The organism is Pseudomonas sp. QLc11A (assembly GCF_052112305.1).
Lineage (GTDB): Bacteria > Pseudomonadota > Gammaproteobacteria > Pseudomonadales > Pseudomonadaceae > Aquipseudomonas > Aquipseudomonas laurylsulfatiphila.
On the sequence record NZ_JAVAJJ010000018.1, the window covers coordinates 1 to 57,671 of the forward strand.

General features: G+C 58.0%; 46 protein-coding genes and 4 pseudogenes (1 of these 50 running past the window's edge). 29 read left to right on the plus strand and 21 right to left on the minus strand.

What is annotated here, in order from left to right; genetic code table 11:
- Positions 1 to 117: 117 nt before the first annotated feature.
- Complete coding sequence (locus tag Q8X48_RS23075; protein ID WP_407801301.1) at positions 118 to 501, minus strand: hypothetical protein; 384 nt, start codon at positions 499 to 501, stop codon at positions 118 to 120.
- 95 nt (positions 502 to 596) lie between these two features.
- Here Q8X48_RS23075 and Q8X48_RS23080 point away from each other — a divergent pair, with 95 nt between their 5' ends.
- Positions 597 to 1,475, plus strand: a complete 879-nt coding sequence (locus Q8X48_RS23080; RefSeq protein WP_407801302.1) for an MliC family protein — start codon at positions 597 to 599, stop codon at positions 1,473 to 1,475.
- Positions 1,476 to 1,532: 57 nt separating this feature from the next.
- Here Q8X48_RS23080 and Q8X48_RS23085 read toward each other — a convergent pair whose 3' ends face one another.
- From Q8X48_RS23085 to Q8X48_RS23100, 4 genes are read right to left on the minus strand one after another with little or no spacing between them, the layout of a single operon-like run.
- Complete coding sequence (locus Q8X48_RS23085) at positions 1,533 to 1,715, minus strand: DUF1289 domain-containing protein (protein ID WP_015095164.1); 183 nt, start codon at positions 1,713 to 1,715, stop codon at positions 1,533 to 1,535.
- A gap of 2 nt (positions 1,716 to 1,717) precedes the next feature.
- A complete protein-coding gene (locus tag Q8X48_RS23090; protein ID WP_407801303.1) occupies positions 1,718 to 2,089 on the minus strand; it encodes a hypothetical protein in 372 nt (123 codons plus the stop codon).
- Between the two features lie 40 nt (positions 2,090 to 2,129).
- Positions 2,130 to 3,065: a CDF family Co(II)/Ni(II) efflux transporter DmeF gene (gene dmeF, locus Q8X48_RS23095; RefSeq protein WP_407801304.1), complete on the minus strand. Its 936-nt coding sequence runs from the start codon at positions 3,063 to 3,065 to the stop codon at positions 2,130 to 2,132.
- A gap of 19 nt (positions 3,066 to 3,084) precedes the next feature.
- Positions 3,085 to 3,360, minus strand: coding sequence for a metal/formaldehyde-sensitive transcriptional repressor (locus tag Q8X48_RS23100; protein ID WP_007974809.1), 276 nt, complete (start codon positions 3,358 to 3,360; stop codon positions 3,085 to 3,087).
- Between the two features lie 152 nt (positions 3,361 to 3,512).
- On the opposite strand from Q8X48_RS23100, the gene Q8X48_RS23105 reads away from it, so the two are divergent.
- Positions 3,513 to 4,421, plus strand: coding sequence for a LysR substrate-binding domain-containing protein (locus Q8X48_RS23105; RefSeq protein ID WP_407801305.1), 909 nt, complete (start codon positions 3,513 to 3,515; stop codon positions 4,419 to 4,421).
- 101 nt (positions 4,422 to 4,522) lie between these two features.
- On the opposite strand, the gene Q8X48_RS23110 is transcribed toward Q8X48_RS23105, so the two are convergent.
- Positions 4,523 to 6,223, minus strand: a complete 1,701-nt coding sequence (locus Q8X48_RS23110) for a BCCT family transporter (protein WP_407801306.1) — start codon at positions 6,221 to 6,223, stop codon at positions 4,523 to 4,525.
- A 405-nt stretch (positions 6,224 to 6,628) separates the two neighbouring features.
- Here Q8X48_RS23110 and Q8X48_RS23115 point away from each other — a divergent pair, with 405 nt between their 5' ends.
- From Q8X48_RS23115 to Q8X48_RS23145, 7 genes and pseudogenes are all read left to right on the plus strand, one after another.
- Positions 6,629 to 7,819: an aromatic ring-hydroxylating oxygenase subunit alpha gene (locus Q8X48_RS23115; RefSeq protein ID WP_218503236.1), complete on the plus strand. Its 1,191-nt coding sequence runs from the start codon at positions 6,629 to 6,631 to the stop codon at positions 7,817 to 7,819.
- Between the two features lie 10 nt (positions 7,820 to 7,829).
- Positions 7,830 to 9,275 (plus strand): aldehyde dehydrogenase family protein, encoded by a 1,446-nt coding sequence (locus Q8X48_RS23120; RefSeq protein ID WP_407801307.1) that lies wholly within the window; start codon positions 7,830 to 7,832, stop codon positions 9,273 to 9,275.
- A 12-nt stretch (positions 9,276 to 9,287) separates the two neighbouring features.
- Positions 9,288 to 9,449 (plus strand): annotated as a pseudogene (locus Q8X48_RS23125) (rubredoxin); the annotation flags it as partial.
- A gap of 51 nt (positions 9,450 to 9,500) precedes the next feature.
- Positions 9,501 to 10,673, plus strand: a complete 1,173-nt coding sequence (locus tag Q8X48_RS23130) for an FAD-dependent oxidoreductase (protein WP_407801421.1) — start codon at positions 9,501 to 9,503, stop codon at positions 10,671 to 10,673.
- A 10-nt stretch (positions 10,674 to 10,683) separates the two neighbouring features.
- The gene (locus Q8X48_RS23135; protein ID WP_407801308.1) at positions 10,684 to 12,012 is read left to right on the plus strand and encodes an NAD(P)/FAD-dependent oxidoreductase; all 1,329 of its coding nucleotides are present in this window, start codon (positions 10,684 to 10,686) and stop codon (positions 12,010 to 12,012) included.
- Positions 12,009 to 12,380, plus strand: a complete 372-nt coding sequence (locus Q8X48_RS23140; RefSeq protein WP_407801309.1) for an ethanolamine utilization protein EutQ — start codon at positions 12,009 to 12,011, stop codon at positions 12,378 to 12,380. The genes Q8X48_RS23135 and Q8X48_RS23140 overlap by 4 nt, the downstream gene beginning before the upstream one ends.
- Before the next feature lie 15 nt (positions 12,381 to 12,395).
- Positions 12,396 to 13,553: an MFS transporter gene (locus Q8X48_RS23145; RefSeq protein ID WP_407801310.1), complete on the plus strand. Its 1,158-nt coding sequence runs from the start codon at positions 12,396 to 12,398 to the stop codon at positions 13,551 to 13,553.
- Positions 13,554 to 13,743: 190 nt separating this feature from the next.
- Here Q8X48_RS23145 and Q8X48_RS23150 read toward each other — a convergent pair whose 3' ends face one another.
- On the minus strand, positions 13,744 to 14,220 hold the full coding sequence (locus Q8X48_RS23150; protein WP_407801311.1) for a hemerythrin domain-containing protein: 477 nt from the start codon (positions 14,218 to 14,220) through the stop codon (positions 13,744 to 13,746).
- 397 nt (positions 14,221 to 14,617) lie between these two features.
- Here Q8X48_RS23150 and Q8X48_RS23155 point away from each other — a divergent pair, with 397 nt between their 5' ends.
- Together Q8X48_RS23155 and Q8X48_RS23160 are read left to right on the plus strand one after the other, a co-directional pair.
- Entirely contained in the window at positions 14,618 to 15,592 is a 975-nt protein-coding gene (locus Q8X48_RS23155; protein WP_407801312.1) for a quinone oxidoreductase family protein, read from the plus strand.
- Complete coding sequence (locus tag Q8X48_RS23160; RefSeq protein WP_407801313.1) at positions 15,589 to 16,515, plus strand: LysR family transcriptional regulator; 927 nt, start codon at positions 15,589 to 15,591, stop codon at positions 16,513 to 16,515. The genes Q8X48_RS23155 and Q8X48_RS23160 overlap by 4 nt, the downstream gene beginning before the upstream one ends.
- A 179-nt stretch (positions 16,516 to 16,694) precedes the next feature.
- Here the strand turns inward: Q8X48_RS23160 and Q8X48_RS23165 are convergent, their stop codons facing one another.
- From Q8X48_RS23165 to Q8X48_RS23185, 5 genes are all read right to left on the minus strand, one after another.
- Positions 16,695 to 17,603, minus strand: coding sequence for an AraC family transcriptional regulator (locus Q8X48_RS23165; protein ID WP_407801314.1), 909 nt, complete (start codon positions 17,601 to 17,603; stop codon positions 16,695 to 16,697).
- 289 nt (positions 17,604 to 17,892) lie between these two features.
- Complete coding sequence (locus Q8X48_RS23170; protein ID WP_407801315.1) at positions 17,893 to 18,156, minus strand: hypothetical protein; 264 nt, start codon at positions 18,154 to 18,156, stop codon at positions 17,893 to 17,895.
- Positions 18,157 to 18,574: 418 nt separating this feature from the next.
- Entirely contained in the window at positions 18,575 to 19,990 is a 1,416-nt protein-coding gene (locus tag Q8X48_RS23175) for an amino acid permease (RefSeq protein WP_407801316.1), read from the minus strand.
- Between the two features lie 164 nt (positions 19,991 to 20,154).
- Entirely contained in the window at positions 20,155 to 21,210 is a 1,056-nt protein-coding gene (locus Q8X48_RS23180; RefSeq protein ID WP_407801317.1) for an ornithine cyclodeaminase, read from the minus strand.
- 50 nt (positions 21,211 to 21,260) lie between these two features.
- A complete protein-coding gene (locus Q8X48_RS23185; RefSeq protein ID WP_407801318.1) occupies positions 21,261 to 22,295 on the minus strand; it encodes a histone deacetylase family protein in 1,035 nt (344 codons plus the stop codon).
- A 119-nt stretch (positions 22,296 to 22,414) separates the two neighbouring features.
- On the opposite strand from Q8X48_RS23185, the gene Q8X48_RS23190 reads away from it, so the two are divergent.
- From Q8X48_RS23190 to Q8X48_RS23230, 9 genes and pseudogenes are all read left to right on the plus strand, one after another.
- A complete protein-coding gene (locus Q8X48_RS23190; protein ID WP_007974741.1) occupies positions 22,415 to 22,915 on the plus strand; it encodes an Lrp/AsnC family transcriptional regulator in 501 nt (166 codons plus the stop codon).
- 290 nt (positions 22,916 to 23,205) lie between these two features.
- The gene (locus Q8X48_RS23195) at positions 23,206 to 24,474 is read left to right on the plus strand and encodes a cystathionine gamma-synthase family protein (protein ID WP_407801319.1); all 1,269 of its coding nucleotides are present in this window, start codon (positions 23,206 to 23,208) and stop codon (positions 24,472 to 24,474) included.
- Between the two features lie 136 nt (positions 24,475 to 24,610).
- On the plus strand, positions 24,611 to 26,047 hold the full coding sequence (locus Q8X48_RS23200) for an amino acid permease (RefSeq protein WP_015095152.1): 1,437 nt from the start codon (positions 24,611 to 24,613) through the stop codon (positions 26,045 to 26,047).
- A 51-nt stretch (positions 26,048 to 26,098) separates the two neighbouring features.
- Positions 26,099 to 26,989: a LysR substrate-binding domain-containing protein gene (locus tag Q8X48_RS23205; RefSeq protein WP_407801320.1), complete on the plus strand. Its 891-nt coding sequence runs from the start codon at positions 26,099 to 26,101 to the stop codon at positions 26,987 to 26,989.
- 18 nt (positions 26,990 to 27,007) lie between these two features.
- Positions 27,008 to 28,396 carry a threonine synthase gene (gene thrC, locus Q8X48_RS23210; RefSeq protein ID WP_015095150.1) on the plus strand — a complete coding sequence of 463 codons (1,389 nt, stop codon included), beginning with the start codon at positions 27,008 to 27,010 and terminating at the stop codon, positions 28,394 to 28,396.
- Positions 28,393 to 28,830 carry an Lrp/AsnC family transcriptional regulator gene (locus Q8X48_RS23215; RefSeq protein ID WP_015095149.1) on the plus strand — a complete coding sequence of 146 codons (438 nt, stop codon included), beginning with the start codon at positions 28,393 to 28,395 and terminating at the stop codon, positions 28,828 to 28,830. The genes thrC and Q8X48_RS23215 overlap by 4 nt, the downstream gene beginning before the upstream one ends.
- Positions 28,831 to 28,945: 115 nt before the next feature.
- Positions 28,946 to 29,986 (plus strand): homoserine dehydrogenase, encoded by a 1,041-nt coding sequence (locus tag Q8X48_RS23220; RefSeq protein WP_217835216.1) that lies wholly within the window; start codon positions 28,946 to 28,948, stop codon positions 29,984 to 29,986.
- Positions 29,987 to 29,998: 12 nt separating this feature from the next.
- On the plus strand, positions 29,999 to 31,417 hold the full coding sequence (locus tag Q8X48_RS23225) for an aldehyde dehydrogenase family protein (protein ID WP_407801321.1): 1,419 nt from the start codon (positions 29,999 to 30,001) through the stop codon (positions 31,415 to 31,417).
- A gap of 181 nt (positions 31,418 to 31,598) precedes the next feature.
- A pseudogene (locus Q8X48_RS23230) lies at positions 31,599 to 32,053 on the plus strand (LysR substrate-binding domain-containing protein); the annotation flags it as partial.
- 47 nt (positions 32,054 to 32,100) lie between these two features.
- On the opposite strand, the gene Q8X48_RS23235 reads toward Q8X48_RS23230, so the two are convergent.
- Positions 32,101 to 33,759, minus strand: a complete 1,659-nt coding sequence (locus Q8X48_RS23235; protein WP_407801322.1) for an arylsulfatase — start codon at positions 33,757 to 33,759, stop codon at positions 32,101 to 32,103.
- A 223-nt stretch (positions 33,760 to 33,982) separates the two neighbouring features.
- Complete coding sequence (locus Q8X48_RS23240; protein ID WP_407801323.1) at positions 33,983 to 35,062, minus strand: HAD family hydrolase; 1,080 nt, start codon at positions 35,060 to 35,062, stop codon at positions 33,983 to 33,985.
- 264 nt (positions 35,063 to 35,326) lie between these two features.
- Here Q8X48_RS23240 and Q8X48_RS23245 point away from each other — a divergent pair, with 264 nt between their 5' ends.
- On the plus strand, positions 35,327 to 35,773 hold the full coding sequence (locus tag Q8X48_RS23245) for a hypothetical protein (RefSeq protein WP_407801324.1): 447 nt from the start codon (positions 35,327 to 35,329) through the stop codon (positions 35,771 to 35,773).
- 88 nt (positions 35,774 to 35,861) lie between these two features.
- On the opposite strand, the gene menE is transcribed toward Q8X48_RS23245, so the two are convergent.
- Together menE and Q8X48_RS23255 are read right to left on the minus strand one after the other, a co-directional pair.
- Positions 35,862 to 37,364 carry an o-succinylbenzoate--CoA ligase gene (gene menE / locus Q8X48_RS23250; protein WP_407801325.1) on the minus strand — a complete coding sequence of 501 codons (1,503 nt, stop codon included), beginning with the start codon at positions 37,362 to 37,364 and terminating at the stop codon, positions 35,862 to 35,864.
- Between the two features lie 32 nt (positions 37,365 to 37,396).
- On the minus strand, positions 37,397 to 39,061 hold the full coding sequence (locus Q8X48_RS23255) for an isovaleryl-CoA dehydrogenase (RefSeq protein ID WP_407801326.1): 1,665 nt from the start codon (positions 39,059 to 39,061) through the stop codon (positions 37,397 to 37,399).
- 128 nt (positions 39,062 to 39,189) lie between these two features.
- On the opposite strand from Q8X48_RS23255, the gene Q8X48_RS23260 reads away from it, so the two are divergent.
- From Q8X48_RS23260 to Q8X48_RS23280, 5 genes are all read left to right on the plus strand, one after another.
- On the plus strand, positions 39,190 to 40,005 hold the full coding sequence (locus Q8X48_RS23260) for a PaaX family transcriptional regulator C-terminal domain-containing protein (RefSeq protein ID WP_407801327.1): 816 nt from the start codon (positions 39,190 to 39,192) through the stop codon (positions 40,003 to 40,005).
- Between the two features lie 241 nt (positions 40,006 to 40,246).
- Positions 40,247 to 41,464 carry a DUF3422 domain-containing protein gene (locus tag Q8X48_RS23265; RefSeq protein WP_407801328.1) on the plus strand — a complete coding sequence of 406 codons (1,218 nt, stop codon included), beginning with the start codon at positions 40,247 to 40,249 and terminating at the stop codon, positions 41,462 to 41,464.
- 656 nt (positions 41,465 to 42,120) lie between these two features.
- The gene (locus Q8X48_RS23270; RefSeq protein WP_007971558.1) at positions 42,121 to 42,561 is read left to right on the plus strand and encodes a CBS domain-containing protein; all 441 of its coding nucleotides are present in this window, start codon (positions 42,121 to 42,123) and stop codon (positions 42,559 to 42,561) included.
- A gap of 395 nt (positions 42,562 to 42,956) precedes the next feature.
- On the plus strand, positions 42,957 to 44,678 hold the full coding sequence (locus tag Q8X48_RS23275; RefSeq protein ID WP_407801329.1) for a type I secretion system permease/ATPase: 1,722 nt from the start codon (positions 42,957 to 42,959) through the stop codon (positions 44,676 to 44,678).
- Complete coding sequence (locus tag Q8X48_RS23280) at positions 44,671 to 46,041, plus strand: HlyD family type I secretion periplasmic adaptor subunit (protein WP_407801330.1); 1,371 nt, start codon at positions 44,671 to 44,673, stop codon at positions 46,039 to 46,041. The genes Q8X48_RS23275 and Q8X48_RS23280 overlap by 8 nt, the downstream gene beginning before the upstream one ends.
- A gap of 261 nt (positions 46,042 to 46,302) precedes the next feature.
- Here the strand turns inward: Q8X48_RS23280 and Q8X48_RS23285 are convergent, their stop codons facing one another.
- From Q8X48_RS23285 to Q8X48_RS23305, 5 genes are all read right to left on the minus strand, one after another.
- A complete protein-coding gene (locus tag Q8X48_RS23285; RefSeq protein ID WP_407801331.1) occupies positions 46,303 to 51,918 on the minus strand; it encodes a putative Ig domain-containing protein in 5,616 nt (1,871 codons plus the stop codon).
- Positions 51,919 to 52,211: 293 nt separating this feature from the next.
- Positions 52,212 to 52,667 (minus strand): DUF6691 family protein, encoded by a 456-nt coding sequence (locus Q8X48_RS23290; protein WP_407801332.1) that lies wholly within the window; start codon positions 52,665 to 52,667, stop codon positions 52,212 to 52,214.
- A 2-nt stretch (positions 52,668 to 52,669) separates the two neighbouring features.
- Positions 52,670 to 53,104 (minus strand): YeeE/YedE family protein, encoded by a 435-nt coding sequence (locus Q8X48_RS23295; protein ID WP_407801333.1) that lies wholly within the window; start codon positions 53,102 to 53,104, stop codon positions 52,670 to 52,672.
- Positions 53,105 to 53,155: 51 nt separating this feature from the next.
- Entirely contained in the window at positions 53,156 to 53,554 is a 399-nt protein-coding gene (locus tag Q8X48_RS23300) for a hypothetical protein (RefSeq protein ID WP_015095133.1), read from the minus strand.
- Positions 53,555 to 53,653: 99 nt separating this feature from the next.
- Positions 53,654 to 54,049, minus strand: a complete 396-nt coding sequence (locus Q8X48_RS23305; RefSeq protein ID WP_407801334.1) for a hypothetical protein — start codon at positions 54,047 to 54,049, stop codon at positions 53,654 to 53,656.
- 318 nt (positions 54,050 to 54,367) lie between these two features.
- Between Q8X48_RS23305 and Q8X48_RS23310 the strand changes: the two genes are divergently transcribed.
- The 3 genes and pseudogenes from Q8X48_RS23310 to Q8X48_RS23320 all read left to right on the plus strand — a co-directional run.
- Complete coding sequence (locus tag Q8X48_RS23310; RefSeq protein ID WP_407801335.1) at positions 54,368 to 56,494, plus strand: TonB-dependent siderophore receptor; 2,127 nt, start codon at positions 54,368 to 54,370, stop codon at positions 56,492 to 56,494.
- 231 nt (positions 56,495 to 56,725) lie between these two features.
- Positions 56,726 to 57,442, plus strand: a pseudogene (gene serS, locus Q8X48_RS23315) (serine--tRNA ligase); the annotation flags it as partial.
- 161 nt (positions 57,443 to 57,603) lie between these two features.
- Positions 57,604 to 57,671: pseudogene (locus Q8X48_RS23320) on the plus strand (histone-like nucleoid-structuring protein, MvaT/MvaU family) (its annotated part continues 106 nt past the right edge of the window); the annotation flags it as partial.

A 57,671-nucleotide genomic window follows, 5' to 3' on the forward strand; every position in this document is an offset into this window, starting at 1 on the left:
TTCTCGCGTCGACGCGGTCCCCTGTGGGAGCTGGCTTGCCAGCGATGGTCGTTAACGATAACGCGTGTGATCTGGATGAGCGCGGCGCACTGGAGTCCATCGCCAGCAAGCTGGCTCCTACAGTTTTTCAGCGTGGACGCGTTTTTGGAGGCTCGTCGAGTCTGAGAGGGAATTCTCGAACACGGCCCCTGAGGTCTGGAGCACCATGACCTGGGCTGAGTATTCGTAATCTCTGGTGATGCCGACGATGGTGCCGGGCGGCAAAATACATTGACCGTCCGGGGTCTTCGGCAAGGGCGCCTTGATGGATTCAAAAACATCGTTACTGACCTTGAATATCGGTCGCGCCGCCAGTTTGATCTTGCCCTGGAATTCGGGTTGCCAGCTCATGTTGAAGCAAGCGCCGACCTGGCCGCTGAGCACCATGTACTTACAGCGTGAATAGGGCACTACTTTTAACCTGGCTTCCACGGCCATCTCTTTGACGTCGGCGAGGACCACGTCGTTGGTGTAACCGGTACCGTTCCGTTATGGTCGACCCGACGGATGATTTGAGAAACTCGCAAAGAAGCGCTCGCTGACGGAGTAACCGGCCTATGCCGTTGTTTGACGACTGCCCGGATCAAAAAGGACTGCACATGACCCAGTATCTTGCCTTGTTTCTTGTTGGCGCCACGGGATTTGCCCAGGCGCAATCCCTATGCTCTGACGCCTGGTACCAAGCGATCGACAAGCGACTGCAAACGGCCGATGCGCAAGGGCACGGACCGGATATTGGCTCCGACGAATGGAAATCGGTGATCGAGTTCAAGTTAGGGGTTCGCGGTGGGGCAAACGTCCCTGAACGAAGCTCCGAAAAGTGGTGCACGTACATTGATCAGCAGACCAAGGCGATGCGGGCGACCGGGAGCGACGCCGGAAAACCCCTGACGGTCAATGTCACACCTGGCCCTTCTTACGATTGCACCAAGGTGGAGCCCGGCGGTATCGAAGCGTTGATCTGTGAGGACAAGGACTTGTCCGCACTCGATCGCAAGCTGTCGCAGGTTTATGCCAGTGCGAGTATCAAGGCCGGCAACGAGCATCCTCCCACGCTGAAAGCAGAACAACGTGGATGGATCAAGGGGCGCGATGACTGCTGGAAGAGCGATGATGCGGGTGCATGCGTACGCATGGAGTACCAGCGCCGCATCGCCGAGTTGCAGGCCCGGTACCGGCTGGTATCGGGCACAGGGCCTGTTTACTACGAGTGCGACGGCAACCCGGCTAACGAGGTTACGGCCACGTTCTTCAAAACCGATCCGCCGACTCTAATCGCAGAGCGTGGCGATAGCGTATCGCTGATGTACCAGCAGCCAGGCGGCAGTGGCATAAAATACCTTGGGCGCAATGAGACCCTTTGGGAGCATCAGGCCGAGACGATAATCACTTGGGGATACGGTGCGCTCGAGTCGCATTGCAAAAGAAAACCTTGAAACAGCGCGCTCATCGAACGCATTGCCGGCAGGCGATCGCTCGTGGCGCCATGCTGGCTAACCCAGTGCTTTCCTCAGCCCTTTCAAACGCACATTCGCCCGTTGCACAGCGGCCATTTTTTCAGGCCGCTTCATGCGTTTCCACTTTCTGATGTCTTCCTTGCTTCGCCCGCAACTCACACACAGATCGCCACTGAGTTGGCAAACAGCAATGCAGGGGTTTTCGATTTCCTTAGCCATTGTCAGTCACCTTTGGCTATCCGTGATTGAGCCAGGCGACTTTTCCAGTCGCCGCCGTGAGTGCGCTGGCACTCTTGCTCAGAGTCGAAGCGGACATTGCGGTCTGAAGGGGTCAGGTCGATGTTGGCCTCACTCAACGCGATGGCCGTCAACTCAAGGATGCGCGCCTTCGCGTCAACCTGGGCGAGTTGCCTGTCAGCCAGGGTTTCGAACACCCAGGTGACCTTCAGGGTTTCAGCCAACGCATTCAGGTCAGCGGTGTGGGTAAGCCAGGTAAAGCCTTTGATTTCACCTTTTGCGGTTTCGCACGCTTCGGTGAGCGTGGTGATCAACCGGCGTTCGATCCGCGCCAGTTCACGTTTGCCTGGTGGCATCAGGGGTTCCTTTGGAGACAAGAGTGGGGGAGGTGCGGGATCAGGCCGGTCGAAACTCGACCGTCAGGTGGCTGACTTCGTGCACCGGCTTGAGACGTTCACGAATGCTGTCGGCGCTCGCCGTGGCTTCGCCAAGGACGCTGACGATGGCCGCATGGGCTTGCGGCCCGATTCGCCACACGTGCAAGTCCGTGATGGTGGCATCCCCCGGTTTCTCGACCCGTTCGCGGATTTCCTCGGCAACGTGCGCATCGGTCTGATCGAGCAGCACGCCTGCGGTGGTCCCCATCAAGGTCCAGGCCCAACGCGCGATAACGATGGCGCCGACGATGCCCATGACCGGGTCCAGCCATACCCAGCCCAGATACTGGCCGGCGAGCAGTGCAACAATGGCCAGCACCGAAGTCAGCGCGTCTGCGATGACGTGGACGTAGGCGGATTTCAGGTTGTTGTCGTTGCTGTGATGGGCATGGGCATGGGAATGGTCGTGATCCTCATGATCGTCTCCATGACTGTGTCCGTGTCCGTGTCCCAGCAGCAGGGCACTGACGACGTTGACGATCAAACCGGCAATCGCGATGAGCGTCGCGGTGCCGAACTGAACCTGCGTCGGCTGCAAGAGGCGCATGACAGATTCAACGCCAATGCCCAGGGCGACCATACCGAGGACCAGCGCCGAGGCGAACCCGCCCAGGTCTCCAACCTTTCCAGTACCGAAACTGTAGCGCTGGCTGTAGGCATGGCGTTTTGCGTATCCGTAAGCGGCCGCCGAGATGCCCAATGCGCCGGCATGGGTTGCCATGTGAAAACCATCGGCCAGTAGCGCCATCGAGCCAGTGATGTACCCGGCGGTGATCTCGCCAATCATCATCACAACGGTCAGTGCCACAACCCAAAGCGTGCGCCTGGCATTTTCGTCGTGCGCCGGGCCAAGGAACACGTGGTCGTGCCTGTAGTTGATGTGGGGGCTGCTCATGATATTTACCTGGATGCGTTCACTTGGAGTAACGGCGAATGGCTTCAAGCAACTCTTCGACGCCCTTGTTGCGCTCCGCTTCGCTCAGCGCAGGGTTCGCGACATGCTCGCGCGCGTGGTCCTCGATGATTTCTTCCATCAAGCCGTTGATGGCGCCGCGAGTGGCGGCCACAAGGTGCAGTGTCCTGGCGCAATCGAGATCCGATTCCAGTGCGCGTTCAACGGCCTGGATTTGCCCGGCGATACGTTTTACACGCTTGAGAAGATCGTCTTTGTTTGCTGCGATGTGGCCCATTGGATGGATACCCCCCCTACCTATGCTTTGCGCATGATAGGCATACCCCCTATACCTATACAAGATCGACGCATAAAACCTGCGCCTGACCGCGTGCGAATCACTAGAATGGCGCGATTGGGTAACAACAAGAATATGTGGGTGTAAACGCCTTGAAAATTCAGCCTCTTCCGCCGCTAAACAGTTTGATTGCCTTTGAGGCTGCAGCCCGCCACTTGAGTTTTACATTCGCTGCCAAAGAACTGAATGTCACGCAGGGCGCGATCAGTCGTCAGGTTCGGTTGCTGGAGGATTATCTGGGCAAGACATTGTTCGAAAGGACAACCCGTACCATCAACCTCACGCCGACCGGTGCCCAGTACCACGAGACGGTTCGCGACTGTCTGCAGAGTCTGGCTCGGTCTACGGGGGAAATCCGGCAATGGCGCGGGGATCAACAGGTGACCGTTGCCACCAGCACGGCCATGGCATCGCTCTGGCTTTTACCCAAGGTTGCCGAGTTTCAACGCCAGCATGAAGAGATCGATCTACGGATCATTGCGATCGATCATGTGAAGGACTACGCCAAGCTCGATTGCGATCTGGCGATGTATTACTGCAGTGCCTCACCGAAAGGCCTGGACGTTACGCCGCTGTTCTCGGAAGAGATTTTCATGGTGTGCAGTCCGTCGTACCTGGCCAAGCATCCCCAGCTGTCTTCGATTGAAGGGCTGACTTCCTGCACCTGGCTATGGCTTGAGGATTCCCAACGGGACTGGATCGGCTGGCAGGAATGGTTCAAGCGTCTGGAGCGTGCTCCTGTTGCCCCGAAACACCGGATCAACATCAATAGCTACAGCATGCTGATCCAGTCGGCAATCAGCGGGCAGGGTGTGGCTCTGGCCTGGAATAATCTGGTCGACGAGCCACTGAGCACAGGCGCGCTGGTTCGACCAAACGATCTGGTGCTGCAGACAAACGCCCAGTTTTGTTTGCTGGAACCACTCAGTACCCGTGGCCCACGGCACAGCGTGAAGCTGTTTCGCGACTGGCTGATGGCACTCCCTTCCGTCCAGGGATAAGGCAAGGTCCAGAAAAAGAAAAACGCCGTCAGCGGTTGGCTGGCGGCGTTTTTCATTCAGTAGCGGCCGTGGCCTGTTTCCACAGGCCACGGCCGCTGGTTTCAGCTGGCTTTTCTAGCGGTCAGCAAGGATTCCCCGGAACCGTCCGGCAAGGGGCCGCCATGTTGCGAGAACGCTTCCCGGGCATGTTCGTGAATGGGCAGGCGAGCGGGAGGCAAGTGGGGCAGGTCGCTGAAGGTTTCCGCCCGCAGACTGCGAATCAGTGTGTAGCTCATGACCATCATCAGGATTGCAATGGGCAGGCCTGCGGCGATACTCGCCATCTGGATGGCCTTGAGCCCTCCCGCCAGGAGCAGTCCCGCCGCGACACCACCTTCCAGAACACACCAGAGCAACCTGATCCAGTTAGGTGGATTGGTGCTTCCCATCGCGTTCAGCGTACAGAGTACCTGGGTTCCTGCATCGGCCGTGGTCACGAAGTGCACAGCGAGCAGCAGGCAAACGAAGATGGAGAGCGCGCCACCGATCAAGGGGCCGTCCAGTTTCCCGAGCAGGGTAAACATGGCCGCCGTGGGTTCTTTCTTGGTCGCCAGCAGAATCGTGCCGCCCTCGAAGGTGGCCTGTTCCTGAACCTGCTCGGTGCCTGCCACTGCTTTCTGGAATTGCTGGCGTTCGGTTTGCTCGCTCTTCAACGCGGCGCCACCGAAGACGGACATCCACAGAATGGTGACCAGGGTAGGCACCACCAAAGCACCGACGATGAGCTCGCGAATGGTCCGCCCCTTGGAAATCCGCGCGATGAACAACCCCACGAATGGCCCCCAGGTCATCCACCATGGCCAATAGAAGGCGGTCCACCAGTTTTGCCATTGGGTGTCTTTCTGCGTGTCCATCCACAGGCTCAAACCGACCAGGTTCTGTACATAGTCCCCGGTGGATTCGAACATGAGGTTAAGGATGTAACGGGTCGGCCCGATCACCAGGACAATCAGCATCAACAGGATCGACATGTACATGTTGAGTGTCGAAATCCGTTTCATTCCCTTGGACAGGCCTGCCAGGAGTGAGATGGAGGCGATGATCGTGACCACCAGGATGATCGAAAGCTGAAGGCCGATACTCACCGGCACGTCAAACACCTGGTGCAGGCCGGTGTTGATTTGCGCAACGCCCAGACCGAGGGATTGGGACACGCCGAAGGCGGTAATCGCCACGCCCATGATATCCACGACATGACCGATCCAGCCGTAGATCCGGTCGCCAATCAGTGGGTAGAGCAACGACCTAAGCGCCAGGGGCAGCCCCTTGCGATAGGCGAAGTACGCCAGGCTCAGGCCGATCAAGGTGAAGATCGCCCACGGATGCAGGCCCCAGTGGAACAGGGTGATACGCATGGCCATGCTCGCGGCCTCATCCGTCAACCCCTTGGAGAACGGGTTGTCGGCGTAGTGCAGCATGGGTTCGGCGACCGACCAGAAAATCAGGCCGATGCCCATGCCCGCACTGAACAGCATGGCGATCCAGGAACCAAAGCTGAACTCCGGCTGGTCGTCGTGGGCGCCCAGTTTCAGGGTGCCGAACCGGCTGACGGAAATGTACAGCAGCAGGCACAGCACAGCGCTCAGCAGTGCCAGGTAGTACCACTTGAAGTTGGTCAGGATGAAGGTCGACGCGGTTTCAAACGCTTTGGCCGCCTGCTCGTTCATGAACGCACAGAACAGCACAAACAGGACCACGGTTGTGATCGAAGCCAAGGTTACATTCGGGTTGAGACCTTTGAGAAGGCCCGATTCTGCACGCATTTTTTTCCCCTTTTATTATTGTTCAAGGGTTGAGGGTTTCGCCGGGTGAGGGGAAGGGCGGTCATTGGCGGATGCCAACGGCCGGTCATCAACTCCTCAGGGTGATCTCGAGGCAGGCTCGGGATGTGGCAACAAAATGGTGGAGACAGGGGCCGCCGACAACTCATTTATCCTCATCAATATATGACTTTTGATCATCAATTCAGAGATGCGTAAAAACACTCAAACCCCACCTTTTACTGAACCGTATCAGCAAAGCACGGCGTATCTATTGATGATTAATAGTCACTAATAAGTGCAGTAAAAATCGTTTGTCGAGGCTTCCCCTTCTTGCCGAAACTCGCCGTCATGCAGCAGGCCAGACCTGCCGTGCATTTCCTTTCGTGCCAGCAAGAGAAAACAATAATGACTTCCACGACCGCGACCCGCCTCATCCCGACACACGCCCTTGAGACTGTCCTGGCTCCGATCCACGAGGCCCATGGCCTGACCAATGAGTTTTATACCGAGCAACGTTATTTCGATCTGGAGCGCGATCACGTGCTCGGTCGCAACTGGGCGTGCGTCGGTTTCGCCAGCGACCTGCCGGGCAACAGCTACGTCAAGCCGGTAGACTTCATGGGGCTGCCCCTGTTGCTGATGCGTAACCGCGAAGGCCTGGTCCAGGTGTTCCACAACGTGTGCAGTCACCGTGGCGTGAAGCTGGTGCAGCAGGCGGGAGAAGTGCAGGGCGTGATTCGCTGCCCCTACCACTCCTGGACCTACGACCTGAACGGTGGCCTCAAAGGCACGCCCCATGTGGGCGGCATCAATCAGCACAAGGACGAGCGCTTCGCCTGCGAGAAGCATGGCCTGAAAGCCTTGCGCAGTGCGATCTGGATGGACATGGTGTTCATCAACCTGTCGGCTGACGCGCCGGACCTGCAAGAGCAGCTCGCGCCGCTCACCGAGCGCTGGACCCAATTCCTCGGCACCGACGGCATGGACCTGATGCGCCGCGAGCCCAACAGTGGTGCGGTCAGCATCGAGGTCAACTGCAACTGGAAACTGGCGGTGGAAAACTACTGCGAGGCTTACCACTTGCCATGGGTACACCCGAGCCTGAACAGCTATTCGCGCCTGGAAGACCACTACAACATCATCTTCGATCAGTTCGCCGGCCAGGGCAGCCATGCCTATAACCTGTCCGACGTCGCCGGCACTCACTTGCCCATGTTTCCGTCCTGGCCGCGGGATCGCCTGCGCACCGCAGAATACGTAGCGTTCTTCCCCAACGTCTTGCTGGGCATTCAGGCCGACCATGCTTTCGCCATGATGCTGGAGCCGATTGCACCCGGGAAAACCGTCGAACACCTGCGTCTTTTCTACGTCGGCGACGAAGCCCTCGATGACCGTTTCGAAGCAGCGCGTGACGCTGTCATGCAGTCCTGGCGCGTGGTGTTTGCCGAGGACATCGCTTCCGTCGAAGGCATGCAAAAGGGCCGTCACTCTCCCGGCTATGGCGGTGGTGCATTCTCCCCGGAAATGGATTTGCCGACGCATTTCTTCCACCAGTGGGCGGCGCGTCAGCTTCTCGACTGCGCCGAGAGCGTGTGAGGAGATGAGCATGCATTCGATCCAACCGCACTGGCTGAACTTCATCGACGGCACGTGGACCGACAGTGAGCAGCACATTACCGTCAACAACCCCGGTACGGCGGAACCTGTCGCCACTATCGCCCAGGCTGGAGTGGCCGACGCAGAGCGCGCGCTGCAAGCGGCGCGACGCTGTGCCGACAGTGGTGAGCTGACCCGCGCGCGCCCTGCGCAACGGGTGACCTGGCTGCTGGAGATCGCCGCGCAGATTCGCGCGGTGACTGAAGAGGGCGCATGGGTCCTGTGTCAGGAAAATGGAAAGAGCCTGCGCGATGCCCGTGACGAATTCGTCGAGGCGGCGCGTTACTTCGAGTACTACGCCGGCATGGCCGACAAGATCGAAGGCACATCCATTCCCCTGGGCAACGGCTACATGGACTTCACGGTCTACGACCCGATGGGCGTGTCGCTGCAGATCGTGCCGTGGAATTTTCCGGTGTCCATCTGCGCCCGTTCCCTTGCGCCGGCCCTGGCGGCCGGTAACGCGGTGGTGATCAAGTCGCCGGAGATTTCGCCGCTGGGGCTGTGTGTGCTGTTGCAGGCCATCGAACTTGCGGGCTTGCCACGGGGGGCGGTCAATCTGATCTGTGGCCGCGGCCGGGAAGTGGGGGCCTACATGGCCGGGCATCGTGAGGTCGACCAGATTGTCTTCACCGGCTCTGTCGCCACGGGGCAGAGCATCCTGCGGGCCGCCGCCGAGCACGCGACTCCCAGCGTCATGGAACTGGGTGGCAAGTCTGCCGCGCTGGTGTTCCCCGATGCCGATCGCGAGCAACTGCTGGCCAGCGTGCGCAACGGCATCTTCTTCAATGCCGGTCAGGTGTGCTCGGCGATGTCGCGCCTGCTGGTGCATCGTTCGCTGTATGACGAGGTGGTCGCTGATGTGGTGGCAATGGCCGAGAGCCTGAGCATCGGCCTTGGCCAGGACAACCCGGACCTGACGCCGGTGATTTGCGCCAGTCAGCTTCAGGGCATCCAGGCCATCTGCCGGCGTGCCGAGGAGGAGGGGGCCGTGGTCGCCACCGGCGGTGAGGCGATCAGCGGGCTGCGGGGGCATTTCATGGCGCCGACGGTGTTCCGCGACGTCACCGCGCACATGGATATTGCCCAGACCGAAGTTTTCGGCCCGGTCCTGGCGGTCATTGCCTTCGATACCGAGGAGGAGGCCATTGGCATTGCCAATGGCACCGAATTCGGCCTGGTCGCCGGTGTGTTCACTCAAGACCTCAATCGCGCCCTGCGTTGTGCGCGGCGACTGTGTGCGGGTCAGGTGTTCATCAACGAGTGGTACGCCGGCGGCATCGAAACGCCGTTTGGTGGCGTAGGCCTCTCCGGTTTCGGTCGGGAGAAAGGCCAGGAAGCGCTCTACAGCTACGTCAGGACCAAGAACCTGGCCGTGCGCATCTCGGGCGAGTGAGGAGGCATCAGCATGAAAAAGTGGCTCTGCATTATCTGTGGCCTGATTTATGACGAAGCCCTGGGTTGGCCCGACGACGGCATCGCTGCCGGGACCCGCTGGGAAGATGTGCCGCAAGACTGGTTGTGCCCCGAGTGCAAGGTGGGCAAGTCCGATTTCGAGATGATCGAAATCAGCGAGCCGGTCAAGGTCGCGGCCGTTGCCCCGGTTGTTGTGAAGCAAGCCATGGCTGACGTTTCACCGGCCCAGCCAGTGGTCATCATCGGCAGCGGACATGCCGGCTATGGCCTGGCTCAGGCGCTGCGCAAGGCCAACCCGCAACTCGATGTCCGGGTACTGACCCAGGACTGCGGGCATATCTATTCCAAGCCGGCACTGTCCATCGCGCTGGCCCAAGGTCGCAGCGCGGCGGTCCTGGCGACGGAAAGTCCGATGGCGCTGGAACAGCGATTGGGCATCCGGATTCATAGCCACTGCCGGGTCGAGCGAATCGACGTTGTGGCGCGACGACTTCATACCAATCTGGGCGAGATGCAGTACGGCCAGTTGGTATTGGCCAGCGGGGCTTCGCCGCTGCGCCTGCCCATCGAAGGTTGTGCCGATGCATTGCTGAGCGTCAACAACCTGCAGGATTACCGGGCGTTCCGTGAGCGCCTCGACGGTGTGCGCAGCGTTGCGGTGCTGGGGGACGGATTGATTGGCTGTGAGTTCGCCAACGACCTGGCGAGCAGCGGCTATCAGGTTCGGGTCATCGGTTTGGGCAAATGGCCGATGGAGCGTCTTTTGCCGGAACCGGCGGGCCTGCAACTGCAACAGGCGTTGTCCGGTCTGGGCGTGCAATGGCATTTGCGCACGACCTTGCAACGTATCGAACAGGGCGCCAACGGCTATCGACTGGAACTGGCCGACGGTCAGCACTTCGATGCGGACCTGGTGGTGTCGGCAGTCGGCCTGCGGCCTAACGTGGAACTGGCGCAAGCCGCGGGCCTTGAGTGCGGGCGAGGCATCAAGGTGGATGCGCACCTGCAGACTTCGCAAAGCGGCATCTATGCCTTGGGCGATTGCATCGAGGTGGATGGGCAGCTGCTGCCCTACCTCGCGCCGATCAATGAGGGCATACGCGCCCTGGCCAAGACCTTGTCCGGACAGCCGACGCCAGTGACCTATCCACTCGCGCCGGTGACGGTGAAGACACCGGCGGCACCTTTGTGTTTGCTCCCGCCACCCGTCGATTGTGCGGGGCAATGGCACTGCGACGCGACCGGGGACGGACTCAGCGCAGCCTTCCGCGACAACGATGGCGCCTTGCGCGGCTTCGTCCTGCTCGGGCGGCAAGCCCAACAAAAACGCAATGCCTGGCTGCAGAACTGCCAGGACACCCCACAGCATGTGGCTTGAGAATTGACCCATGAACAGTATCGTTAACCTGCCTCATGATGACCACAGTTGTGGCTGGTACGCCGCACTGCCCGAACCACGTCCGGCCAGGCGCCTGACCGGTGAACAAAAGGCCGACTACGTGGTGATCGGCGCCGGCTTCGCCGGTCTCGCCGCCGCACGCCGGCTGGCGGAGCACATGCCGCAGGCGCGCATTCTCCTGGTCGATGCCCAGCGTGTCGGTTATGGGGCATCGGGGCGTAACTCCGGTTTTGTCATCGATCTGCCGCACAAGTTTGCCCTGGAGCATCCTGAACCACAGCACAAGCAACGCCTGCTGGGGCTTAACCGCGCGGCCATTGATCAACTGCAAACCCTGATCGGTCGCCATGCCATCGATTGTCAGTGGTCCCATGCCGGCAAGTACCAGGGGGCGGTGGGTGAGCGTGGTCTGGCCTACCTCGACCATTTCGAGAAACTGCTGGCCGACCTGGGTGAGCCTTATCGCCAGGTGGAACGCCAGGAACTGGCCGGCGTACTCGGGACCGACTACTACAGCCGCGCCATCTTCACCCCCGGTTGCTACCTCATGCAGCCGGCGGCACTGGTGCGAGGCTTGGGCGCGTCACTGCCGCAGAACGTTGAAGTCCTCGAGGAATCACCCATCCAGCGCCTGGAAAAGGACGCCGGCGGGAACTGGATCCTGCACGGTAAAGAGGGTTTGATCCGCACGCCGAAGGTGCTGCTGGGTACCAGCATCTTCACCCAGGAGTTTGGCTACTTGCGCAATCGGCTGTTGCCGGTAATGACGTTTGCCAGTTGGACGCGCCCGCTCACCGACGCCGAGATGGCCTCTGTTGGCGTTCAGGCCGACTGGGGGCTGACACCGGCCGACCACGCCGGCACCACGGTGAGGATGACCCAGGATCGTCGTCTCATCATCCGCAATACCTACAAGCACGTGCCACGCTACGGGCGCAGCATCAATGATTCGATCCGTCAGAAAGTCCGCGAGGATCATTGCGCGGCTTTTCACGCCCGTTATCCGCAGCTTGCCCATGTTCCCTTCACGCACACCTGGGGCGGGGTCTATGCGATTTCGCGCAACTTTACCAACTTCTTCGGCAAGCTCGACGAGGGCGTTTTCGCGACGGCTTGTGACAACGGGGTTGGGGCCGCATGGGGCACCATCTCCGGGACATTGCTGGCGGATAAAGTAGTGGGCGCCGACTCTCAGCGTCTGGATGACATCCAGTCCGTGACGGGCATGCCTTCACGCAATCCGCCAGAACCGTTCCTGGGGCTGGGCGTGCGTTCACGTATCCGCTGGGCGGCGTGGAACAGCAGGAGCGAGCTATGAACCAGGCACCTGCTGACAGAAAGCCGGTGATGCTGGTCGATCACCGGGACCTGGACTTTGTGCATCGCGGTGGCCCCCCGGGGGGCGCCAGCGTTGCCCGCGCCCTGAGCAATGACGTGTCGCCTCATCTGGGGATTGGCTTTGCGCGGTGGGAAGGCGCGGAGGTCGCCTGGACCTTGCTCTATGACGAAGTCATTTTCGTCATTGAAGGCTGTTTCGAACTGAGAGCGAACGGTGAACTGTACCGGGTGACGCCAGGGCAATTGCTCTGGATACCCGAAGGCACCGAGCTCGTCTATGGCGGGCACGCACTTTTTGGCTATGTCGTGCATCCCGGTGACTGGAAGCAACGTCACGGCCTCGTCTGATCCGGAAAACTGAACATGTTTGCGCTCACCAAGGTTTTTGCAACGATTTACGCTGCAGCTCTGCTGATGCAGTTGGGTTCCAGCCTGCTGATGACGTATCTGGCCTTGCGCCTGGACGCCGCCGGTGTCGCAGAGTTCTGGGGCGGTGCGCTCATGGCGGCCAATGCGCTGGGAATGGTGCTCGGGGGGCGGATCGGGTACTGGCTGATTGGCCGGATCTCGCATGTGCGGGCCTTCGTGGTCAGTGCAGGGGTGATAGCCACGGCGGTACTCAGCCACCAATTGAGCGACTCGCTGACGCTATGGTTGGCGCTGAGGTTCGTGGTCGGTGTAGCGATGATGTGCCAACTGATGGTCATCGAAAGCTGGCTCAACGACTGTGCGCCGGGTGATCGTCGTGGCGGTGCCATGTCACTGTACATGGTGGCCAGCTACGTGGGGATGATGCTGGGTCAACTGCTGCTGGGCCTGGGCAATGGGCTCGACACCCTGGTGTTGTCCGGTGTGGCCATCGCCTTCGCCATAGGCCTGGTGCCGATGGCCATGCACCGGGGTATGCAGCCCAGTCCGATCAGCCAGGATCGGGTCAGCTTCATGCGATATGTCCGTCGTCTGCCGCAGTCGTTGGGCACTGTCCTGGCGTCGGGATTGCTCAATGGCTGCTTCTATGGTTTGACCCCGATCTTCGCGGCGCAATCGGGTTTCACCCCCGCGCAGGTTGGCCAGTTCATGGCCCTGAGCATTGCGGCCGGACTGTTTGCGCAATTGCCGCTGGGCAAGCTGTCGGACCGTTTTTCCCGCGTAGGCCTGATTCGCCTCACTGCCGTTTTGCTGTGCATCGCTTACCTGCCGTTGGCTTTTTTGCAGGCACCGGGACAGGGCTGGGTCATGCTGGCGGGCGCCGTGATAGGTTTCCTGCAGTTCTGCCTGTACCCATTGGGCGTTGTTCATGCCAATGACAATCTGGAGCCCCAATTGCGTGTATCGGTAGCTGGGGTGTTATTGGTGACGTTCGGTATCGGCGCAACCATCGGGCCATTGGTGGCCGGTGCATTGATGGAGCATTTGGGACGGCAAGCCCTCTATCTGTTTGCCATTGGCGTGGCGGCGCTGGTTGCTTGCCTGGTCAGTGACAGGCAACGCGTTCCAGTGGCTGTCGTGCAAGTACCGTGAGGGGGAGATGAACGGCGATTGTTCATTGAGGATCTCCCAACCCTGCCGCTGGATAAACAGGCAAAGCCCGGCTGTACCGTAATACTGTTCAGTTAAGGATTCTGTAGGAGCAAGCTCGCTCCTACAGTGGATCATTCTCGCTTAACTGAACAGCATTACGGCTGTACCGGGCTTTGTGTCCGGGCAGGCGTCAGGCCGCCATATGGGTTGCGGCCCATTGCTTTTTGCAACTGGCTTTCATCGCTTCCATTTGCTCGCCGAGGTCGTCGAGCCTGGATTTTCCCAATAGCTTTTTCGCCTGAGGAAACAATTCGGTTTCCTCCTCTTCAATGTGGTGCTCCAGCAGCTCTTTGACGACCTTCACTCGCCCGGCAAATTCCGGTGTGCCCGGATCAGTCTGCTTCAGATCCGGTAATACCAGAGAATCGACGGTGCGATGCTCTTCCTTCGCTTCGAAGTACATGACGTCCTGCTCCCTGGTCCCTGCCGCCTTGAAGGCTGGATAGAGGATTTCTTCTTCCAGTTTGGTATGGATGGAAATCTCCATCTCCAGCTTGTCCAGGAGGTCAGTGCGTTTCTTGATCGCTTTATCAGTCGACTCGCTCAGTTGAGCAAGAATGGTTTTCACGGTTTGATGATCGGCTTTCAGAAGGTCAATCGCGTTCATGTTGGCTGCCTCAAGAAGTGCGGAATTGAGCCTCAACGGGGTGTGGCATTGAGGCGTGCCGATAGCTATCGCATTTCCTGTGCCAAGGGCATCCGCCAGCCAATACGCCGGTAAACAAGGACTTGCGATCCGTGCTCATCAACGGGGGCGTGCAGTCTGCAATAAAGGGCGATTTGAGCATTGCAGAGAGCAGAGGCGATTCACTGAGGGGCGGGTGCAACATGTGTAGCGGTTTGATGAAACCGGACACCTCGCAATTACGCGTAGTATCCGTGACGTAATTGCTGCAGTCTGTGCATTAATGATCTGCAAAAAACCCACCTTGTTCGTCAGGAGATCAGTACTCACACTAGCGGCACTTGTGTGAAGGCAGCTTCCGATTGAAGGGGAAATAACCATGGTCTCTGCGATTCGATTCAACCAGTCTGGCAATCCTGAAGTACTGAACCTGGAGACACTGAGCGAACAATCGCCAGGACCCGGCGAAGTCTGGCTTGAGCAGGCAGCCATTGGGGTCAACTTCCTCGACGTGACTCAACGCAAGGGCGCGGTGCCCGTTGCGTTGCCATCCGGACTTGGGTTGGAGGGCGCTGGGCGTGTCGCCGTTGTGGGGGCCGGTGTCAGCAATGTGCAAGTTGGAGATCGCGTCGCTTATGCCACCGGTCCTATTGGCTCCTATGCTTCGGCCCGGCTTTATCCGGCTGAGCGGCTGGTCAGGATTCCGGATGCATTGTCGTTTGCTGATGCAGCAGCCGTCATGTTCAAGGGCATAACTGCGCAGTACCTGTTGAAGGCCACCTATCCCGTGGGGCAGGGCACAACCATTCTTCTCTACGGTGTAGCGGGTGGACTGGGGGAAATCATGGTGCCGTGGGCCAAGCACTTGGGTGCGACTGTAATCGGCGTCGTTTCAAAGCCAGCCAGTGTCGAAAAAGCTAAAGCGTTGGGCTGCGATGAAGTCCTGGTGTTTGACGCTGACAACCTGGCATTGCAGGTCGCTCGTTTCACCGAGGGTAGAAAGGTCGACGTTGTCTATGACCCCATAGGGCGCGTTTCCTTCCAGGCCTCTCTGGACTGTCTGCGACCACGGGGGCTGATGGTGTCGTTTGGCGCTTCCTCTGGGGCGCCTTCAGCCGTGGAGCTGTCCACGCTCAACGCCAAAGGCTCGCTGTTCCTGACACGTCCTTCGTTGGCCGCCCATACGGCGAGTGCCTCTGAGTACCAGGAGCGCGCACAGGATGTGTTGGCCGCCATAGGTGCGGGTATTATCAAACCCCGGATCTGGGCAAGCTACTCGCTGGCTGACGCAGCAATGGCACACGCCGACCTGGAGTCGGGGCGTTCATCGGGAGCGATCATTCTAAAACCATGAATATTGATGTTCTGACTAGTCAGTCCAGTGACGAGATCGCTGCGTTCCTGGCCGTTGCCTCGCAAGGCTCGTTTGTCGGGGCGGGTCGGCTATTGCAGCGACACCCGACGGTCGTCTCGAAACGACTCGCCGCCATGGAAAAGCGCCTCGGCGTTCGGCTCGTGGAGCGTTCGACCCGGCAAGTGCGAATCACTGAAGCCGGTGCCCAGCTGGAGCAGCGCCTTCGCTCTGCCATCGAGCTGATGAATGAAGCGCAGCAGCAAGCGGCGAAGGGCGCCAGCGAAGTTCGAGGTACTTTGCGCCTTGCATTACCGGCAGCGATGGGACGGCGTTGGCTAGGTCCGATGCTGCCGGAGTTTCTCGAGCTTTATCCTCATGTCTCGATCCTCGCCGATTACAGTGAGCGTCTGGTGGACATCATTGATGAGGGTTTTGACGCTGCCATACGGATCGGCGAGTTGGAAGACAGTCGGTTGATCGCCAAAAAGCTGAGCGACCATCGCCGGATTCTGTGCGCTTCGCCGGCTTACATCCGAAAGCACGGAATGCCCGAAACGCCACAGGATCTGATCAAGCACAATTGCCTGCGCTTCAGTGGCCTTGCGTCTTTTCCGCAGTGGCGACTCCATCGCGGCAACGAACTCCAGACGATTACACCCAAAGGAAACCTGACAGCCAATGACAGTGAGTCATTGCTGGCGGCCGCCCGTGCTGATGCGGGAATTCTAGGGGCCGGTGACTGGTTGATGAGTCGTGATATCGCGGCCGGAAGGTTGTTGCATGTCCTTGCGGATTGGCAATTGGACACTGCCGGTGGGGTCTATCTAGTCAGGCCATCGGCCAAATTCCCCACGGCCGTGGTGGTTGCCTTTAAACAATGGATCGAATCAAGGTTTGTTCCTGCACCGCCGTGGGGTATTTGAATCGGCTGTAGCGGTGCATATCGTACTCGGACCTCCAGGCCCGGCCTTACAGCGAAGCGTTGAGTTCGTCGATCAGGCATTCACGATGTTTCAACGCTGAAACGGACGCCTCGCCCAGCTTGCTGGCAACGGCACTCAACAACGCCTGCGCCAGCAACATGTGGATTGCACGCCAACGATCAAGCAAAACTCCGCAGTTTTGCTAAATCTCGCGTCGGTGATGAGCCGAATTGACGACTATATTCGCGACTGAACTGCGATGGGCTTTCATATCCGACTTGAAATCCAGCGGCTGCGACGTCAAGGCCTTCAGCGATCATGAGGCGTCGCGCTTCGTGTAGACGAAGTTGCTTCTGATATTGCAGGGGGCTCATGGCCGTTATGGACTTGAACCTGTGGTGGAGCGTCGAGGTGCTCAGATTGACGAGTTTCGCTAGCGAATCGATTTGAAGGGGTTTTGAGTAGTTTCCGTTAAGCCACTCAATTGCTCGTGTTACGCGATGCGCCTGGCTGTCGACGATCGCAATCTCGTGCAGCCTCTGGCCCTGTTGGCCACGCAAGAGTCGATAGAATATTTCTCGAATGGCTAACGGCGCCAGGGTGGGAATATCCTCCGGGCTTTCCAGCAGTCTCACGAGGCGGAGCATTGCGTCGAGTAACGACGTGTCTATTTTATCGAGGAAAAGACCACGGTTTTGCGCACCACTGGGCACGCCGATCGGACTTGCATCGGCGATCAGTTGCGTAATTTCGCAGGGATCAATATCCAGGCGGATGCATAGGTATGGCTCCTCGGGAGAAGCTTCAATCACTTGCCCCGCTAAAGGCAGCGTCACGGAAACGACGAGATAATTCAGCGGATCATAGACGTAACCTTCATCACGCAGTCGCACCTCTTTACGACCTTGAACAACAATACATAGACCTGGTTTATGAATTGTGTGAATCGCATCTGTAGGAACATTACTTCTGATGAAGTGAAGCGGGGGCACTGCCGTCCCGAATACACCATATTCGGGCGCAAAACGTTGAATGATGGACGCCAGCTCGGTTCGACGTTTCGTAATTTCGGCATCGGACTGGATCAAGGGAAACTCCTCAAGAGTTGATCACGCGTGGCGAGAGTCGGGGCGTTTTTTCGGCAGTACAGCTTTATTAAATATCAAAAAGCCCAGCTATTGCCGTAATGCTGTTCAGTTAAGGATTCTGTAGGAGCGAGCTTGCTCGCGATGGACTCAAGAGCGCCGCGTTTAGTCAGTAAACACGCGGCATCGTTAACGACCATCGCGAGCAAGCTCGCTCCTACAGCGGATCATTCTCGCTTAACTGAACAGCATTACAGCTATTGCCGGGCTTTTTGACGGTTTTGATTATGTGTTAGCCAACTTGTTGCATCCCTGGTGTGCGATCCGAGCCGCCTTCGGCAACGCGCATCCCTGGGGTACGATCCGAGCCGCCTTCGGCAACGCGCTTCCCAAGGATACGGTCAGAACCATCCTGGGCAACGAAGGGCCGCATTGCCTCTTTGCATTGCTGAGCTTCGTTCACTGGCGGCCTGGCGGTCGTGCTTTCCAGCGCAAATGCGCTCAGGCTAAGCGCTGTGAAGGTCGCGAGAACGAAGATTTTGTTTGAAGTTTTCATGGCAATGACTCCGGTAATTTGAGTGTCTGGTACCGGTAGGTCAGGGCAACGTTTTTTGCACTGAGTTCCGGTTGCAGGCGAGGTGTTCTCTCTGCCTGTGTCCAGACTACGGTGCCGCTGTTTTTTACGTTATTCGGTTCCTGTGAGCTTTTTGCACAATCCTGCACCGTGATACCGGAGCAACTAATTTTTTAGCTGTAGATGCGTTCGTAGCAGCCAATTGCCTGGTGCGTGATTCACATCATGATGAGCAGTGACGTCGGTGAGCAGACACGACTTGCCTAAAGCTCCCGCAGAGCAGGCCATCAGTGTTACTTGACGGCCTGCGTTTGCATTTCTCTGACTGCAGGTGCTCAACCAATGGCGCCTGGGTCAAACGCGTTTCATTGCATTGGCACTTTAAGGCACCATCTGAACATCAACTGTATTGACTTGCCGAACCAGCAGACAGTTTGTGCTTCCTGGAATGGGTCAAGCGGTAGGCAATTGCCAACCAGATGAACCACCCCGGCATGACCATTAAAGCGATACGGGTGTCAGGTCTGAGTGCCAGCAGGCAAAGAACAAAGCCCAGGAACGCCAGGGAGAACCAGGCCATCGGTACGCCGCCAGGCATCTTGTAGGTCGATTGCGCATGCAAGTCGGGACGGCTTTTGCGATAGGCAATGTACGATGCAAGGATGGTTGACCAGGTGAAAATCACCAGGATCGCCGACACGGTAGAGACGATCGTGAACGCGGTCATGACTTGCGGAACGATGAACAGCAACAGCACACCCACCAGCATCAACAGTGTGGTGAACGCCAGGCTCAGCAGCGGAACGCTATTGCCCGACAACCGTCGAAAAATCCCTGGCGCATTGTCGTGACTGGCCAGCCCAAACAGCATGCGGCTGGATGAAAACACGCCACTGTTGGCCGATGAGGCCGCAGACGTCAGCACCACAAAGTTGACGATACCTGCTGCCGCGGGAAACCCTGCAACCAGAAACAGTTCGACGAAGGGGCTCTTGTTGGGCGAAACCTGTTGCCAGGAAGTCACTGCAATGATGCAGGCCAGCGCCAGTACATAAAACAGGATGATTCTCAGTGGAATCGAGTTGATGGCTTTAGGCAGGGTCTTCTCGGGGGAACGGGTTTCGGCGGCGGCAGTGCCGATCAGCTCGGTGCCGGCAAATGAGAAGATTGCCATCTGGAAACCGGCGAAGAAACCTAACAGGCCGTTGGGGAAGGCTGCCTGTTTATCCAGCAGGTGGTTCAGGGATGCAGTGACGCCATTGGGTGAGACGAAGGAACTGGCAATCATCACCATGCTGACGCCGATCAGGGTGACGACAGCAATGATCTTGATGATCGCGAACCAGAACTCCACTTCACCGAAAAGCCTGACGGTCAGTACGTTCAAGGCGAACAGCGTCAGTAGCATGCCAATGGCCGGTATCCAGGCGGGTACATCGGGGAACCAGTACTGAAAGAATCCGCCGACCACTACAGCGTCGCCCACCACCGCGACGCTCCAGCTCAGCCAGTATGACCAGCCGAGGAAGAACGCCGCTCGCGGGCCGAGGTAGGCACCGGCAAAGTCCGCGAAGCTTTTGAAGTTCAGATTCGAGAGCAACAGTTCGCCCATGGCGCGCATGACGAAGTAAACGAACAGACCGATGATCATGTAGATGAGGATGATCGACGTGCCGGAGAGGGCGATGATCTTCCCGGAGCCCATGAACAGGCCTGTCCCGATGGCGCCTCCCATGGCCATTAACTGAATGTGACGATTGCTGAGGGTGCGCTGCAGCGCGGGCTGTTCAGGCAGCCCGGATGGAGTCGATTTCATTACAAAACCTCTTGATTTTATGTTTTTGAGTTTTGGCAGAAAAGTGGGTGTCGAGGGTTCTTGTTTGGGATGCAACGGCTAGTGACGGTGCTGGTTTACGGGTGGCAGGGTGGGCAAGGGGCGCGCCCCCGAACTACTTGCGCAGGGGCACCCCCTTTGGGTTGTCAGCGGACTGTGCGCAGCCGCGAAGGCGCGATAGCCGGCGACTGATCAAGCAATTGGTAGAGATTTTTTATGTTGGCCGGTGTCGGCACGAGGTGGATGCGCTCGCCGATGCCATGCTCGCGCGCCAGGTCGTGCACGTAGCGCAGTGACGAAAAGTCTTCCAGGGCAAAACCCACCGAATCGAATACGGTGACCTGTGCGTCGTTCTCGCGCCCCGGTACTTCGCCCTGAACAATCCGGAAGAACTCGATGACGGGAAAGTCGGCCTCCAGTTGTTGAATATCGCCTTCAATCCGGGTCTGAGGTTCAAACTCAACGATGACCCGGGCATTGCGCAGGATGTCGGCGTGCAGTTCGGTTTTCCCCGGGCAGTCACCGCCGACGGCATTGATATGCATGCCGGGCTCGATCATCTCGGGCGTCAGGATCGTTGCATAGGCCTTGTCTGCGGTGACGGTGGTGACGATGTGCGCGCCCTTGACCGCTTCCTGCACCGAGCTGGCCAGGATCACCTCGATATCCGGGAATGCGGACAGGTTGTGTTTCAATTTGAGCGAGGCGTCACGGTCGATATCGAATATGCGCAGTTCCTTGATGGACAGCATTTCATGGAAGGCGAGGGCCTGAAATTCGCTCTGGGCGCCATTGCCGATGATTGCCATGATGCTTGCATCCGGGCGCGCCAGGGACTTGGCGACCAAGGCAGAGGTAGCGGCGGTGCGCACTGCGGTGGTCAGGGTCAGTTCACTGAGCAGGGTTGGATAGCCCGTGTGGACATCGGCCAGGACACCGAAGGCCATGACCGTCAGCAAGTTGCTTTGACCGTTGTCCGGGTGACCATTGACGTATTTGAACGAGTACTGTTGGCCATCATCGGTTGGCATCAACTCGATCACACCGTCGGCCGAGTGATTGGCGGTGCGCGGCGACTTGTCAAACTGCGCCCAGCGTGAATAGTCAGCTTCGATGTAATCGGCCATCTCGCGGATTGCCCGACGGATTCCTACGCTGGCGAACAAGCGTGCGGCATGGTCGACGTCTATAAAAAGAGTCATGTTTTTATTCTCCGGTTCAGTAATGGCAACGTTGTGAGGCAGGGGATGACTCAGGCGCGCTTGCTCTCGTAACCATGCAGCACGTTGACCGCATTGATGCCGATTTCATCGACCATGTAGCCGCCCTCCATCACGAACAGGGTCGGGCAGCCCACACCGGCTATCAGCTCGCCGATGCCGATGAAGTCTTCGCTTTCCAGCAGGAAGTGGCTGATGGGGTCGTCCTTGAACGTGTCGACGCCCAGTGAAATGACCAGCACTTCAGGGGCGAACTGCTGAAGTTTTTTGCAGGCGTGGAGCAGGGCGTTGCGGTAGCTTTCCCAGGTGGTGTTCTTCGGCAGCGGATAGTTCAGGTTGTAACCTTCGCCATGCCCTGCGCCGACTTCGTGGCTGTAGCCCGAGTAGTACGGATAGGACACCGCAGGTTCGCCGTGCAGCGAGACAAACATGACGTCGCTGCGCCCGTAGAAAATGTTCTGCGTGCCGTTGCCGTGATGAAAGTCGACGTCCAGTACCGCAACACGCCGGGCGCCCTGGGTAATGGCCTGCTGTGCGGCAATGGCGGCGTTGTTCAGATAGCAGTAGCCGCCCATGTATTCACGCGCTGCGTGATGGCCGGGCGGGCGGCACAGGGCGAAAGCACTGTCGTGGCCTTCATCGATCAGCGCGAGGCCGGTGAGGGCGATATCGGCACTGGTTTTGACCGCTTGCCAGGTCGTGGCGGTAATGGGCGATCCGGCGTCCATGGCATAGAAACCGAGCTTGCCGTCGATGAAAGTCGGTACTTGTTCGCTGGCCAGATCCCGCACCGGCCATACCAGTGGCAGGGCATCATGAGTACGTCCGGTTGCACACCATTCTGTCCAGGCGTTTTCCAGAAAGCTGACATAGCGCTCGCTGTGTGCGTTGACGTAACACGAGCGGTCAAACACACGCGGTTCGACGATCTGGCCAAGGCCGACCTGCTTGACTCGATTATGGACGGTGTCGGCTCGGCTGGGCTGTTCGAAGGATGGCTTGAGCACGCCATCTTTCAATTCGGTGCCGTGGTGCAGGCGGTGAGAATCACTGAAAACTGTAAACATTCTGCGCATCCGTTATTGTTAACCAGTGCAAATATTCTGTTCTGGCCGGGATGCGATTTCTTTGCTTTGTTTTCGCGGTTGTGCAGATTGTTCGGGCGTTTTTACTCAGGAATGGCGTAATGCAGAAAAAATCATCCAAACGCATCAGTCTCGACGAGACCGACCTGGCGATACTCACGTTGTTGCAGGAAGATGCGAGCATTTCCAACGCCGAGCTCAGCGAGCGCTTGTCGTTAAGCCTGACGCCTTGCTGGCGACGCCGTAAAAGAATGGAGGAAGCGGGTGTCATCAAGGGCTATCAGGCCAACCTCGATCGACGCATGCTGGGACTGGACATCATGGCGTTCGTGCACATCCGTTTTTCCACCCACGCCGATCACGCTCCGGACGCCTTCGAAGCCGTGATCGCGCAACTGCCCGAAGTGCTGTCCTGTCACAAGATCACCGGTGATTCCGATTACGTGCTGCAAGTGCTGGCAGAGGATCTTGATAGCTACAGTGACTTTATCGAGCAGGTGCTGAGGCGTCAGGTGGGTATCGCGTCCATTCAGTCCAGCCTGGCATTGCGCGAGGTCAAGACCAGTAGCCGAATTGCGATTCCCAAGTTGAGCAAGGACTGAAAGGGAAGGGGTGAGTTGTACTGCTTGTTGCCTGGCCGGCGTAGTCCTCCTTGCCCGGTTTGCGGGGTGCCTTGGTACGGCACACCCAAGCTCGTGATATCTCGCCGCTGCATGTTGGCGAGGACTTCTCGGCCAGTAATGGTTCGACACTCTGTAACTCGCATCCAGCCATTAAAAAAAGCACCCCTTACTCCCGGATATCATGATTTTTCACAAGCTTGAGCCTTCCTTATAGTCCTCCCAAGCCCACTTGGAACACGGTTGTGTTTCCCTTGATGCGAGACAACTTTATGGAAAACAAGAAACGCGCCGTCCAGGCTTCAGAGGTTGGGATGGGGACTCGAGTGGTATGGGGAGGAGAGCAGGTTCAACATCCCTACAATGCGACCCAGACCCCCATCGTGGTCAGTGCCGCCTATGGCTATGACGATATCGATAAGTGGTATGACGTGGCATTGGGAAAGGAGCCGGGTTTCATTTACAGCCGGATGAGCAATCCCACTGTCTCTGTCCTGGAAGATAAACTCTGTGAGCTCGAAAACGCAGAGTCGGCTGTCGCTTTCAGTACCGGAATGGCCGCAATCAGCGGGGTGCTGCACACCTTCCTGTCCTATGGGCAGCGCGTGATATCTACACGTGACAGCTACGGTGGTACGAACAAGATCTTTGAGGAGTTTCTTCCTCGCATGGGCGTGGACGTAACCCTTTGCGATACGCTCGACATTGTGGCGCTTGAGCAGGAGATCGCGAAAGGCTGCAACGTCCTGTACCTGGAAACACCCACGAACCCGACGCTGAAAATCGTTGATATTCGGCGCCTTGTGGCCGCGGCGAAGCGGGTGGGTGCTTTGGTGGTGGCGGACAATACATTCGCGACGCCTCTGAATCAGAATCCGCTCGCTCTAGGTGTTGATGTGGTTGTGCACAGCGCGACCAAATTTCTGTCCGGTCATGGTGATGTACTCGGTGGCGTAGTGTGCGGCGCTGAGCATTTGATGTCTCAAGTTCGCCATTACCGCGAAATCAATGGGGCCTCGCTGGATCCTTTTTCGGCGTATCTGATTATCCGGGGCATCAAGACTCTGGCCCTGCGTCTTCGCCAGCAACAGGCGAGCGCACAACTTTTGGCCGAGTACCTCTGCACCGAACCGCTGGTCGAGTCGGTGAATTATCCGGGGTTGCCTCAACATCCAGGTCATGACATCGCCCGTTCGCAAATGAACGGATTCGGCGCCATCGTCAGCTTCGTACTCAAAGGAGGCATGGACACCGTGACTCGTTTGTTACCGCTGCTCAGATATGCGCATCGGGCGGGTAATTTGGGCGCTGTCGAGACCATTTACGGGCCGGCACGGACCACCAGTCACGTGGAAAATACCCTGGAAGAGCGTCAGGCACTTGGCATTTCCGAAGGTTTGGTTCGAGTGTCCGTAGGTATTGAAGACTCAGCAGATTTATTGGCTGATCTAAAACAAGCCTTCGCTTTAGTGCGAAGTAAAAAAGGTGATGCAACCCTTCACGCTGACAGTGCCCAACGTTTCATTGAAGTAGAAGCCTGAATACGAGCAGGACTTTCGATATTCATCTTAAGCCCTTCATGAAGAATGAAAATAATAAAATCCAGCGACGACAAAATTGTACTGCCCAAAAGCCGGTTACAAGGTGTTTGTCCGAACATTTCATGAGAATAAAACTATGTCCACGCATATCGAAGATAATCAGCCCGATCCAAACTCGCGTTTCAAAAAGGAAATGCAAACACGCCACATCGTGATGTTGGCACTGGGCGGTGTGATCGGTACGGGATTATTCCTGACCTCCGGTTACACGGTTAATCAGGCAGGACCGCTCGGTGCGGTGATCGCTTACATCATCGGTGCGGTGATGGTGTATCTGGTCATGGTCTGTCTCGGTGAGTTGGCTGTGCAGATGCCGGAGACCGGATCGTTCAGTAGCTACGCTACGCGATACCTGGGCCCAGGCACAGGCTATACAGTGGCCTGGCTTTACTGGCTCACATGGGCAGTAGCGATCGGTTCAGAATTTACCGCTGCGGGCATACTGATGGTTCGGTGGTTTCCTGACACACCGGTCTGGATCTGGAGTGCGCTGTTTGCCCTTGCAGTCTTTTTCAGCAATGTTGTCTCTGTCCGGTTGTTTGCGGAGACTGAATTTTGGCTTTCGTTGATCAAGGTTCTGACCGTTATCACGTTCATTGCGATCGGCGCAGCGGCAATTTTCGGCCTTTTGCAAGTACAGAGTTTGCAGGGGGCGGGACTTTCCAACTTCACACGTGAAGGGCTGTTCCCCACCGGGTTCCTGCCCATTGCAATGACCCTCCTGGCTGTTTCCTTCGCATTTTCCGGAACCGAGCTGATCGGAATTGCGGCAGGTGAAGCACAGGATCCACAAACCAGCGTGCCCAAGGCTATCCGCACCACAGTGGTACGTTTGGCGCTGTTCTTCGTGGGGACAATTTTCGTCCTTGCGACCTTACTGCCACGCGAGCAAGCGGGGCTCGTAGAAAGTCCATTCGTCATGGTGTTTGAGCTGATTGGCATTCCATACTCTGCCGACATCATGAACTTCGTCATTCTCACTGCACTGATTTCCGCCGCTAACTCGGGGTTGTATGCAGCCTCGCGCATGCTGTGGACATTGAGCGATCAAGGACATATGCCTAAGCGCTACGCCAGGCTTTCCAGCCGGGGCACACCGGTGAACGCCATCGTTCTGAGTATGGCGGGTGCAGTGGCTTCTCTGCTTAGCAGTGTGTTCGCTCCTGATACGGTTTACTTGGCCCTGGTGTCCATTTCCGGTCTGGCGGTCGTCGTCGTGTGGATGAGCATTGCAGCAAGCCAGATCGCGTTCCGTCGTCAATACGTCGCCAATGGCGGACGAGTTGAAGACCTGCATTTCCGTGTGCGCGGCTACCCATGGGTGCCCATCGGTGCACTGTTGTGTTGTCTTCTGGCCTGTGTGGGTATCGCTTTTGATCCCGAGCAGCGAGTGGCGCTGTACTTCGGCCTGCCCTTTATCGCGTGGTGTTATTTCGTGTACTGGATCACTCGAAACAAGAGGGCAGAGCGGTTGGCTTTGGCCGCAGCTGTTCATTCCTCTGGCACCGCGTGAATTTCTCAGGCAATGATTGTGTATAGATAAAGTCCTGATGAGGTTGCGCCGATGAGTCAAAAGTCACTACCACCCTTGAATTGGTTGAGGGCATTCGAAGTATCGGCGCGTTATTTGAACTTTACCCACGCAGCGCAAGAGCTCCATTTGACTCAAGGGGCTGTGAGTCAGCAGATCCGTCAGTTGGAAAGTCACCTCGGGGTGGCGCTGTTCAAGCGCTTGCCCCGAGGGCTTGGCTTGACCGAGGAGGGGCAGTCCTACCTGCCTGTCGTCCAGGACGCGATCAGTCGCCTTGCCGTTGGCACCAACGAGATTTTCGGCCAGCACAATCGAAGACATTTGAAAGTGCGTGGCAGTCTTTCCTTTCTTCACTATTGGTTGGCCCCCCGGCTCGCAGATTTCTGTCGGGAGTACCCCCAGATTGATATTCGATATATCAGCAACATCTGGGTGAAAGAACCGGATGGCGAGGATGACCTGGAGATTCGCTGGGGATGCGGTTCGTGGTCAGGCTTGCACGCTCAGCGATTGACCTGGGACATCCTTCAGCCTGTTTGCTCCCCACAGCTCATGGCCAGCTCACCCATACATGAGCCTCGCGACTTGATGAACCATTCTCTGCTGCATGTTTTGGGGTACGAAGAGGGTTGGGGTTACTGGTTGAAGCGAGTTGGAGCAGACGACGTCGACTATTCCCGCGGCCTTCAGTTTGACACGCTGATTTCCACGATCCGCATGGCCGAATTGGGGCAGGGCGTTGCGCTGGCACGGTCTTCGGTGGTCGAGGATTTGCTCAAGAGTGGGCAATTGGTTGCGCCGTTCAGTCACCGAATCGAGGCCAGTGAGTCTTTTTATCTGGTGCACGAACAGAGCGAAGCGCTATCGCCTGATGCCGCAAATTTTTCTACCTGGCTGGTGGCTCAAGCCCATCGCCTTTTGTAATACCGATTGGGAGTGGTCATGGATTATGTAAGCACACGCGGCGGTGACATGCGGGCAGATTTTCGCAGTGTGGTTCTGTCGGGGCTCGCCGAAAACGGTGGTCTCTATGTCCCAGCCAGTTTGCCGGTATTCACTGAGAAACAGATTGCCAGCTGGTCGTGGCTGCCGTTCGATGAGTTGGTTTGGCGAGTGATTTCGCCTTTTGTTGGCTCTTCCATAGATGAAAGTACCCTGCGTGGCTTGCTCAGTGACAGCTATCGACAATTCAAGCATCGCGCCATTACGCCGCTTGAGCAGATAGGGCATAACGAGTGGATACTCCAGCTGTTTCATGGCCCGACCCGTTCTTCCAAGGATTTCGCCGCGCAATTGCAGTCGCGCCTGGTCAAGCATTTTCTTGAGGAGGTCGGTAAAGAAGCGTTGGTGGTCGGTGCAACTAACGGTGATACCGGCCTTGCTGCGCTTGAAGCCTTTACTGACTGCCCGGCCGCCCGCATGGCGATACTGTATCCGCGCGATGGTCTTGCGCCTGAGCAACTCAGTGTCTTGCAGGCAGCCGACCCGCAGCGGGTCCAGCTGTTTGCGGTTGACGGTAATTTCGATGATTGCCAGATGCTGGTCTCCCGACTATTGCGTGAGTGGCCATTGGGCGCAGTGATGCCGATCTGTTTCAACTCGACCAATTGGATCGGCGTCCTGGCCCAGATCGTTTTTTACTTCCACGCGGCCTTGCAACTGGGCGGTGGCTCGCGTCCCGTCGGCTTTAGCGTTCCAGCGGCCAGCTCGGCTGAGATCTACGCCGGCTACATTGCGCAGAAAATGGGATTGCCCATCAATCAGGTGATCATTTCGACCAACAGCAATGATGCCCTGCACCAGTTTTTTCATTGCAATCGCTACTCCACCCGGATGACTGATCGAACAGTATCGCCGGCGATGGACTTCTCGTTGTTTTCCAACCTGGAGCGGTTTATCTGGGAGATTTACGAGCACGATGGCTGCTCGACAAAAGCACTGATGGAGCATTTTGAAAGTTGCGGAGAAATGAGCATCGGCAACCAGCAATGGCTGCGTGCCCGAGTGCTCTTCGATTCCTATGCCGTAGACGAATCCCAGGTGCGCGATGAGGTTGTCGAACTGTTCCGCGAGACGGGCTCGGCCATCGATCCTCACACCGCTGTGGGTGTACTGGCTGGCAGGCTTCATCGGCGCAGCCTGGGCGCGCCGATGGTCACCTTCGGGCAAATTGCGCCGGCCAAGTCGGCGGCGCTGTTGGCCGAGCTGGGCGTCTGGCAAGCAAGCGTTCCGAGCACTGTCGAGGTGAGCGCGCAACCACCGTACCTGGCCAAGGGCGATCTGGACGGTCTGTGCCAGGCCCTTTGTCTGGCGCAGCAGAGGCTTGTATGAAGCGCATTCTGGATCCGTTGGATGAACGCATACTGGCCGAACTGACCGCCAATGCGCGAATAGCCCATATCGAACTGGGTGCCAAGATCAACTTGTCGCGCAATGCGGTGCGCCAGCGCATCGAGCGTCTTGAGCGCGACGGTGCGATCCAGGGCTATACGGTACTCCTCGGTGAAACGCGGCGGCCTGCGTCGCTTATCAGTGCGGTGATCTTCGTCTATCGCTACGACCGCATGCGTGGCGAAGCAGTATTGGCTGCGCTGCGCTCCATTCCCGAAGTCGTGCAATGTGAAGTACTCAGTGGTGAGTTCGATTTAATGCTGCGCGTGAATGCCGCCACACCTGAGCGTGTCCATCTTGTGTGGAAGGAAATCGCGGCCATGCCAGGGGTGGAAAACACCGTGACATCGTTCGTCCTTTCTGCCGTGTTTTAAAGAAAATGTGTTTGGGCAAAATGCCCAATTAATAGAGCAGACTGCCATATTCAACTGCCAAAGCCCGGCACTTAGGATGTTCCTGTCGAACAACATCAATAAAGGAACAGCTTTCATGACCGAGTACAAAATTGCCTTGGTAGGGTTTGGTGGCGTGAACCGTGGCTTCGCCCAATTGGTCGCCGATCGTAATGCCCAGTGGAAAGAGTCCCTGGGTTTCACTATCAAAATTGTCGGTGTCACCGATCTGTTCCTTGGCTCCATCGTTGCCAAAGACGGTCTGGATGCCAAGCAGTTGGTCGCGCTACCGATTGAGAAAGGCGCTCTCGCTCAACTGCCCGGCGGCAATGCCGAGGCCTTCAACGAAACCGTGATCAAGCATTCCGGTGCCGACATCATCGCTGAGGCCACTTTCACCAATCCGGTGGATGGCGAGCCCGCAACCACCTTCTGCCGTTGGGCCCTGGAAAGTGGCATTCATGTAGTGACCACCAACAAGGGGCCTATTGCGCTGCACGGTGCCGAGCTCAAGGCGTTGGCTCGTCGCAACCAGGTCGCCTTCGAGTACGAGGGGGCAGTGATGAGTGGCACGCCCGTGATTCGTCTGGCCAAGCAGGCCTTGGCGGGTGCCAGCGTACAAGGCTTCGAAGGCATCCTGAACGGTACTTCCAACTATGTGCTCAGCCAAATGAAAGACGGCCTGGCGTTCAACGATGCCGTCGTACAAGCGCAACAGCTCGGTTACGCCGAGGCAGATCCAACCGCCGATGTTGAAGGGTATGACGTACGCCTCAAGGTGGTCATCCTGGCCAACGAACTTCTGAATGCACGACTGAATGTCAGTGACGTAGCCTGTTCAGGCATCAGCAATATCAGCGCGCAGGATATCGCTCAGGCAAGTGCCAATGGCGCCAGCTGGAAACTGATTGGCTCAGCCGATCGTGAAGCCGATGGCTCGGTTCGAGCGAGTGTCGAGGCCCGTTTGCTGCCCAATTCACACCCTCTGGCAGGCATTGCCGGCGCCACGAATGCAGTGTCGTTCAATACCGAGTTGCTGGGAGCTGTCACGGTGTCCGGGCCTGGGGCAGGGCGTATCGAGACGGCCTTCGCATTGCTGTCGGACATCGTCGCCATCCACACCGCCCACGGCAAATAACAGGAGATAGTCATGAGCGTATCCAGCATGGCCAGTATCCAGCTTGTTGAAGCCAAACAGATTGATGTGTTCAGTCCATTCGATGGTCGCTTGGTAGGGAGTGTCCCTTGCCTTGATGCCGCTGCAGTTCCTGGCTTGCTGGAACGCGCGCGAATCGGCGTTCGCGAGAGCGCGGCAATGCCTCGTCACCTGCGTGCGCGCATTCTTGAGGATGCCGCCCGCAGTGTGGAGCTTGAGTCTGATGCATTCGCCAGGCTGATCGTTGCAGAAGCGGGAAAAACGCTGCGACAAGCAGAGAAGGAAGTGAAGCGTTGCGTGAACACGTTGAAGTTATCGGCGGAGGAGGCGCGTCGTAACGCCGGGGAAGTGATTCCATTCGAGGCTTATGAAGGATCGGAATCGCGTCAAGGTTGGTTCACGCGGGAGCCCTTGGGACTTATCGTTGCAATCACCCCCTATAACGATCCGCTGAATCTGGTCGCCCATAAACTCGGCCCGGCAATCGCCGGTGGCAATGCGGTGATTTTGAAACCTTCGGAACTCGCGCCATTGTCTGCTCTCAAGCTCGTCGAGTGCCTGGTGAAAGCGGGTCTTCCACCCAATGTGATTACCCCGGCGACCGGTGGCGTCGACTTGGGTAAAGCATTGGTGGAGGTTCGCGAAGTTCGGATGATTTCCTTTACGGGTGGTTTTGCAACAGGAGAGGCCATCGCTCGTAGTGCCGGATTGAAGAAGCTGGCAATGGATCTCGGAGGAAATGCCCCGGTTCTCGTGCTTGAAGATTGTGATATGGAATTGACCGTGGAGTCGTGCGTGTCTGGTGCCTTCTGGGCAGCAGGGCAGAATTGCATCGGTACGCAGCGCATCCTTATCCATAGTTCAATTTATGAGGACTTCCGTGAGCGTTTTGTCAGCCAAACGCGCGCCTTGGTAGTGGGTGATCCTCACCAGCGAGCAACGGATGTAGGCCCGATGATTACCGAGCAGGCGGCGCGTCGTACCGAGCAATTGATAAATGAAGCGCTGGCCGAGGGGGCGGTTCTGCTGTGTGGGCACCATCGCCAAGGGGGAAGCTATGCGCCGACCGTGCTTGAGCGCGTGAGCCATGGCAGTACGATTTGGCAGCAGGAAGTCTTCGCGCCGGTGGTTATCCTGGAGCCTTTTGAGCATTTGGAAGACGCCATTGCTCTGGCCAACGCAACAGAGTACAGCTTGCACGCAGGTCTTTTCACACGTGACATTTCCAAGGCTTTGAAACTGGCGCGTCAGATTGAAGCGGGGGGCGTGATGATCAACGACTCTTCCGATTATCGTTTCGATGCCATGCCTTTCGGTGGTTTCAAGTACGGAAGTTTGGGGCGCGAAGGTGTTCGATTTGCGTATGAAGACATGACGCAGCCTAAAGTGGTCTGCATCAGCGAGTTGGATTGAACCTGCGAAGTACATTGCCACCGGCTCAGATGGGGTGGACGCTTTTTCTGACGCCCGATGTCCCCTGGATCTCATGAACTTAGCATGGCTCTGCGACCGTTGAGTCTTGGCTGACCAAGTGATATTGGTTTACGTACAGAAGGGCCTGAGAGGGCCCTTTTTGTTGCCCGGATTTCATTCGGAGCCGAGCTTGCATGTGCGGCTGTTTCATCGCAGCAAACGCAGCATCACGCTGACGGCCGAGGGGACCCTGTTCCTTGAGCGCTGCCGCCGCGTCCTCAGTGAAGTCACCGCTGCAGAGTCCGAGCTGTCAGGCCTGGCTGGTAGTCCACGTGGACGTCTTCGGGTGGGCACGCCTGTACTCGGCGACCTGATGATGCCGGTCTTTGAGGGGGTTATGGAGCGGTATCCGGAAGTCGAGCTGGATATCCATTTTTGTGACCGCATGGTCGATGTGATCGGGGAGGGGTTCGACGCGGTGATACGCACCGGCGAGCAAACCGATTCTCGCTTGACCGCGCGCCGCCTGGGTTCCTGCGCACATGTTCTGGTGGCGTCGTCGACGTATCTCAAGCGGCATGGTGTACCCACTTATCCGCGTGAACCGGAACGCTGGAGCGTTGGCCACTGCGGCTCGAACCGTGGCGACCTCTGCTGAGGTCGCCATTTTTCAGCTGAATTGATCAGTTACCGTTTGGCAACGACAAGTTGATGCCTTCCTTCTTCAGGGCATCACGCACATATTGGAATTTCTGGTACTGCGACAGCTCGATCGGTCCGTCATAGCCCATGCTTTGCAGTTTGCGTGGCGGGTAATCAATGTACGTTTTCATCAGTTTCATGATCGCTGCCGAGATCGGCACCATGGTCCAGGTGCGCTCGGTAAAGTTGTTCATGAACAGGTCATAGCGCTCTTGCGGGTCTTGCCACAAATCAAAAACTTGCGGCACGGTGGCCACATATTTTTGTGCGCCTTTCCATCCCAGGTTCGAGTCCACGGCGAGACCGCCTGTTTGGGCGCCATCGTCGCCGCGCAGGTTGAATACCGCTTTGTAGTTCCCGACACGGGCCGCACCCGGGGACAATTCATTCTCGGTAAAGTAGAACCACTCCTTGCGCGGTGAAGGGGCGCTACCGGTGAGTACTGGCGTCATGTCGTAGCTGTCGAAGATGATCGGCTGACCTTCACGGTCTTTCTCGGGCAGCTTGACGCCAGCCACAGAGGCGAACGTCGCCATCAAATCCAGGCCACCGAGAATTTCGTGGTTTTTCGTGTCCGGCTTGATCTTGTCTGGCCAGACGGCAATGGCCGGTACCCGGTTGCCGCCCTCACGCACCGTGCCCTTGGTGCCGCGGAACGGGGTATAGCCGGCGTCCGGATAAACGTCCTGCCAGGCCCCGTTGTCTGTGGTGTAAACCACCAAAGTGTTCTTATCCAGGCCCAGCGCCTTGAGCTTGTCCATGATGCGGCCGATGTGGGTATCGAGTTCGACGACGGAGTCGGCGTATTTGGATTTGGACATGGACTTATGAATGAACTCCGGAGCCGGCATATTCGGCTGGTGGACTTTCATGAAGTTGACGTTGATGAAAAACGGCTTGTCGGATTTGGCCGCCGTGTCGAGAAACTCAAGGGCCGCTTTTTCGACATAGTTATCAAAGAACGGAATGCCAACCACGCCGGGTTTACCATCCACGACGGGCGTGTCCACGTACTGGCCGTTGACCTTGAACTCTTCAACCGGTTTTTCGCCGGCCTTGCCGGACAACGCGCCTTTGGTCACCTTCTGGAACATCTCGCGGGTTTCCGGATCCATGTCGGGGAACCACGTTGGGTCCGCGTAGGTATAGGCATTGAGGTGATACAGGCCGACATAGTTCATCACGTCATAACCCTGGGCGTTGGGCAGCGCATAGTCGGCTTCGCCCAAATGCCATTTGCCGGTGAAGTAGGTGTCATAGCCGCCGGTCTTCAACACGGATGCCAGCGTCCACTCGGCAGCTGGCAAACCACCGCCCTGGCCTTGAAACGCCACGGTGGTCATGCCGCTGCGATTGGGGATACGCCCGGTTTGCATGGCCGCTCGGCCAGGCGTGCAGCTCGGCTGTGCATAGAAGGAGTAGAAAGTGACACCTTCTGCCGCCAACTCATCGATCTTGGGCGTTGGCATGCCGCGCCCGATCCCGCCTCCGTACGGCCCCAGATCGCCGTAGCCAGTGTCATCGGACACGATGAACAGGATATTGGTTTTCTCTGTTTGAGCGGCGTGGGCAAGCCCGTTCAATGACAACAGTGCAGCAAACACGACAGACAACTTGAAACGATCCGATAGCTTATCCATGCCAGCAACCTCGTTGTTTCATAATGTTGGCCGGTGATGAGTGCACAACTGCATTGACCCACGTGCGTTGACCACCGAGTAATTAGCCCAAGTACTGCATACAGATCACGACTGCTGTTGTTGCATGCCCTTGTAAGGAGTAAGGCGCACGAAGGAGTCTAGTGCGGCTTTTACTGCTCAGCGGGGTATTTGCTCATACGTTGAATTCACCTGCAGCGGTGTTTCACTCGAACGCAAACACCTTCTTCCAATCCTTTTTCATGCTGATGACCGTCCAGCCATCTCGCTTTGCCTGGTCATAAAGGGGTTGCGTGAAGGTGCCGACCTTGGTCTCGGGCAACGCTTGAGCCGGGCCATAGGCATATTCGCGCTCGGCGTCGTCATGCAGCACCAGCATCACCAGTCGCGCGCCTTGGCCGGCCTTGGTGTACTCCAGCATCTGCTTGTCGCCGGTGGAGTTGCCAAAGGCCGCGTTTGGCTGACGGCCCGTCATCAGATAAATGTTCTCTGGCTTGCCGGCATCGTTGTCGTTGAGCACTACTTTGGGTTGCTTGATCAACTGCGGTTTACCGTTCTTGTCGTAGACATATTCGGTTGCGCCAGCACTCCCGACGACCTGTTCCGCAGGCACGCCATAGATCTCCTCGGAATAGGCGCGAACGAAGTCCTGACCACCCCCGGTGACAATGTAGGTCTTGTAGCCATTGTCACGCAGGTACTGCATGACTTCTTTCATTGGCTGATACGTCAGTTCGGTGAAAGGACGCTTCCAGCGAGGGTCGCGGGCTTCGGCCAGCCAGGCACGAACTTGCTGCTTGAACTCATCCGTAGGCATGCCGCTGAGGGTCACCATGGCGATTTTCAGGTAGTCATCGAGGGTCAGTTTTGCCATGGCGGCGCGGTCGCCCGACAGTACCGTCTTGAAGGGTTCGGCGCTGGCCAACTCCGGCTTTGCCTTGACCACCGCAGGAACGCGGCTCAGGCAATAAAACAGTTGGCTATACGCAGGATGCTCGACCCACAGCGTGCCGTCCTGGTCGAAGGTCGCGATGCGTTCGGCTGGCGAAACGAACTGGCTACCCCCTTCCTGGGTGGTCGCCTTGACGAATTCCACGATGGCTTGCTTGGCCGGCCCGTCATTCCAGGATGCCAAAGGGTCGGCCGCGAACACCGCCGTCGACGCGATCAGGCTCAGCCCGAGTACGGCAAGGGGCGCGCCATGGCGGCGTTCAACGTGCGAGCAAAGGCGGGTCGTAGTGACTGCGGAGTTCCAGGTACGCTGCGCCAGGATCATGAGATTCATGAAGTTCACCTACGGTGGATGGGTTAATCATTGGCGGTTACATGGCTGCTCACTCTGGCAAGGACTACAGCAGTTAGTTGGAAATCCAGTGTAGTGGGTTTGGGAATAATTGCTGTTTCTGCACTCGGATCGAGACATTGCTCAATGCGCGAGCGGCACGGGATGGGGCATGTCCGAGAAGTACATTCCGGAGGAGTGCAACATGAGCTAATCAGCTATACACAATATTCCACCCGGCACTTCTTCAACCGATCGAGGTTGTCAATGAATTACACCCTCCCACTGACAGCGCTACTGGTCACAGTAAGCCTCTCGGGCTGTACCCGTTCATCCACCCAGTCGCTGACGCTTCCCCTGAAAGCCACCCAGCAGAATGCCGGCCAGATCGCCAATACGACGCTGACCGACGTGGACAACGAAAGTAATTTCAACTTCTACATCTCTGGCGTCCCGACAGGAACCACCATGCCGTTGCGCATTTACACGTTCGTCAACAGAGGCAACTGCCAACAGCCAGGCCCGGTTGCTTACGAGATGAACGACAGGATTACCACTCAGCGTACTGCTCAGACAGGTTGGAGGTTTGAGCGAGTTGCTCCGATTTCTGTGTCGGATCTGTTGTCCGGTCAATATTCCGTTGTCGTGCGCACGACACCTGAGGATGGCAGCGTCGATCTTTTTTGCGGGGATATCGCACAAGCGGCTCGCTGAACGTTTTCGCTGATCGTTAAGCCAAGCGTCGCCAACGTGATTGCCGCGTGCGCAAGTGCCGCTGATGTTCAGCGGCACTTGCTCGGGCTCATGCAATCAGCTGCCGCTTCAGAACCTTGCCCACCGAACTGCGGGGCAAGGTGTCAATCATCTGCACCGACCTCACGCACTTGAAACCAGCCAGACGCAGGCGGCAGGCCTCGATGATCGCGGCCTCACTGGTAGCGCCTGGCGACGCGGCAACGACAAAGGCAACTGGTACCTCGCCCCATCGCGCATCAGGCTGGCCGACGACGGCGACCTCGGCGACACCTGGCAACGAGGCAATCACCGCCTCCAATTCTGCCGGGTAGATGTTCTCGCCACCGCTGATGATCATGTCCTTGAGGCGATCCACCACGTGGAGAAATCCATGCTCGTCGATACGACCGATGTCACCGGTTCTGTACCAACCTTGGTGAATAGCTGCCTGGGTGGCTTGCGGATTACGCCAGTAGCCGGAAAACATCATCGGCCCACGACACCAGACTTCGCCGTCCAGGCCGGGGGCCACTGGTTCCAGGCTGGACGGATCGACGATTCTGACCTCACCAGACATCAGCACCTTGCCGTGGGAGTGGGCATGGGCGAGGCCCATTTCCTGGGTCCAAAAGGTCACCGCGCCACAAAATTCGGTAATGCCGTACACCTGCTGCACCTTCACGCCGATGGCCAGGCAGTCTTCGATCAGCCTGTAGGGAACCGCCGAGGCACCGCAGGTCACGGAAACCAGGCTGCTGCTATCGACTTCCTGTTTTTTTGCCAGGGCCAACAATGCCTGAAGCATCACCGGCACAGTCATCAAGCTGGTGATGCGTTCACGGGCGATCACCTCCCAGACCTGTGTCGGGTCGAAGTCAGGCAGCAGCACCGTGGTGCAACCTTTGAACACGTTGGTCAGCATGGGTGAAAGACCGCCGATATGGAACATCGGGGCGATCAGTAGAAAGCGGTGGTCCTGATTCCATTCCAGGGTGGCGCTGTTGCTTTGCGCGGTCCAGATCAACGCTGCGTGGGAGAGCAAGGCACCCTTGGGTTTTCCGGTAGTGCCCGAGGTGTACATGATCACTGCAGGGGCATCACCGCCGCGGCCCAGCAACAGCGGCGCGTCCGGGCTGGTATCGGCAGTGATGCGCTCGTAGGCGCCTGGCGCTTGTTCGGTACCTTTGTTGATCAGGATCAGACCTGGTCGGTCAGCTACCAATTGCTGGACGGTGGGTGCGAACGCGTCCTCGAACAGCAGTGCTGCCGGTTCGCTGTCGGCCAGGATGTAGCTCAGCTCGGGCGCCTGAAGGCGCCAGTTGAGTACCACCAACGTGGCGCCGGCCTTCGCTACGGCAAACAGCGCGCAGGCGAGAAATTCGCTGTTCTTTGAATAGACCGCCACGCGATCGTCTTCGGCCACGCCCTGTGCAACCAAATAATTGGCCAGTCGATTACAGCGTGCGTCGAACTGGGCGAAGCTCCATCTTCCCGTGGGTGAAACCAGCGCTTCTCGGTCTGGCGTCAAGTCGGCGCGCTGTGCCAGCAACCGTCCTAAATGTACGCTCATGGGGTTCTCCTTTTTTATTGTTATGGCCAAATTCAGAGACGGGGCATGGCGCGCTCGATCAAGGTGCTCAGCGGTGCATTGGAATCGAGGCTGCCAAAGGCGAATCCACACTCGTTGCCCAGGCGTGCCCGGCAGAAGATGTCGGCAATCTCGTTATTGCCTGACTTGAGCAGCAGCCCGGCCTGGATTGCCAGCGCGGTGCGCTCCACCACCAGACGGCTTCGGGCCTCGAGGTTGTCAATGTCCTGGAATGCGTTGTGCAGCCACTGCAGGTGGCTGTCATACAGCGGGTGCAGGCCTGCGGCGCTCTGCAGTTCGGCAAACAAGGCCTCACTGACTGCCGGGTCTTTGTGCAACGAGCGCAGCACATCCAGGCATTGCACGTTACCACTGCCTTCCCAGATGGAATTCAAAGGTGCCTGGCGGTACAGGCGCGGCAGGATGTTTTCTTCGACAAAGCCAATTCCGCCCAGACATTCCTGGGCCTCGTTGACGAACGCCGGGGTGCGTTTGCAAATCCAGTACTTACCGATGGCCGTGGCGATACGAGCGAAGGCCGCTTCCTGCGGATCGTTCGGCGAGGCATCCACGGCGCGGGCGATGCGCATCGTGAAGGCCACGGCGGCCTCACTCTCCAGCGCCAGATCGGCCAGCACGTTACGCATCAGCGGTTGTTCGATCAGCACATGGCCGAAGGCATGTCGTTGGCTGACGTGGTTAAGTGCTTGCACCAGGGCCTGGCGCATCAATGCCGAAGAGGCGATCACGCAGTCCAGACGGGTCAGAGCGACCATCTCCAGAATGGTCGCCACCCCGCGACCTTCAGCACCGACCAGATAGGCCGTGGCGCCCTGGAACTCCACTTCGGAGGAGGCATTGCTCCAGTCGCCCAACTTGTCTTTCAGACGCTGGATGCGCACGGCATTGAGCGAGCCATCAGGCAGGATTCGCGGCATCAGAAAACAGCTCACGCGCCCATCGAGCTGGGCAAGTACCAGGTGCGCATCGCACATGGGGGCAGAGAAGAAGAACTTGTGACCGATCAGTTTGAAGCTGCCATCGGCCTGAGGGTGGGCCTGGGTGGTATTGCTGCGTACATCCGAGCCACCCTGTTTTTCGGTCATGCCCATGCCTATGGTGCAGGCGCGTTTTTGCTCGACGGGTAGCGGACGTGGATCGTAGTCCCGGGCGGTCAGTTTGGGTATCCAGATTTTTGCCAGCTCAGGGGTGTTCAACAGCGCCGGAATGGCGGCGTGGGTCATGGTCAACGGGCAGCAGGTGCCTGCATCTGCCTGGCCATTGAGATACAACAAGCCAGCGCGCACCACATGGGCTCCGGGTTGCCCCGAGTGGTTCCACGAAAAACTGTGTACCTCGCCGCGCATCGCGTTGAGCATCAGCTGGTGATAGGCGGGATGGAACTGCACCTCATCAATGCGCCGGCCATAGCGATCGAAGGCATGGAGTACGGGTTTGTTGCGATTGGCCAGCTCGCCCAGCTCCATTTGCTCGCCGCCACTCATGGCGCCATGGGCCGATAACTGCGCCTGTGCCCATTCGCCGCCGTTCACTCGCACCGCCTCGCGCAGTGGGACATCACTGTCCCAGGCGTTGTAAGCTGGCAACGGCTGCGGCTGATTGAAAACTTCGTGGGTTGAAAACGGGGTGTCGAGCTTTGGCTGGATTGCGGCAGACATGAGAGGGTTTCTCCGTGATAGGTCCGGAGAAAATTACACTCAATGTATTTTTTGTGTCAATCGCTGTAATTTACGATAATTCATCAGGTGCGTGCCGAATCGTGCCTGGAAGGGAGGACTGTTTCTTGTTGGAACCCGCTTCAGACGAGCTTGAAAACCCGACGCCAACGCCGCGTCAGTTGATCCTCAAATTGCTCCTGGTTGTCGAAGGTGGTGAGCTGGATGTCACCAGCGCCGTGCGCGCCTGCGCTTTGTTCGGTCTGTCTGCGAACAACACACGAGTTGCCCTTGCCCGGTTGCAGAGCGCCGAACTGATCGAAACTGTCGTGCGCGGCGCCTACCGTCTTGGCCAGGCCGGCAGAGCGCTGGGCGAAGAGATAGGCGCTTGGCGTCAGGCCGAAACGCGTCTGCGCGAGTGGGATGGCAGCTGGGTGGTGGCGCTTACGGCGGCCCTGGGCCGCAGCGATCGCAAAGCATTGCGTGCCCGAGAGCGCGCATTCGGATTGGTGGGCTTGCGCGAACTGGATGACGGATTGTTCATCCGCCCTGATAACCTGGTCGGCGGAGTGGCGCACACACGCGAACGTCTGCTGTCACTGGGCGTGGAAAACTCCACGGCAGTGTTCCAGGCGCAGCAGTTCGATCCGCAGCGAGACGCCCGGGCCCATTTGCTGTGGGACGCCAGTGAGTTGCAGAAAACCTACAGCGAGGGCCAACGCACGCTGCAGGCGTCGATGGCGCGTTTGGCCGGCATGCCGATTGAGGACGCTGCCCGTGAGTCGTATGTGCTGGGCGACCAGGCCATGCGCCAGATCGTGTTCGACCCGATGCTTCCTGAGCCTTTGGTGGACTCCGCGCACCGTCGTTCCTTCCGCGAGCTGGTCAAGCGATATGACGATGTCGGCCACCAGATCTGGCGCGACTTTCTCGCCCAGGGTAGATGAAACCCGGACGGTGGTTTCGCTTGCCGGCTTCAGGTATGGCAGGTCAACAAACACGCTTCGGACGGTGTCTGTCCCTGGTTCGCTACTGTTGATCCAGGGTTTGTCACCTGGCCGTGACTCATGAGTTCTCCAAACTGTCCCACCAACAACAGCAATCGATAATGCCCCGAAAGATTCGGCACCTGGCTCGGGTGGGCATTCATCGCAAGCGGCAAAAACAACTCCAATATGGCCATACAACATGCACCCGTTACGACAAAGCCTGCACAACGAACTGCACGCGCGCCCGTCACTGTATTTCGATGAGCCGGCCCATGTGTTTCATCTGGCCTTCCTCGGCAGCGATCAGGCGTGCAATGCATTCCTTGAACAATGCTGCCTTGGCACCCTCGACCTGAATGCCGCCCAAGGCATTACCCAACTCGATGGCCATGCACTGAAATGGGAGCGCCATGCCGAGTTTTTCACCCTGACACTGGTGGTCACTTCATCCTCTGATGACTTGTCCTGGACAACACTTCCCGAGGTGCTGGCGTCAAAGGTCGAAGTGCATTTGCCGGCCCTGATCAACTCGGTGCAGATTGTCGTGCGTGGTGAAACCGGCCTGGATCTGTCCCGGTACGGCTTCAAGGATCCGAGCGGTTCGTGCGTGGGCGGTGGCGATGCCATGGTCTGGAGTGATTTTCGCTTGAGCGAGGAGGGCAACAACCACATGCTGTTCGTCAACCGGCGCCTGAATGCCTACCGGCAAGGCCGGATGATACGTCGCCTGCTGGAAATCGAGACCTACAGGATGATGGCCTCGCTATCCTTGACCATGGCCAAGGACTTGAGCGCGCAGCTCGATGCTTTCGACAAGACCCTGGTCACCCTTTCCGAACGCAACGCCGACCCGGACGGCAGTAATGCAAAAGCCCTGCTTGCGGATATTTCCAACCTTTCTGCGCAAGTGGTGAGCAGCGCGGCGAAAACCCGGCACCGCTTCAGTGCCACGCAAGCCTATGCGCAATTGGTGTTCGAACGTCTGGGTGAGCTGCGGGAAAGTCACGTAGGTGATTGCCAACGCCTGGGCGTATTTATCGAACGCCGCTTCAAACCTACCGTCAGGTACTGCACCGCCACCGAACAGCGCCTGGAGCACCTGGCCGAAAGCGTGGCCAACCTGGGCGATCTGTTACAAGCACGAGTCCAGGTCGAAATGGAGGAACAGAACTCGGAAATCCTGAAAAGCCTGAATGCTCGCGCCGATGCCCAGATCAAGATCCAGCGCGCAGTGGAGGGGCTGTCGATTATTGCCATTACCTACTACCTGCTCAGTTTGCTCAAGCTGGGTTACTCAGGGGTGCACCTGCTTGGCGTTGAGGTGGCACCGCGAGAGGCCATGCTGGTCATGGCGCCGCTCGCGATCGGTATTCTTGCGTTGATCGTGCTGCGTATCAGGAAAGTTAAAGAGCATTGAGGTGATGGCCTGCGATGTCGTTGCAGTGCCTTTTCCACTTGCACATGGCGGCCGCCGGCAAAGGGGTGAAACTAATTGCAGGTGTAGCAGGCTTGCCAGGCACCCACCGTGGGTACATCCAGTTGGCGATAAACCAGTCCTCTGCCTCCGTCCTGACTTTGAACTCATGAGCACTAGCATTGTGGAGTCAGCAGGACATGCACTGTTGTAAAGCGCTGCGCTTAACAAAGTGCACCAGTCGGAAGCGACGCGCTGGGCTTTCGCCTCCATTAGCCCACAGCTCATCGATTTGCTGACCTTGGCAATTCGCTTTCCCGGGATGCCTGCTCATGCCACAGAAACTCGCCTGGATCGCAGTTACCGTGATAACCACCCAAAGCTCGGGAGCCTGGACTTGCGCATAGGATGAAGTGTCTGTGCTGCCGGCTGGCACAAAGACTGCATGACCTACATCAGGGTTACCTACCACATATTCCTCTGGACTCCTCCTCGGTCAACGATGATCGATGTACTGAACAGGTCATGAATAAGGTTGGTACCTCAGACAGGAATCTCAGGCTTTAACACTGCAAAAGAACAGGCAAAGGCGCCTGGAACCGAAGGGTTTCAGGCGTTTTTTTTGCGTTTTTTATCCGTAATTATCTTCGGAGCCGTTCATGAAAACAGCCGCACAATTGCTGAAACTGAAGGTCACGCAAAACCAGCAGGTACATAGCATCGCGCCAGATCAGATGGTGTATGAGGCGCTGAAGATGATGGCTGAAAAGAATGTAGGTGCTCTACCCGTGATAGAGGATGGGCAGGTGGTTGGCGTTATCAGCGAGCGTGATTATGCGCGCAAGGTCGTTCTACAGGGGCGATCTTCGGTCGGTACTCCAGTCCGGGTCATCATGAGCGCGCCCGTCGTTACGGCAGACAGTCAACAGAGTATCGAGCGTTGCATGATGGTTATGACCGACAGTCATCTGCGTCATTTACCGGTGGTGGAAGGTGATCAACTGATTGGCCTCCTGTCGATTGGTGATCTGGTAAAAGAGGCCATCGTTGAGCAGGCCGACCTGATCCGGCAACTGGAACACTATATCCGTGGACACTGAAACGACCAAGGCAAGGTGGATGCAGGGCGCATAGGCACATGCAGTATTCCAATGTGCTCTTTCTTGCAGGACAGCAATGGCCTCGGGGTTCGTAGACACCACCAAGTATTGCCCTGGCGCGGGAAGGCATTGCCTGGCAGCCCGGTTTCCCTTGCCATGGCGGCGCGCAATGCGAACGTGCCGTTTTGCAACATACCCGTCCGTCACCCACTTGAAAGCCCGGTCTGCATAACCGGCACTTACCCGAGGCCGCGTTGTCAGTAATTGGCGCCTGTAGCGACGAGGACCGTCTCTGATAGCGGCACGTCAGACTGCATTTAGTGTTTCTCCCCTTGGGCAAACGCTCGCGATGGATTGCGTCCTGTACCGACTCTTTCTTAAGCGAGCAACTTTCTATGGGTTTTTTTCTCGATCCGCGTCATGACATTGACGCCGCGTTATTAAGCTACCGCCGGGTGTTTTGGTCGTTGGCGCTGTTCAGTGGCGTGATTAACCTGTTGGTGCTGGTGCCGTCGCTCTACATGATGCAGGTGTACGACCGGGTCCTTACCAGTCGTAACGAAACCACTTTGTTCATGCTTACTTTGATCGCGCTGGGGCTGTTCATGTTCAGCGCCTTGATCGAGTGGGTTCGTGGCGCGGTGATGATTCGCATGAGCGCGGGGCTCGACGAAGCCTTGGGCGAGCGGCTTTTCGACGCCGCTTTCGCCCGCAGCCTTCGCGAGCATGATGCCAACCCGGCACAGGTGCTCACCGATCTGGCGACACTGCGGCAATTGATCACCGGCCAGGGCCTGATTGCCTTGCTCGATGCGCCATGGTTGCCGATCTTTTTGCTGATAGCGTTCATCTTTCACCCATGGTTTGGCGTGCTGACGCTGGTTCTGGCCCTGATACTGATCGGCCTGGCTCTGTGGGGGGAATGGGCGACTCGAACACGCCTGGACGAAGCCAATCGGCTGGGTGTGCAGTCGTCGATTTATCTCAACAGCTCGTTCCACAATGCCGAAGTCATCCAGGCCCTGGGCATGCTCGGGCCATTGCGTCAGCGCTGGAGCCTTCTGCAGCAGCGCATCGTTGCGGCCCAGGCCCATGCCAGTGACCGAAGCGCGCGTATCACGTCGATGACTCGTTTCGTACGCATTTCCGGGCAATCGTTGGCCCTGGGGCTCGGCGCGCTGTTGGTGCTCGAAGGCCAATTGTCGGCGGGCATGATGATCGCCATGTCGCTGCTATTGGGGCGCGCCCTGGCCCCCGTGGAAATCGCCATCGGCTCGTGGAAGCAATTCAACTCCGGCCGCCAGAGTTACCAGCGCCTCAGCCAACTCCTTGTCCGGCATCCAGGCGAGCGCCTGCGCATGTCGTTGCCGCCGCCCAGCGGCGCGGTGCGTGTGGAGCAGTTGTATGTCGGCCCGCCCGGTGCCTCGCAACCGATCCTGCGGGGGATCAATTTCAATTTGGTCAAAGGTGACGTGCTCGGCGTTGTCGGGCCCAGCGCCAGTGGAAAGTCAACGCTGGCCAGGGCGCTGGTCGGGGTCTGGCCAGCCATGGGCGGGTCGGTGCGCCTCGATAACGCCGAGATCAGCCAATGGTCTCACGACGCCTTGGGCCCGCACCTGGGCTACTTGCCGCAGGACATAGAACTGTTCGACGGCACGGTGGCCGACAATATTGCCCGCTTCGGTGAGCAGGACGCCGACAAGATCATCGCGGCGGGGTGTCATGCTGGCATACACGAGATGATCCTGAGGTTCCCCAAAGGTTACGACACGCCGTTGGGCCCCGGCGGGCTTGGATTGTCCGGGGGACAGAAACAGCGCCTCGGCCTGGCTCGTGCACTCTATGGGCTCCCTACGCTGATCGTGCTCGATGAGCCGAACTCCAATCTCGATGAAGCCGGAGAGCTGGCGCTGGTCCAGGCGATCGGTGCGCTCAAGACTGCTGGCAGCACCGTGGTGCTGATTACACATCGGCCTAGTGTACTGGCGGTGGTTGACCACATCCTCGTGCTCAAGGACGGCACTCAACAAGCATTCGGTCCACGGGATCGGGTGCTCAAGGCATTGCTTGCGGGGCCGAGACCGGCAGCGATCAAGGAGGCTGGCGAAGATGCATGATCTGACCCCAGGCACACAGATGTACAGCGAACAACGACCGATCGTACGTGATAAAGCCACGCCGCCAAGTGCCAATACCGACGCGGGCAGCGCGGCACGATATGGCGTGGGCTTCCTGGCCCTGGCACTGGGTAGCTTCCTGCTCTGGGCCTGCCTGGCGCCGCTCGACCAGGGTGTCGTGGGCAGCGGCACCGTGGTGGTGGCGGGTGAACGCAAAGCGGTGCAGTCGTTGGTCGGTGGCGTGGTGGAAAAACTTCTGGTCAGTGATGGCGACCGCGTCACCCAAGGGCAGTTGCTGGTGCAACTCAACACGGTGCAAGCGCAGTCACAACTGGACGTGACCCGGGGCAAATTGCTTAATGATCGCAGCGTCGAGGCTCGCTTGATTGCCGAGCGCCTGGGCACCGCCGAGATCCAATGGCCCCCTGACTTGCTGGAACACGCTGAAGAGCCGCGGCTCAAGGCAGCCATGGCCTTGCAGAGTAAGTTGTTTGCGACCCGCCGTGCGGAATTGGCCAGTCGCTTGCAGATCATCGAACACGAGACCGCCGCATTGCAGCAGCAACTGACCGGATATGAAGGTGTCAAGCGCAACTACGAAACGCAGATGCGCTTCCAGCAGCAGGAGCTGGAAGGCCTGCGTGTTTTGGCACATGAGGGCTACGTCCCGCGCAACAAACTCTTCGAGGCCGAGCGCAACGCCGCCCAATTGGCCGGGCAGATTGCTTCCGTGACAGGTGATGCCGGCAGGACTCGCCAGTCGATCAATGAAAGTCGGCTCAAGGCCTTGCAGGCGCAGCAGGAATTTCGCCGCGATGCCGAAACCCAGCTCAGTGAAGTCTCCGCCGAGGCGTCAGCTTATGCCGATCAGATCAGTGCCTTTGAGTTTGAAGTCGACAACGGTGCGATCCGCGCGCCGGTGTCCGGACAGGTCATGGACGTGAACATTCATACGATTGGTGGCGTTGCCCAGGCGGGGCAAATCCTGATGCAGGTGGTGCCGTTGGATGCGCCGATGGCGATCACCGCGCGTTTCGAGCCGTTGATGGCCAACAAGTTGCGTCCGGGGTTGCCGGTGCACGTGCATTTCACGGCGCTGCAACGGGTGGATACCCCGACTGTCACCGGGACGGTGACTACGGTGTCGGCGGACCAGTTGATCGATGAACAGACTCACCAGCCGTACTTTTCCGCCAAGGTCGAAATTCCCGCAGATACCGTTGTGTCGCTACAGGCCGCCGGCCTGTCGGTGCGGCCGGGCATGCTGGCCGATGTCACGGTGGTCACGGGCGAGCGTACCTTGATGAACTACCTGATGAAACCTTTGCGCGAACGCTTGCTCGCAGCCTTCAAAGAAGAATGAGTGGCTACCCTCGTGTTTTCGAACGCCACACATTGCGGCAGGAGCGTAATGCTGTTCAGTTAAGCGAGAATGCTCCCCTGTAGGAGCGAGCTTGCTCCGGGCGGCATTCCGACGATGGACTCAAGAGCGCCGCGTTTAGTCAGTAAACACGCGGCATCGTTAACGACCATCGTCGGAACGCCGCCCGGAGCAAGCTCGCTCCTACAGAATCCTTAAACGTTAGGAGCGGGCAGGCTTGCTATCACCAATTATGGTCTGTACTCAGGCGGTGAAATCGCTGGCGTGCAACTCCTTGACGCCCAGCAGTGCGAATTCGAACTCGGGGGTGGCGTCGGCATCGACACTGCCGTAGAGAATGCCATCGGCAAAGCGCACTTGGCCGGTGGCGTTGGCAGGGTCGAAAGCGTTGCTGCCAATGAAGGTGAAGGCATCGACAGTGCCGGTCAACGGGTTGGCGTCCAGGCCGGAGAAGTCCAGATGATCGCCTTCGATGCTCTTGAAACCGTTGAGCACATCACGCGAAGCACCGACGCCCATGTCCGACAGCGCACCAAATGCGTAGGTATCCGCACCAGTGCCACCGGTGAGATTGTCGGTGCCTGCACCGCCGATCAACCGATCATCGCCGGAACCGCCCACGAGCGTGTCATTGCCCGCACCACCGTTCAGGACGTTCGCGGCGCTGTTGCCCGACAGACTGTCTGCGTAGGCACTTCCCGTCAGGTTTTCGAAGAATTTCAAGGTGTCGAGCCCCGATCCCCCGGTGTTTTGTTGCACTGAGGTCGAGAGGTTGGCGGTGACACCGGACAGAGCGCGTTCAAAAGACACGGTGTCATTTCCCTCGCGCCCGTCCAGCACGTTGTTGCCGGCAGCGGCGAACAGCGTGTTGTCCAACGCGTTGCCCGTGCCATTGGCGGCGCCCGGGTTCTCGATGTACAGATTCTCGACATGGGCGCCAAGGGTATAGGTCCCCAGGCTGCTGCGCACACTGTCGACCCCTCCGGGCAACACGTTGCCCTGGGTCTCGATCACGCTGTCGTCGGCGTTGTCGACATAGTAAGTGTCGTTGCCATCACCACCACTCATGCTGTCGGCCTCTGCGCCACCATTGAGCACGTTGGCGGCGGCATTGCCTGTGATGAAGTTGCGCAGCGCGTTACCGCTGCCGTCGATCTCCGAGACACCGGTGAGCACGAGGTTCTCGAGATTGGCGCCCAGGGTCCAGCTGACTGATGCCTGCACCGTATCGATCTGCGAGGCCGAGGTGTTGGTTTCCACCACGCTGTCGGACGCGTTGTCGACCAGATAGATGTCGTTGCCATCGCCACCGGTCATGGAGTCGGCGCCCAAGTCGCCATCCAGTGTGTCATTGCCCGAACTGCCCACCAGGGTATCGGCCTGGTCAGTGCCGGAGATCATGCCGCCCTGGTTCTGAGCGTTGTCGAAAATGTCCTGAACACTATTGTTGTCGTCCGGGTTGCCTTGAAAGCCAAGGTCTGCGGCGATGTAGTCGGCCAGGCGCTGGCCGACGATTTCCGCCGACTCCTCGTGCAGGTGCCAGACGTCATCGGGATACACCAGCGGATCGACTTCGTAGCGCAAGGGCAGGTCGGTGTAGTCCACCGCCAGCTTGACGTCGGTGCGTTCGGTGGCGATGGCTTCCTGGACGGCGCGAACATAGCCTACGCCCTCGACGATGGAGGCTATCTTTTCTTCGGAATAGCCCCGGGCACGTGCCGCATCCTCCTGATAGTGGCCGGTTTCCATGATGTACACGTTGAAGTTGCCGAACTGGGTATGCAGGTAATCGAACACCTTCAGGGTGGCGTCCTTGTAGGCAGCGGCCGCCGCTGTTTTGTCCGTGGCACGCGCGATCTCCTGGGCAGCTTCCTCGCCCTGGCCCCAAATGATGCCCATGGTGACGTTATCGATCGATTGCAGTTCGGCGAGCTGGTCCCCCAGCAACGCGACGGCACGCAACAGTGCAGGCCCTGGTTGGTTGGTGTCAGTCAACCACCAGCACAACTTGAGCTCTTCGGCGCCCAGGGTCGACAGGCCGTTGACCGTGCTACCTCCCACCGCGATGTCGATGCCGTTGCCGTCGGCATCGGTGAACTGGCTGCGTACGTCATAGGGGGTGTAGCGGTCCAGGTCTTTGACCAGCATCGAGGTGCCAGACTGATCGTCATCCTCTGTCATGCGCAGCAGGCGCGCATTGGATTGACCGAGCGTGGGCAGGTAGAGAATATCCTGTTGGGCGCGCTCGCCAAACACGAAGTCGCTGGTGGTGAGGGTGTTGAGGTAGTTGCCGTTGAGGGCGATTTCAAAACGGTTGCCATTGGCATCCGCGTCGGCGGATTTGATGTAGGTCTTGTCGCCGGCCGCGTTGAGTGTCGTGTACAGCGTGTGATTGCTGCCATCGCCGAGACCGAGAAAGCCCAGGCCCGACACATCGATCTTGTCGACGCCAGCAGTGAAGTCATAAATCGTGTCGGTGGCAGTGATGCCGCCGGCGTCGTAATCGCGGTAACTGTCGAGCGGGTTGGTGTAGCGGAAGGTGTCAGCCCCATCGCCGCCATACAGCGAGTCGCGTCCGGCACCACCGTCGATGATGTCTGCCCCGGTGCCAGCCTTGATCGTGTCATTGCCACCGTTGCCCAGGATCAGGTCAGCACCTGCCGTGCCGTTGAGCGTATCGGCATTATCGGTGCCGACGAGGGTACTGGCTGGCGCATCAGCCACCGTCAGAGCGAAGCTGTCGCTGACCGAGGCACCCGAAGGATCGGTGGCCTTGACCAGTACGTTGTAGTTTCCGGCCGCAGTGCTGATCGGCGTGCCGCTGAACGTCAGGCTGGTGGCATTGAAGCTCAGCCATGTGGGCAGGGCGCTTGCGTCGGCGAGGGTCGCGGTATAGACCAACGCATCCTGGTCGGCGTCGGTGAAACTGTCCTGGGTCACGGTGTAATTGAACGGCGTGCTTTCGGTGGCGTTCTGGTCGAGCAGGGGAATGGCCACCACTGGCACCGCATTGCCTGGAGTGTTCTGGTCGGCGAAGACAAAATGACTCGCCGTCAGGCTGCTCACCAGATTGCCCGCCATCGACAACTCAAAGCGATTGCCGTTGGCGTCGACGGTGAGATCCTTGAGGTAAGTACGGTTGGTCGACGCACTGTAGGTCAGTTGCAGCGTACCGTTCAGGCCATTGCCCAGCGCCGTGTAGCCGAGTGCCGAAACATCGATCTTGTCGGCGCTCACGTCGAAGTCGAGGATTTGGTCGCTGACGCTCGTGGAACTGGTGCGGTAACTGTCGAGTTTCGAGGTATAGCGGAACACATCGGCACCCGCGCCGCCGGTGAGCTTGTCCACCCCGGTGCCACCGATCAGGATGTCGTTGCCCGCGCCGCCATCAAGCGTGTCGTTACCTGCGCCACCGATCAGTTGCTCGTTGGCTGCGGTGCCAGTCAGGGTGTCGTTGTTCGGGGTGCCATTGATCACCGTGGGGCCCGCGGGTACGTCCTGCACGGCGAGGGTGAAGCTGTCGCTGACGGTGGCGTTGCTGCCATCGCTCGCGGTGACCTGGATGGAGTAAGTGCCCGACGCGGTGTCGTTGGGTGTACCACTGAACGTGCGAGTGGCGGCATCGAATGTGAGCCAGCCGGGCAGGGCGCTGCCATTGGCCAGCTTGGCGGTGTAGCTGAGGCTGTCGTTATCCGGATCGGTGAAGCTGGTGGCCGGGACCACGTAACTGAACGCGCTACTTTCGGTCGCGCTCTGATCCAGCAGCGGCGTGGCCAGCACCGGCGCCTGGTTGGTTGGTGACGACGTGGCGAAGACGAAGTTGGCGCTGGTCAGTTTGTCGAGGTAGTTGCCGGCCAGCGTCACCTCAAAACGATTGCCATTGGCGTCGGCGGTCAAGGACTTGATGTAAGTCTTGGTGCCGGTGCTGTTGAGCACAAGGTACACGGTGTTGTTCTTGCCATCCCCCAGGCCGGTAAATCCGATGGCCGACAGGTCGATCTTGTCGTTGCTGACATCGAAATCGGTGATCAGGTCGCTAAGGTTGGCACCGCCGGTGTTGTAGTTGCGGTAACTGTCCAGGCGATTGGAGAACACAAAAGTGTCCGCCCCGGCGCCACCGGTGAGGCTGTCCATCCCGGCGCCGCCGTCGAGCTTGTCGTCGCCCGCGCCGCCACTGAGATTGTCGTTTCCTGCGAGGCCGAGCAGGGTGTCGGCCGAATCGCTGCCCAGCAACGCGTCGCTGGCGCTGGTGCCGGTGACCACCCGATTGAAAATGAAGTTGCTGGCGGTCAGGGTGCTGGCGAGGTTGCCCGAGAGAATCAACTCGAAGCGATTGCCGCTGGCGTCGGCATCGTAGTCCTTGATGTAGGTGCGGTCGTTGCTGGCGCTGTAGCTGACCTGCAGGGTGCCACCACGGCCATTACCCAGGCCGGTGAAGCCCAGGCCGGCCAGGTCGATCTTGTCCTGGGTGACGTCGAAGTCGGTCACAGTGTCATCGAAGCTTGCGGTTGCATTGCGGTAGCTGTCGGACTGAGAGGCGAAACGGAACGTATCGGCACCGGTACCACCGGTGAGTTTGTCGATGCCCGCACCGCCCACCAGAATGTCGCCACCGGCCCCGCCATTGATCGTATCGTTGCCGGCCCCGCCGTAGAAAATCTCGCTTTCGGCGCTGCCCGACAGGGTGTCGTTGCCAGCCGTACCTTGCACAGTGGTCATCGGCACCGTGTCGCTGACGTAGCTGCCGTCACCATAGATCAACGTGGCACCCTTGCTGATGTGACTGATGGTATTGCCGATGATGGCATTGCGATCCGTGCCGTCTTCATTGCGTTCTGCAACACCGTAGGTCGAGAGGTTGCTGCCGCTGATGATGTTGCCCTGGATGGTGTTGTCGCTGCCGTTGAAGTACTTGCCTGACACGCCCAGGGTGTCGTCGTAGGACTGGATGATGATTTCCGGTACGGGGCTGACCAGTGAATTGTTGTGGAGCGTGTTGTCGATGATTTCAACGTGGTTACTGCCGTAGATACGAATCCCGGCGCTGGCATTGTCGTGAATATCGACGCCGCTGACAGTCACCTCGCTGGACATCTTGATCAGCACCCCTTCGGCGCCGTTGTCGTACACCTCGCCACCGGTAATGGTTATGTTGCTGGGGGAGGGGATGTCCTCGCTGCCGCGCTGCACCACGATGCCATTACCGCCGTTGTTGTAGGCAATGTTATTGGTCAGGGTGAAGTCGTGGGTACTGGTAACGACGTTGAAACCGTGCCGATCGTTGTCGTAGGCGATGTTGTTTTCAAAGGTGCTGTCGCTCAGGAAATCAGCGACGAAGCCGTCCAGGCCATTGCCGTGGGACACGCTGTTCTTGATGACCATGTTGACGGTCTGCTCGTGGGGGTCGAAACCGTACCCGGAGCAATCCTTGATTTCGACACTGTCGAGGGTGACGTTGGAGTCGTAGCCTTCTTCGCCGGGAATGAAGCCGTTGAACCAACCGTCGATCTTGCCCGTTGTGTTGTCACGATTGCCATCAATGGTGAGGTTGCTGACGCCAAAGTCGTGGGTTTCTTCGCCATAAGCGGAGCGAATAATCCCCGTGATCTTGGTATCCGAACCGTCAGCCACTTTGACGTTGGTGACGCCCATGCCGTCGCCGTACAGGTAGACGTTGCTCTTGAGCATCAGGCACCCGTCAGAGGGTTCCGCGCCTGCGGAAACGATATAGGTCCCGGTTGGCATATAGACCTGGCCACCGCCAGCGGCAGCCGCGGCATCAATCGCACTCTGTATTGCGGCCGTGTCGTCGGTAATCCCATCGCCTTTAGCGCCAAAACTTTGTACGTTGAAAATCATTAGGTTATCTCCGTATCAGTCTAAATAGCGGCGCACGCCAATATTCCATCGACGAACAGCTTGTTAGGACTCGGAGACGCTCGAAAGTTGTGACCGCATATCGGAAGCACGTCAAAAAACAGATATTACTGATCAGTGGTCTGAACGATCTTTTATGGAAACAACTTTATTTTGACTCTCACCGTGGACAGTGCCTCTCGGCGTATTTCCGACCCTGGACCAGGACATGACACGGGAATCAGCGACGGTGAAAGCAGCCCGTAGAGTAGGTATGGTCGGCTCCCAGGTAAAATTCAGGTGGATTTACCCACGGAAACTGGAGCCGACGACCCACGACGGCTTTGTCGCTCAAACCATTCGAATAGCGCCATGCCGGCCAGCATGGCCATGACAAACACCGCGCCCTTGAAAATGCCCGAGCCCAACAGCACCAGAGAGGGGCCCGGGCAAATCCCGGCCAATCCCCAACCGACCCCAAATAGTAGGCTGCCGATGATCAGGCGTCGGTCGAAGTGTCTAGCTGTGGGCAGATTCATCGGCAAGCCAAGCAGTGATCGCGTTTGTTTTCTTGCCACCCAAAAGCCCAGGGTAGCCACGGCAATGGCACCGGCCATGACGAATGCCAGCGAGGGATCCCACGTCCCGGTCAGGTCCAGGAACCCCAGCACTTTGGCGGGGTTTGTCATACCGGAAACCAGCAAACCGACCCCAAATATGAGCCCGCAAATCCAGGCGAAGAAGAGTGCCATGATCAATTCCCTCCCAGAAGGTGGCGAACCACAAAGACGGTGACAAACCCGGCACTCATGAACACTACAGTCGCCACCCCTGAACGCGGCGACAAGCGCGACAGGCCGCAGACACCGTGACCGCTGGTGCAGCCAGCCCCATAGCGCGTGCCAATGCCGACCAACATCCCGGCGACAATCAATAGCGGATAACCGGCATCGATCTGCAACGTAGGCAGTGGTGCATTCAGGCGGTAAAGCTGCGGAGCCATGAGCAGCCCCAAGACAAATGCTATGCGCCAGGCGACATCACCAGCCAACGGGCGCAGTAAACCGCCGACAATGCCACTGATGCCGGCGATGCGCCCATTAAACAGCACGAACAGGGTAGCGGCAGTGCCTATCAACAGGCCGCCAATCAGAGCGCTCAACGGTGTGAAATGGTTCAGATCGATCATGGCGACCACCTATCGTAAACCGTCGCTACATTGTCTACAGACTTGTGCGCGTCACTTGCTCATCGGCATGTTCATCATGCTCGATTGCTGATCCATCATTTTCATCATCATGTTCATCATTCCCATCTCCATGCCGTCTTTGTTGCCGGCCATGCCCATGCCATGACAGTTCTTATGCATCATGGCCATGCTGTCCTTCATCGTCTTCATGCTCTCCTGCATGGCGGCGTGTCGCTCGGCAGGGGTCTTGGCTGCGGCTGCCTTGTCGTGTGCAGCCTGCATTTTTTGCATTTGCTCGGTCATGACATTGTTTTGCTTAGGCGTAGCTGTTTCGCTCGTCTGGCCAGGCGCGGTCTGCCCTTGCTCCGGGTGATGCTCGTCGACTGCCGAGGCGATGAGTGGGCTGCTGATCAGCAGGGTGGCGAGGATTATTTTCAATGAGGCATGCATGGCAATCTCCAAAGGGTGAGGACAATTCAGGTAATACCAGGCCGCGCCAGGTTGGCGCAGTCAGACAATGCGCCGAAGATCGGCGCGCAGAAGGTCGGATTAATCGTTGAAACGGACGAAAATCAGGCGGGCAGGCGGCCTGGCCGGTACAGGGCGCCGTAATGCGAGAAAGGCAAAAGCGGAGGGATTGGCGGGAAACAAAATCAGCAACGCAGGGATCAGTAACAGAAACGTCCAACTGAACAGATCAAATGTTTGAAGATGGAGCGAAGGACTTACAGCTATCGCCGCATCGGCGCAGTGCTGAAGGCAGCCCAGGACGTGGGCGTCGTGGCTCTCGTGATCTTGCGCAGTGTTCAGTGAGACATGCGTTGTAGCCGGATTGTGGCTGGGCTGTGCCAGACATCCCTGGGTCGCTGCCACACCAAACGCTAACACCCACAGCACGATGGCGAGGCGTATGAACGTTGGTTGACGATGGCGAAACCAGAACATGGAGAATCTCCGGTACTGATTAGCAAGTTTTGATTTATCAACATACAGCACATCGAAGTGCCACGGTTGATCCACATCAATTTATGCAGGTGGGTGTCGGCTCTTCTGGCCGCTTTCGCTCTTTACGACTGGCTGCGCAGGGTCGAAATCTAACCTTCCCTGGTCACTTTCCGGCAAACAACAATTTATTTCGAAGGGAGACCGAAGCAAAAATTCAAATGCGAATACGTATCAAAAGCCTATTTTCTGGTATACCATGCGCGCCGATTTGTTGGCATGTATGCCATCCCATTTGGCTATTTTCACAAGGTTTTTTCGATGCGTCGTGCTCTGGTTTCTATCTGTGTGCTTCAGGCGTTTTCCGCTTCTTCCTGGGCGGAGGAAGCGACAATCGATACAGCCAGTCTGGAGTTGCCAGCGACCGATATCGTTGGCGCTGGTGACTTTGAAACGGCCTTGGGGCCGGTGGATGGGTATCGTGCGACGCGCTCGGCCAGTGCGACGCGTACCGACACGTCGATTCACGAAACACCACAATCCATAACAGTGGTACCCAAAGATGTTGTCGAGGACATCAGTGCCACCCGGTTGCAGGAAGCGCTCGACTATGCCGGCGGGGTCGGGCGGGCCAACAACTTTGGCGGCCAGGGTTTGACTACTTTCACGGTGCGTGGATTTACCACCGGCGAGTTCTACCGCAACGGATTTCCGATCAACCGTGGTTATCCGAACATGCCGGATGCCAACACCATCGAGCGGCTCGAAGTGCTGCGCGGGCCGGCGACCATGCTCTATGGTCGAGGCGATCCCGGTGGCACATTCAACGTCATCTCCAAACAACCCCTGGCCGTGCCCGTTGTGACCTTGGGTAGCCAACTAGATGACCAAGGGATGAAGCGTGGCACGCTGGACGCCTCCGGCCCGTTGGATGAAGAAGGCCGCCTGGCTTATCGCCTGAACCTGGTGGGAGAGGGCGGTGATACCTTCCGCGATCATGTCGAGACCGAGCGTTACGGCGTGACGCCGGTTCTTTCCTGGCAGGCCACCGATGACACCAAGGTGATTTTCGAAGGCGATTTCATGCGCAATAACCACCCGCTTGACCGCGGCGTGACGCGCTATCCGAATCAGATAGGCACCGCGTCTCGCGATACCTTCTTCGGAGAAAAAGACGTTGGCAAGCTGCACAACGACAACAATATGGCTCAGTTGCGTTTCGAGCACTTGCTGAGCGATAACTGGACATTGGGTGGTGGTTTCCAATGGCTCGATGGCACTCTTGAAGGCAATGCCGTTGAAGCCAATGGTGTCGCGGCCGACGGACGCACCCTGGGCCGTAACTTTAACTACCGCAAGCTGGAATGGACGGATAAAGACACTCAGCTCAATCTCACCGGGCATTTCACGGCGGGCGGTTTCGATCACACCTTGCTGACCGGCGTCGAATTCGAAGACTACGACTACAAGTCGATCATTCAGCGCTCCAGCGGCGCGGTGAGTGCGTATCCGATTGATATCTTCAATCCGGTGTATGGCCAGCCTCGACCAGCCTTGACCCGAACTCCGACCCACGACCAGGAAAATCTCAAGACCTACGCTGCTTTCCTCCAGGATCAAGTGGCATTGACCGAGCGCTTGAAACTCCTGGCCGGTGCCCGCTTCGAGCGTTTCGAACATGACTACGAAACCTTTGTACCTGGCGGAAAAAGCTGGGAAGCCAGCGACAATGCAGTGACCCCGCGCATAGGGCTGACCTACGACCTCACCGACACCGTGGCGATCTATGCCGATACGGCCCGCTCGTTCAAGCCCAACACAGGTGCCAGTCGCCAAGGCGGTGGTTTCGAACCGGAAAAAGGCAAATCCTATGAGTTGGGTGTCAAGTGGGAAGCGCTGGACAGTCAATTGAGTGTCGACGCGGCGATCTACCAGATTGAAAAACGCAACGTACTCACCACTGATCCTGTGGACTCTACCTTCAGTGTGGCGGCAGGTGAAGTGCGCAGCCGTGGTTTCGACCTGAACGTTGCCGGCATCCTGACTCCGCAATGGCGAGTGATTGGCGGTTACGCCTATGTCGATGCGCAAGTGACCAAGGACAACGTCATCAAGTCCGGCACCCGACTGATGAACATCCCGCAAAACAGCTTCAGCCTGCTCAACGTCTACGAGTTCCAGGATGGCGCACTCAAGGGATTGGGTCTGGGGACGGGCCTCAAGTACGTCGATGAGCGCGCAGGGCAGACCGCCAACACGGCGTTTTCAATGGGTAGCTACACCGTGGTCGACCTGCTCAGCTACTACAAGGTGAACGACAGGATCAGGCTCAACCTGGATGTGAAGAACCTGACGGACGAAGACTACGAAGAAGGGGCGTTTGGTAACGTTTACGCCTATCCAGGGGCGCCAAGAACAGTTCAGTTTGGGGTTTCGCTAACTCTCTAAGGAGGCAAAGCCAGCTCGCAAATCAGCGGTTTGAACTATTCGATAGGTAAACAAACAAAACCCGGTCATGGCCGGGTTTTGTCTGTTCATGTCCAACTCAATGTAGAGCGTTACAGAATGCTCGAATAGCGTCGCAAGCTTTGCGCAACGGAAACGGGGTTTTGTGGAGAAGCGACCGGGGGTTAGTGGAAATGGACACATCGAGGGATTGAGCTTGTCGATAGTCACCTAAGTTACGAGGAAACCTACATCCCCTACATGGTTCATGCGTCTGCTCTTCAGGGCACCGGCCAACTGCCGAAGTTTGAGGAAGACCTGTTCAAGATCACCCGTGAAGGTGAGGCTGACTTCTATCTTATCCCTACCTCTGAAGTCCCATTGACCAATCTGGCGGCTGGGCAGATTCTCGATGCAAAACGATTGCCCCTCAAATTTGTCGCCCACGGCCCATGCTTTCGCAGTGAGGCAGGTGCCTCTGGCCGTGACACTCGTGGCATGATCCGACAGCACCAGTTCGACAAAGTCGAGATGGTTCAGGTGGTTGAGCCGACGAAGTCCATGGAGGCTTTGGAAGACATGACCGCTTGTGCCGAGCGTGTGTTGCAGGCGCTCGAACTGCCATACCGTGTTTTGGTTCTGTGCACCTGCGACATGGGTTTTAGCGCCGTCAAAACCTTCGACTTGGAAGTATGGGTTCCAAGCCAGGAAAAGTACCGCGAGATCAGCTCTTGTTCCAACTGCGGTGACTTCCAGGCCCGTCGCATGCAAGCGCGCTGGCGCAACCCAGAAACCGGCAAGCCGGAGCTGGTGCACACTCTCAACGGTTCTGGGCTGGCGGTGGGGCGCACCTTGGTCGCGGTACTGGAAAACTACCAGGAGGCCGACGGATCCATCCGTGTGCCGGAGGTGCTCAAACCCTACATGGGCGGTGTCGATATCATTCGTTAAAGGCTGTTAGAGCTTTGGGGCTAGGACAGTGGTTCAGGCAGCAGAACGTCTTTGTATGGAGGTTCGAAAGGTAAATCGCGCCTATATACATCCATCCGCGCAGGCTGACGTCGATGGAATTTAGGGCATGCGGCCAATATTGCTGAAGCCAAGCGGGCCGTCGCGCACCAGCAGTCCAGTCCAAAGCCGGCAGCTGTAAGCCTCGCCAAGTGAAGGTCTACAAGAACCC

Bases quoted from the DNA above. Each gene is read 5' to 3' on its own strand.
- Q8X48_RS23115 (WP_218503236.1), top strand. From the start codon at position 6,629: ATGACTTCCACGACCGCGACCCGCCTCATCCCGACACACGCCCTTGAG.
- Q8X48_RS23170 (WP_407801315.1), bottom strand. From the start codon at position 18,156: ATGAAAACTTCAAACAAAATCTTCGTTCTCGCGACCTTCACAGCGCTT.
- Q8X48_RS23310 (WP_407801335.1), top strand. From the start codon at position 54,368: ATGCGTCGTGCTCTGGTTTCTATCTGTGTGCTTCAGGCGTTTTCCGCT.
- Q8X48_RS23215 (WP_015095149.1), top strand. From the start codon at position 28,393: ATGAAGCGCATTCTGGATCCGTTGGATGAACGCATACTGGCCGAACTG.
- Q8X48_RS23205 (WP_407801320.1), top strand. From the start codon at position 26,099: ATGAGTCAAAAGTCACTACCACCCTTGAATTGGTTGAGGGCATTCGAA.
- Q8X48_RS23120 (WP_407801307.1), top strand. From the start codon at position 7,830: ATGCATTCGATCCAACCGCACTGGCTGAACTTCATCGACGGCACGTGG.
- Q8X48_RS23225 (WP_407801321.1), top strand. From the start codon at position 29,999: ATGAGCGTATCCAGCATGGCCAGTATCCAGCTTGTTGAAGCCAAACAG.
- Q8X48_RS23245 (WP_407801324.1), top strand. From the start codon at position 35,327: ATGAATTACACCCTCCCACTGACAGCGCTACTGGTCACAGTAAGCCTC.
- Q8X48_RS23155 (WP_407801312.1), top strand. From the start codon at position 14,618: ATGGTCTCTGCGATTCGATTCAACCAGTCTGGCAATCCTGAAGTACTG.
- Q8X48_RS23190 (WP_007974741.1), top strand. From the start codon at position 22,415: ATGCAGAAAAAATCATCCAAACGCATCAGTCTCGACGAGACCGACCTG.
- Q8X48_RS23145 (WP_407801310.1), top strand. From the start codon at position 12,396: ATGTTTGCGCTCACCAAGGTTTTTGCAACGATTTACGCTGCAGCTCTG.
- Q8X48_RS23160 (WP_407801313.1), top strand. From the start codon at position 15,589: ATGAATATTGATGTTCTGACTAGTCAGTCCAGTGACGAGATCGCTGCG.
- Q8X48_RS23090 (WP_407801303.1), bottom strand. From the start codon at position 2,089: ATGCCACCAGGCAAACGTGAACTGGCGCGGATCGAACGCCGGTTGATC.
- Q8X48_RS23235 (WP_407801322.1), bottom strand. From the start codon at position 33,759: ATGGATAAGCTATCGGATCGTTTCAAGTTGTCTGTCGTGTTTGCTGCA.
- Q8X48_RS23280 (WP_407801330.1), top strand. From the start codon at position 44,671: ATGCATGATCTGACCCCAGGCACACAGATGTACAGCGAACAACGACCG.
- Q8X48_RS23290 (WP_407801332.1), bottom strand. From the start codon at position 52,667: ATGGCACTCTTCTTCGCCTGGATTTGCGGGCTCATATTTGGGGTCGGT.
- Q8X48_RS23130 (WP_407801421.1), top strand. From the start codon at position 9,501: ATGGCTGACGTTTCACCGGCCCAGCCAGTGGTCATCATCGGCAGCGGA.
- Q8X48_RS23220 (WP_217835216.1), top strand. From the start codon at position 28,946: ATGACCGAGTACAAAATTGCCTTGGTAGGGTTTGGTGGCGTGAACCGT.
- Q8X48_RS23270 (WP_007971558.1), top strand. From the start codon at position 42,121: ATGAAAACAGCCGCACAATTGCTGAAACTGAAGGTCACGCAAAACCAG.
- Q8X48_RS23265 (WP_407801328.1), top strand. From the start codon at position 40,247: ATGCACCCGTTACGACAAAGCCTGCACAACGAACTGCACGCGCGCCCG.
- Q8X48_RS23200 (WP_015095152.1), top strand. From the start codon at position 24,611: ATGTCCACGCATATCGAAGATAATCAGCCCGATCCAAACTCGCGTTTC.
- Q8X48_RS23150 (WP_407801311.1), bottom strand. From the start codon at position 14,220: ATGAACGCGATTGACCTTCTGAAAGCCGATCATCAAACCGTGAAAACC.
- Q8X48_RS23240 (WP_407801323.1), bottom strand. From the start codon at position 35,062: ATGAATCTCATGATCCTGGCGCAGCGTACCTGGAACTCCGCAGTCACT.
- Q8X48_RS23100 (WP_007974809.1), bottom strand. From the start codon at position 3,360: ATGGGCCACATCGCAGCAAACAAAGACGATCTTCTCAAGCGTGTAAAA.
- Q8X48_RS23195 (WP_407801319.1), top strand. From the start codon at position 23,206: ATGGAAAACAAGAAACGCGCCGTCCAGGCTTCAGAGGTTGGGATGGGG.
- Q8X48_RS23180 (WP_407801317.1), bottom strand. From the start codon at position 21,210: ATGACTCTTTTTATAGACGTCGACCATGCCGCACGCTTGTTCGCCAGC.
- Q8X48_RS23305 (WP_407801334.1), bottom strand. From the start codon at position 54,049: ATGTTCTGGTTTCGCCATCGTCAACCAACGTTCATACGCCTCGCCATC.
- Q8X48_RS23085 (WP_015095164.1), bottom strand. From the start codon at position 1,715: ATGGCTAAGGAAATCGAAAACCCCTGCATTGCTGTTTGCCAACTCAGT.
- menE (WP_407801325.1), bottom strand. From the start codon at position 37,364: ATGAGCGTACATTTAGGACGGTTGCTGGCACAGCGCGCCGACTTGACG.
- dmeF (WP_407801304.1), bottom strand. From the start codon at position 3,065: ATGAGCAGCCCCCACATCAACTACAGGCACGACCACGTGTTCCTTGGC.
- Q8X48_RS23285 (WP_407801331.1), bottom strand. From the start codon at position 51,918: ATGATTTTCAACGTACAAAGTTTTGGCGCTAAAGGCGATGGGATTACC.
- Q8X48_RS23135 (WP_407801308.1), top strand. From the start codon at position 10,684: ATGAACAGTATCGTTAACCTGCCTCATGATGACCACAGTTGTGGCTGG.
- Q8X48_RS23300 (WP_015095133.1), bottom strand. From the start codon at position 53,554: ATGCATGCCTCATTGAAAATAATCCTCGCCACCCTGCTGATCAGCAGC.
- Q8X48_RS23140 (WP_407801309.1), top strand. From the start codon at position 12,009: ATGAACCAGGCACCTGCTGACAGAAAGCCGGTGATGCTGGTCGATCAC.
- Q8X48_RS23080 (WP_407801302.1), top strand. From the start codon at position 597: ATGCCGTTGTTTGACGACTGCCCGGATCAAAAAGGACTGCACATGACC.
- Q8X48_RS23175 (WP_407801316.1), bottom strand. From the start codon at position 19,990: ATGAAATCGACTCCATCCGGGCTGCCTGAACAGCCCGCGCTGCAGCGC.
- thrC (WP_015095150.1), top strand. From the start codon at position 27,008: ATGGATTATGTAAGCACACGCGGCGGTGACATGCGGGCAGATTTTCGC.
- Q8X48_RS23255 (WP_407801326.1), bottom strand. From the start codon at position 39,061: ATGTCTGCCGCAATCCAGCCAAAGCTCGACACCCCGTTTTCAACCCAC.
- Q8X48_RS23295 (WP_407801333.1), bottom strand. From the start codon at position 53,104: ATGATCGATCTGAACCATTTCACACCGTTGAGCGCTCTGATTGGCGGC.
- Q8X48_RS23185 (WP_407801318.1), bottom strand. From the start codon at position 22,295: ATGTTTACAGTTTTCAGTGATTCTCACCGCCTGCACCACGGCACCGAA.
- Q8X48_RS23110 (WP_407801306.1), bottom strand. From the start codon at position 6,223: ATGCGTGCAGAATCGGGCCTTCTCAAAGGTCTCAACCCGAATGTAACC.
- Q8X48_RS23275 (WP_407801329.1), top strand. From the start codon at position 42,957: ATGGGTTTTTTTCTCGATCCGCGTCATGACATTGACGCCGCGTTATTA.